General features: G+C 73.5%; 52 protein-coding genes and 4 tRNA genes (2 of these 56 only partly in view). 24 read left to right on the top strand and 32 right to left on the bottom strand.

Annotation, left to right across the window (positions count from 1 at the left end; genetic code table 11):
* From ACF1AL_RS33025 to ACF1AL_RS33045, 5 genes are all read right to left on the bottom strand, one after another.
* A protein-coding gene (locus tag ACF1AL_RS33025; RefSeq protein ID WP_391828441.1) for a copper resistance protein CopC crosses the window boundary here: on the bottom strand, positions 1-1319 show its 5' portion. The gene continues 562 nt to the left of window position 1, outside the view; only the first 1319 of its 1881 coding nucleotides appear in the window; the start codon lies at positions 1317-1319; the stop codon falls past the left edge of the window.
* Positions 1320-1332: 13 nt separating this feature from the next.
* A complete protein-coding gene (locus ACF1AL_RS33030; RefSeq protein ID WP_391828443.1) occupies positions 1333-1848 on the bottom strand; it encodes a copper chaperone PCu(A)C in 516 nt (171 codons plus the stop codon).
* Entirely contained in the window at positions 1845-2498 is a 654-nt protein-coding gene (locus ACF1AL_RS33035) for an SCO family protein (RefSeq protein WP_391658719.1), read from the bottom strand. The genes ACF1AL_RS33030 and ACF1AL_RS33035 overlap by 4 nt, the downstream gene beginning before the upstream one ends.
* An 81-nt stretch (positions 2499-2579) precedes the next feature.
* The gene (locus ACF1AL_RS33040; protein WP_391821251.1) at positions 2580-3338 is read right to left on the bottom strand and encodes a YcnI family protein; all 759 of its coding nucleotides are present in this window, start codon (positions 3336-3338) and stop codon (positions 2580-2582) included.
* Positions 3339-3485: 147 nt separating this feature from the next.
* Entirely contained in the window at positions 3486-4298 is an 813-nt protein-coding gene (locus ACF1AL_RS33045; RefSeq protein WP_391828445.1) for a hypothetical protein, read from the bottom strand.
* Positions 4299-4501: 203 nt separating this feature from the next.
* Between ACF1AL_RS33045 and ACF1AL_RS33050 the strand changes: the two genes are divergently transcribed.
* Positions 4502-4948: an ATP-binding protein gene (locus tag ACF1AL_RS33050; RefSeq protein ID WP_366835123.1), complete on the top strand. Its 447-nt coding sequence runs from the start codon at positions 4502-4504 to the stop codon at positions 4946-4948.
* A gap of 65 nt (positions 4949-5013) precedes the next feature.
* Here the strand turns inward: ACF1AL_RS33050 and ACF1AL_RS33055 are convergent, their stop codons facing one another.
* Both ACF1AL_RS33055 and ACF1AL_RS33060 read right to left on the bottom strand, forming a co-directional pair.
* Positions 5014-6477: an aminopeptidase P family protein gene (locus tag ACF1AL_RS33055; protein WP_366835122.1), complete on the bottom strand. Its 1464-nt coding sequence runs from the start codon at positions 6475-6477 to the stop codon at positions 5014-5016.
* 106 nt (positions 6478-6583) lie between these two features.
* Positions 6584-7978: a PP2C family protein-serine/threonine phosphatase gene (locus ACF1AL_RS33060; RefSeq protein ID WP_386415563.1), complete on the bottom strand. Its 1395-nt coding sequence runs from the start codon at positions 7976-7978 to the stop codon at positions 6584-6586.
* A 629-nt stretch (positions 7979-8607) separates the two neighbouring features.
* On the opposite strand from ACF1AL_RS33060, the gene ACF1AL_RS33065 reads away from it, so the two are divergent.
* Positions 8608-9282, top strand: a complete 675-nt coding sequence (locus tag ACF1AL_RS33065) for a bifunctional DNA primase/polymerase (RefSeq protein ID WP_366835120.1) — start codon at positions 8608-8610, stop codon at positions 9280-9282.
* A 55-nt stretch (positions 9283-9337) separates the two neighbouring features.
* On the top strand, positions 9338-9916 hold the full coding sequence (locus ACF1AL_RS33070; protein WP_391702318.1) for a hypothetical protein: 579 nt from the start codon (positions 9338-9340) through the stop codon (positions 9914-9916).
* A gap of 363 nt (positions 9917-10279) precedes the next feature.
* Here ACF1AL_RS33070 and ACF1AL_RS33075 read toward each other — a convergent pair whose 3' ends face one another.
* From ACF1AL_RS33075 to ACF1AL_RS33085, 3 genes are all read right to left on the bottom strand, one after another.
* Complete coding sequence (locus ACF1AL_RS33075) at positions 10280-11245, bottom strand: DUF5926 family protein (protein ID WP_391658713.1); 966 nt, start codon at positions 11243-11245, stop codon at positions 10280-10282.
* 145 nt (positions 11246-11390) lie between these two features.
* Complete coding sequence (locus ACF1AL_RS33080) at positions 11391-12029, bottom strand: ATP-binding protein (RefSeq protein ID WP_366835116.1); 639 nt, start codon at positions 12027-12029, stop codon at positions 11391-11393.
* A 188-nt stretch (positions 12030-12217) separates the two neighbouring features.
* Positions 12218-13045 carry a glycerophosphodiester phosphodiesterase gene (locus ACF1AL_RS33085; protein ID WP_366835115.1) on the bottom strand — a complete coding sequence of 276 codons (828 nt, stop codon included), beginning with the start codon at positions 13043-13045 and terminating at the stop codon, positions 12218-12220.
* A 278-nt stretch (positions 13046-13323) separates the two neighbouring features.
* Between ACF1AL_RS33085 and ACF1AL_RS33090 the strand changes: the two genes are divergently transcribed.
* The 4 genes from ACF1AL_RS33090 (at position 13324) to ACF1AL_RS33105 (ending at position 16296) form a co-directional block, all read left to right on the top strand.
* The gene (locus ACF1AL_RS33090; protein WP_391828447.1) at positions 13324-14934 is read left to right on the top strand and encodes a trypsin-like peptidase domain-containing protein; all 1611 of its coding nucleotides are present in this window, start codon (positions 13324-13326) and stop codon (positions 14932-14934) included.
* Between the two features lie 62 nt (positions 14935-14996).
* A tRNA-Ser gene (locus ACF1AL_RS33095) sits at positions 14997-15081 on the top strand.
* A gap of 245 nt (positions 15082-15326) precedes the next feature.
* On the top strand, positions 15327-15872 hold the full coding sequence (locus tag ACF1AL_RS33100; RefSeq protein ID WP_391702324.1) for a hypothetical protein: 546 nt from the start codon (positions 15327-15329) through the stop codon (positions 15870-15872).
* 16 nt (positions 15873-15888) lie between these two features.
* Positions 15889-16296: a hypothetical protein gene (locus ACF1AL_RS33105; protein WP_391702327.1), complete on the top strand. Its 408-nt coding sequence runs from the start codon at positions 15889-15891 to the stop codon at positions 16294-16296.
* Between the two features lie 424 nt (positions 16297-16720).
* On the opposite strand, the gene ACF1AL_RS33110 is transcribed toward ACF1AL_RS33105, so the two are convergent.
* Positions 16721-17599 carry a bifunctional DNA primase/polymerase gene (locus ACF1AL_RS33110; RefSeq protein WP_391828449.1) on the bottom strand — a complete coding sequence of 293 codons (879 nt, stop codon included), beginning with the start codon at positions 17597-17599 and terminating at the stop codon, positions 16721-16723.
* Between the two features lie 387 nt (positions 17600-17986).
* Between ACF1AL_RS33110 and ACF1AL_RS33115 the strand changes: the two genes are divergently transcribed.
* From ACF1AL_RS33115 to ACF1AL_RS33125, 3 genes are all read left to right on the top strand, one after another.
* Complete coding sequence (locus ACF1AL_RS33115; RefSeq protein WP_386415578.1) at positions 17987-18313, top strand: hypothetical protein; 327 nt, start codon at positions 17987-17989, stop codon at positions 18311-18313.
* A 364-nt stretch (positions 18314-18677) separates the two neighbouring features.
* On the top strand, positions 18678-19226 hold the full coding sequence (locus ACF1AL_RS33120) for a SigE family RNA polymerase sigma factor (RefSeq protein ID WP_391658709.1): 549 nt from the start codon (positions 18678-18680) through the stop codon (positions 19224-19226).
* A gap of 158 nt (positions 19227-19384) precedes the next feature.
* Positions 19385-21040, top strand: coding sequence for a long-chain fatty acid--CoA ligase (locus tag ACF1AL_RS33125; RefSeq protein ID WP_391828451.1), 1656 nt, complete (start codon positions 19385-19387; stop codon positions 21038-21040).
* 133 nt (positions 21041-21173) lie between these two features.
* Here the strand turns inward: ACF1AL_RS33125 and ACF1AL_RS33130 are convergent, their stop codons facing one another.
* Positions 21174-22373 carry an MFS transporter gene (locus ACF1AL_RS33130; protein ID WP_391702336.1) on the bottom strand — a complete coding sequence of 400 codons (1200 nt, stop codon included), beginning with the start codon at positions 22371-22373 and terminating at the stop codon, positions 21174-21176.
* 128 nt (positions 22374-22501) lie between these two features.
* Here ACF1AL_RS33130 and ACF1AL_RS33135 point away from each other — a divergent pair, with 128 nt between their 5' ends.
* On the top strand, positions 22502-23080 hold the full coding sequence (locus ACF1AL_RS33135) for a TetR family transcriptional regulator (RefSeq protein WP_366835106.1): 579 nt from the start codon (positions 22502-22504) through the stop codon (positions 23078-23080).
* 64 nt (positions 23081-23144) lie between these two features.
* Here the strand turns inward: ACF1AL_RS33135 and ACF1AL_RS33140 are convergent, their stop codons facing one another.
* Together ACF1AL_RS33140 and ACF1AL_RS33145 are read right to left on the bottom strand one after the other, a co-directional pair.
* The gene (locus ACF1AL_RS33140) at positions 23145-28238 is read right to left on the bottom strand and encodes a PAS domain-containing protein (protein WP_391828453.1); all 5094 of its coding nucleotides are present in this window, start codon (positions 28236-28238) and stop codon (positions 23145-23147) included.
* Positions 28239-28403: 165 nt separating this feature from the next.
* Complete coding sequence (locus tag ACF1AL_RS33145) at positions 28404-28901, bottom strand: SSI family serine proteinase inhibitor (RefSeq protein ID WP_366835104.1); 498 nt, start codon at positions 28899-28901, stop codon at positions 28404-28406.
* A 171-nt stretch (positions 28902-29072) separates the two neighbouring features.
* Between ACF1AL_RS33145 and ACF1AL_RS33150 the strand changes: the two genes are divergently transcribed.
* Together ACF1AL_RS33150 and ACF1AL_RS33155 are read left to right on the top strand one after the other, a co-directional pair.
* Positions 29073-29163, top strand: a tRNA-Ser gene (locus ACF1AL_RS33150).
* 258 nt (positions 29164-29421) lie between these two features.
* Positions 29422-29494 (top strand) — tRNA-Arg (locus ACF1AL_RS33155).
* A gap of 113 nt (positions 29495-29607) precedes the next feature.
* Here ACF1AL_RS33155 and ACF1AL_RS33160 read toward each other — a convergent pair.
* Positions 29608-30345, bottom strand: coding sequence for a GAF and ANTAR domain-containing protein (locus tag ACF1AL_RS33160; RefSeq protein ID WP_391702343.1), 738 nt, complete (start codon positions 30343-30345; stop codon positions 29608-29610).
* A gap of 36 nt (positions 30346-30381) precedes the next feature.
* Entirely contained in the window at positions 30382-31149 is a 768-nt protein-coding gene (locus ACF1AL_RS33165) for a GAF and ANTAR domain-containing protein (RefSeq protein ID WP_391702346.1), read from the bottom strand.
* A 203-nt stretch (positions 31150-31352) separates the two neighbouring features.
* Here ACF1AL_RS33165 and ACF1AL_RS33170 point away from each other — a divergent pair, with 203 nt between their 5' ends.
* The 8 genes from ACF1AL_RS33170 (at position 31353) to ACF1AL_RS33205 (ending at position 39975) form a co-directional block, all read left to right on the top strand.
* Positions 31353-32231, top strand: coding sequence for a DUF2797 domain-containing protein (locus ACF1AL_RS33170; protein WP_391828456.1), 879 nt, complete (start codon positions 31353-31355; stop codon positions 32229-32231).
* A gap of 86 nt (positions 32232-32317) precedes the next feature.
* Positions 32318-32671, top strand: a complete 354-nt coding sequence (locus ACF1AL_RS33175) for an antibiotic biosynthesis monooxygenase family protein (RefSeq protein ID WP_391828458.1) — start codon at positions 32318-32320, stop codon at positions 32669-32671.
* Positions 32672-32905: 234 nt separating this feature from the next.
* Positions 32906-33646 carry a response regulator transcription factor gene (locus ACF1AL_RS33180; protein WP_384201141.1) on the top strand — a complete coding sequence of 247 codons (741 nt, stop codon included), beginning with the start codon at positions 32906-32908 and terminating at the stop codon, positions 33644-33646.
* Complete coding sequence (locus tag ACF1AL_RS33185) at positions 33643-35241, top strand: sensor histidine kinase (protein ID WP_391828460.1); 1599 nt, start codon at positions 33643-33645, stop codon at positions 35239-35241. Before ACF1AL_RS33180 ends, ACF1AL_RS33185 begins: the two co-directional genes overlap by 4 nt.
* 14 nt (positions 35242-35255) lie before the next feature.
* On the top strand, positions 35256-36602 hold the full coding sequence (locus tag ACF1AL_RS33190) for a glycosyltransferase (protein WP_391828462.1): 1347 nt from the start codon (positions 35256-35258) through the stop codon (positions 36600-36602).
* Positions 36599-38827: an ArnT family glycosyltransferase gene (locus ACF1AL_RS33195; RefSeq protein WP_391828464.1), complete on the top strand. Its 2229-nt coding sequence runs from the start codon at positions 36599-36601 to the stop codon at positions 38825-38827. The genes ACF1AL_RS33190 and ACF1AL_RS33195 overlap by 4 nt, the downstream gene beginning before the upstream one ends.
* A gap of 41 nt (positions 38828-38868) precedes the next feature.
* A complete protein-coding gene (locus ACF1AL_RS33200; RefSeq protein WP_391828466.1) occupies positions 38869-39171 on the top strand; it encodes a hypothetical protein in 303 nt (100 codons plus the stop codon).
* A gap of 36 nt (positions 39172-39207) precedes the next feature.
* Positions 39208-39975, top strand: coding sequence for a TetR/AcrR family transcriptional regulator (locus ACF1AL_RS33205; RefSeq protein WP_366835093.1), 768 nt, complete (start codon positions 39208-39210; stop codon positions 39973-39975).
* A gap of 3 nt (positions 39976-39978) precedes the next feature.
* On the opposite strand, the gene ACF1AL_RS33210 is transcribed toward ACF1AL_RS33205, so the two are convergent.
* The 4 genes from ACF1AL_RS33210 to ACF1AL_RS33225 form a co-directional block, all read right to left on the bottom strand.
* Entirely contained in the window at positions 39979-40452 is a 474-nt protein-coding gene (locus ACF1AL_RS33210) for a PPOX class F420-dependent oxidoreductase (protein ID WP_391658696.1), read from the bottom strand.
* A 48-nt stretch (positions 40453-40500) separates the two neighbouring features.
* Complete coding sequence (locus ACF1AL_RS33215; protein WP_366835091.1) at positions 40501-41322, bottom strand: YceI family protein; 822 nt, start codon at positions 41320-41322, stop codon at positions 40501-40503.
* A 112-nt stretch (positions 41323-41434) separates the two neighbouring features.
* Complete coding sequence (locus ACF1AL_RS33220) at positions 41435-43999, bottom strand: MFS transporter (RefSeq protein ID WP_391702364.1); 2565 nt, start codon at positions 43997-43999, stop codon at positions 41435-41437.
* A 13-nt stretch (positions 44000-44012) separates the two neighbouring features.
* The gene (locus tag ACF1AL_RS33225) at positions 44013-44510 is read right to left on the bottom strand and encodes a MarR family winged helix-turn-helix transcriptional regulator (protein ID WP_384213541.1); all 498 of its coding nucleotides are present in this window, start codon (positions 44508-44510) and stop codon (positions 44013-44015) included.
* 295 nt (positions 44511-44805) lie between these two features.
* Between ACF1AL_RS33225 and ACF1AL_RS33230 the strand changes: the two genes are divergently transcribed.
* A complete protein-coding gene (locus ACF1AL_RS33230) occupies positions 44806-45009 on the top strand; it encodes a hypothetical protein (RefSeq protein WP_391702367.1) in 204 nt (67 codons plus the stop codon).
* Between the two features lie 333 nt (positions 45010-45342).
* Here ACF1AL_RS33230 and ACF1AL_RS33235 read toward each other — a convergent pair whose 3' ends face one another.
* From ACF1AL_RS33235 to ACF1AL_RS33270, 8 genes are all read right to left on the bottom strand, one after another.
* Positions 45343-46260: an RNA polymerase sigma factor SigF gene (locus ACF1AL_RS33235; RefSeq protein ID WP_384213538.1), complete on the bottom strand. Its 918-nt coding sequence runs from the start codon at positions 46258-46260 to the stop codon at positions 45343-45345.
* 633 nt (positions 46261-46893) lie between these two features.
* The gene (locus ACF1AL_RS33240) at positions 46894-47712 is read right to left on the bottom strand and encodes an RNA polymerase sigma factor SigF (RefSeq protein WP_384213564.1); all 819 of its coding nucleotides are present in this window, start codon (positions 47710-47712) and stop codon (positions 46894-46896) included.
* A 190-nt stretch (positions 47713-47902) separates the two neighbouring features.
* The gene (locus tag ACF1AL_RS33245) at positions 47903-48196 is read right to left on the bottom strand and encodes a Dabb family protein (RefSeq protein ID WP_366835086.1); all 294 of its coding nucleotides are present in this window, start codon (positions 48194-48196) and stop codon (positions 47903-47905) included.
* A 16-nt stretch (positions 48197-48212) separates the two neighbouring features.
* Positions 48213-48392, bottom strand: a complete 180-nt coding sequence (locus ACF1AL_RS33250; protein WP_366835085.1) for a hypothetical protein — start codon at positions 48390-48392, stop codon at positions 48213-48215.
* Positions 48393-48605: 213 nt separating this feature from the next.
* A tRNA-Ser gene (locus ACF1AL_RS33255) sits at positions 48606-48690 on the bottom strand.
* Positions 48691-48746: 56 nt separating this feature from the next.
* Positions 48747-49178: a tRNA adenosine(34) deaminase TadA gene (tadA, locus tag ACF1AL_RS33260; protein ID WP_391702370.1), complete on the bottom strand. Its 432-nt coding sequence runs from the start codon at positions 49176-49178 to the stop codon at positions 48747-48749.
* Between the two features lie 59 nt (positions 49179-49237).
* Positions 49238-49765 carry a hypothetical protein gene (locus ACF1AL_RS33265; RefSeq protein WP_366835426.1) on the bottom strand — a complete coding sequence of 176 codons (528 nt, stop codon included), beginning with the start codon at positions 49763-49765 and terminating at the stop codon, positions 49238-49240.
* Positions 49766-50285: 520 nt separating this feature from the next.
* The gene (locus ACF1AL_RS33270; RefSeq protein ID WP_366835425.1) at positions 50286-50486 is read right to left on the bottom strand and encodes a hypothetical protein; all 201 of its coding nucleotides are present in this window, start codon (positions 50484-50486) and stop codon (positions 50286-50288) included.
* A gap of 163 nt (positions 50487-50649) precedes the next feature.
* Here ACF1AL_RS33270 and upp point away from each other — a divergent pair, with 163 nt between their 5' ends.
* On the top strand, positions 50650-51285 hold the full coding sequence (gene upp, locus ACF1AL_RS33275) for a uracil phosphoribosyltransferase (protein WP_384213531.1): 636 nt from the start codon (positions 50650-50652) through the stop codon (positions 51283-51285).
* A gap of 153 nt (positions 51286-51438) precedes the next feature.
* Here upp and ACF1AL_RS33280 read toward each other — a convergent pair whose 3' ends face one another.
* The gene (locus ACF1AL_RS33280; protein WP_391828529.1) at positions 51439-52050 is read right to left on the bottom strand and encodes a LytR C-terminal domain-containing protein; all 612 of its coding nucleotides are present in this window, start codon (positions 52048-52050) and stop codon (positions 51439-51441) included.
* Positions 52051-52298: 248 nt separating this feature from the next.
* Positions 52299-52595, bottom strand: a complete 297-nt coding sequence (locus tag ACF1AL_RS33285) for a type II toxin-antitoxin system VapB family antitoxin (protein WP_004943146.1) — start codon at positions 52593-52595, stop codon at positions 52299-52301.
* 107 nt (positions 52596-52702) lie between these two features.
* Here ACF1AL_RS33285 and ACF1AL_RS33290 point away from each other — a divergent pair, with 107 nt between their 5' ends.
* Positions 52703-54364, top strand: coding sequence for a helicase HerA-like domain-containing protein (locus ACF1AL_RS33290; RefSeq protein WP_391828468.1), 1662 nt, complete (start codon positions 52703-52705; stop codon positions 54362-54364).
* Between the two features lie 18 nt (positions 54365-54382).
* On the opposite strand, the gene ACF1AL_RS33295 is transcribed toward ACF1AL_RS33290, so the two are convergent.
* Both ACF1AL_RS33295 and ACF1AL_RS33300 read right to left on the bottom strand, forming a co-directional pair.
* Positions 54383-54514 carry a hypothetical protein gene (locus tag ACF1AL_RS33295; protein WP_366835080.1) on the bottom strand — a complete coding sequence of 44 codons (132 nt, stop codon included), beginning with the start codon at positions 54512-54514 and terminating at the stop codon, positions 54383-54385.
* A 74-nt stretch (positions 54515-54588) separates the two neighbouring features.
* A protein-coding gene (locus ACF1AL_RS33300) for a hypothetical protein (RefSeq protein WP_391828470.1) crosses the window boundary here: on the bottom strand, positions 54589-54937 show its 3' portion. It continues 5 nt past the right edge of the window; only the last 349 of its 354 coding nucleotides appear in the window; its start codon lies beyond the right edge, outside the window; the stop codon is at positions 54589-54591.

Genomic DNA, 54937 nt, shown 5'->3' on the forward strand with positions numbered 1-54937 from the left:
CGCTGCCGGGCCAGCTCGGCGGCCCGCTGATCGTCGCCCGCGGGCGCGGTGACCCGCTCCCGCTCCTTCTTCCGGGTCTGCTTGACCACGGGGTCGGTGAGCCGGGCCGTCCACCTGCGGGAGATCGACGCGAGCCCGACGAGCACCACCACGAGCCCGATCTTCACCAGCAGCAGCTGCCCGTAGCCGGTGTCGGTGAAGGCCGACCAGGAGCCGAGCTGCCGCCAGGACTGGTACACGCCGGTGGCGACGAGGGCGAGGACGCTGCCGAAGGCGACGGTGGAGAAGCGGCGCACGGCGGCGGTCTCGACCGGGGTCTCGGCGGGCGCGAAATACAGGGCGACGAGCAGCGCGGCGAGCCCGCCGAGCCAGGCGGCGACGGCGAGCAGGTGGATCACGTCGACGGGCATCGCGAGGCCGGCCTGGAGGCCGACGGAGGCGTGCTCGGCCATCGCCCAGCTCGCCGCGAGCCCCGCGGCCACGACGGTGCCGCCGAGCGCCAGCCCGAACGTCAGGTCCCGCTTCTCCTCGTCCTCGCGCTTGTCGTAGGCGCCGAAGAGGACGGCGACGAACAGGGCCGCCGCGGCGAGCAGCAGCAGCCGGGAGACCAGGGCGGCGCCGGACTTGGTCTGCAGGACCTGTCCGAGCAGGTCCAGGTCGAGGATGTCGCCGGCCTTGCCGGAGGTGGTGTACGCGCCGCGCAGGAGCAGCAGCGCGAGGGTGGCCGCGGTCAGGGCGACCCAGCCGGAGACCACGAGCCGCTGCACGGCCCGCACCCCGGTGCCGCGCCGCCAGCAGGCCAGCACGAAGGCGGCCCCGCCGGTCAGAACGATGAATCCGGCGTACGACACGTACCGGCCGAGGCCGTAGAGCGTGCCGACGACGCCGCCTCCGGCCTCCTGCCCGCCGACGGAGACGGCGGTCTTGGAGGGGGCGCCGACGGAGAAGGTGTAGGCGCCGGCGACCGGGTGGCTGTCGGCCGAGACGACCTGGTAGGTGACGGTGTAGGTGCCGTCGGGCAGCCCGCTGTGCAGCGCCACGGCGTAGGTGGTGCCGCTGACCTCGGAGGGCTTGCCGTCGTCGACGCGCTTGCCCTGGGGGTCGAGGACGCGCAGCGAGTCGTCGTTGAGGGCGACCTTCTCGGAGAAGGTGAGCGAGACCCGGGCGGGTGCCTGCTTGACCACCACCCCCTGCTGGGGGTCGCTGCCGGTCAGCGCGGCGTGCGCGGAGGCGGGCGCGGCGCCGGCGAGCAGCGCGCCGAGCGCGGCCACGAACAGCAGCACCAGGGTCCGCACGCGGGGGGCGGTGGTCTGGGTCACGGTGACTGCTCCCTCAGTGTCCGGTCGCCGGGTGGTAGGTCGCGGCCTTCACCGGCATCCGCACCTCGAGGGTGCCGGACCGGGCGAAGTGGAGCGTGACGGTCACGTTCTCGCCCTGCTTCGGCCTGCGCTTGAGCTGCTCGAACATCAGGTGGTTGCCGCCGCTGCGGAAGACGACCCGGCCGTGTGCCGGCACGGGGAGGGCGGCCACCTCCCGCATCGCCCCGCCCTGGGTCTGGTGGACCGTGACGGAGCCCGCTATGTCGCTGGTGACGGAGGTCAGCTCGTCCTTGGCACCGCCGGCGTTGGCGATGGTCAGGAAGCCGGCCGCCATGTCGGAGACGGGCTGCGGCATGTACGCGGAGGCGACGGACAGCGCGGCCCGCCCGGAACCGCTGCCCGAGCCCGAGTCCGCGCCACTGCCCGAGCCGGAACCGGAACCGGAGCCGGACGAGCCGCAGCCGGTCAGCAGCAGGGCACCGGTCAGGGCGCCGGCGGCCACGGCGGCACCCTTGGCGCGGCCCCTCACGGGTTCTCCCCCTTGACGATCTTGGGGAGGTCCTTGATGTAGTCGTCGACGGTGGTGTCCTCGCCGTAGTACAGGTAGCCGCGGTCGGTCTTCGGGGAGAAGGCGAAGACCTGCGTGCCGTGCACCGAGACGAGCTTGCCGTTCTTGTCCTTCGTGGTCGGCTCGATGGAGATGCCGAGGGTGCGGGCGCCGGCCTGGATGGTGGCGAAGTCGCCGGTCAGGCCGACGAACTGGCTGTCGATGCCGTTCAGCCACTTGCCCAGCTCGGCCGGGGTGTCCCGGCCCGGGTCGGTGGTGACGAACACGACCCGCAGCCGGTCCTGCTCGGCCCGGGGCAGCTGCTTCTTGGCGACGGCGATGTTGTTCATCGTCAGCGGGCACACGTCCGGGCAGTGCGTGTAGCCGAAGTAGATCAGGGTGGGCCGGCCCGCGGTCTCCTTGCGGAGGTCGTACTTCTTGCCGTGGGTGTCGGTCAGCACCAGGTCGGGCTTCTCGAACGGCTTGTCGAGGACGGTGCCGGCCTTGGCCGAACCGGACTCCTCGGAGACGACGGAGACGGGGCTGCCGCCGTCACCGCCGCTGCCGCAGGCGGTGAGGGTGAGGGCGGAGGCGGCGAGCAGGGCGGCCGCCGCGAAGATCTTGGTGCGCATGCAGAGGGATCCCAAAGGTAGAGCGCCGGGCGCGCGCGGGGCCGCGGGTACGGCTCCCGCACGCGCCACGGACGGGGTTGATCAGGCGGCGGTGCGCCGGCGGCCGGCGAACACGCCGTACGCCACACCCGCCGCGCCGACGACGATGCCCACGATGCCGAGCACCCGGGCGGTGGTGTCGGTGTCGTGGCCGTCGGAGGCCGTCGTGGCGGCGGCGGTCTTCTCGGCGTCCGAGCCCTCGTCCCCGGAGGCGGTGGTGTCGGACGCGTCGGAGGCGCCGGAGGTGCCGTGGTGGTCGTCGTCGGAGGCGGCCGACAGCTGCAGGACCGGGGCGGGGTTCTCGGGCTCGGCCTGGCCGTCCTGCGGGACCTCGATCCAGCGGACGACCTCCTTGTTGGAGTACGTCTGGATCGCCTTGAAGACGAGCTTGTCCGTGTCCTCGGGCAGCTGGCCGACGGAGAGCGGGAACTTCTGGAAGTAGCCCGGCTTGATGCCCTCGCCGTCGGCGGTCCAGGTGACCTTGGTGACCGCCTCGCCGATCTTCTCGCCGTGCACCGTCAGCGGCTTGGCCAGCTTCGACTTGGTGACCTCGATCTTCCAGCCCGGGAGGGCCTGCGGCGCGACCGACGCCAGCGGGTGGTCGGCGGGCAGGGTGACCTCGACCTTGGTCGTCGAGGCATTGTCGCGCTCGTTGGGCACCTTGAAGTCGACGACGGCGTACCCGCCCTTGGCGGCGCTGCCCTCGGGCTGCACGGACACGTGCGCGAAGGCGGGCGTCGACAGGACGGTCAGACCGGCCACGGCGAGGACGGCGGGGACGGCAACACGGGAAACCTTCATGGAAGGTGCACTCCACTTCGAGTGAGTCCGGCGGAAGACGGAGAACCGGCCGGTGTTGAAGAGGGATACGCACGCGCACGCGTGCGTGCTGCGCCGCACGACGTACGGCAGCCTCTCGTGGTCTCGTGGAGTGGCGGTCGCGTCGCGCTAGGCGGCGAGGGAGAGTGCGGCGACGGCCGGCGGGCCGCGGCGGATCACCGTGTGCTGGAGCGCGGTGGTGTGCGGGGCGGGGGGTGCGAGCAGCGCGGTGCGCGGCGGGCGCGGGCCCGTGCGGGGCACGGTCGGCAGCCCGGCGAGCAGGGCGCGCACCAGCGCGAGCGCCCCGCGCAGGGCACGCACGAGCGCCCCTTCCGCGACCTCGTGCGCCGACAGCGCGGCCAGGTCCATGATCCGCAGCAGGGCGCTGTCGCCCCGGCGCAGCAGCCAGCCCGCGGCGAGCGCCGCGAGCAGGTGGCCGAGCAGCATCGGCAGCGACGGCAACAGGGCCGCGGGGGAGCCGGCGACCGTGGACAGGGCGTCCGCCGGGTGATGCGCCGGCGTGCCCTGCACGCGCGCGGTCGCCAGGATCCGCTGGGCCTGCACGGGACTGAGCGGAGCCGCTCCGGCCCCGCACACCAGCCGCGCCGCCTGCGCCACCAGCGAGGCGTCGGCCGCCGTGCCGGTGGTGCCCGTCGTGCCGGCCGCGTGCTGGCTCAGCCCGAACAGCGTGTGCAGGAGGGTCTGTCCGCCCGCGAGCAGCGCGGCGATCCCCGGCAGGGAGCGTTCCCGGCCGGCCAGCGGCACCGCGACGAGCAGGGCCCCCAGGAAACCCGCGCCCAGCGTCCACAGCGGGACGGTGGCGCAGGAGGCGAGCGCGTGCCCGCCCGCGGCCAGCACGACGCAGACCGCGGCGAACACCGCGGCCCGCAGAAGCCGGACGTCGCGTCCGGCACGCGCTGTGCGCGGGTGGGGGGCAGTCATGGCGCGCCCATCATCGCACTGCCCTTACCGCCGCCATACGGCAGGTCCGCAAGATGCGGTATGCGCACTCGGCCCCCACATACACCGATTGCCGCCCACCGCGCATCCCCCATATGGGCGGCATCACGTCAATTCCGGGCTTACATCCGGGTGGTGGCGGCAATACGTATCGGTATGTCGAGCCGCGGCCAGGAGGCTGGAGCATGAGCATCTGGTGGTCACTCCATTTGCGGCGCGAAGCTGCGAGCGTCCCCCTGGCCCGCCGCCTGCTGCTCGGCACGATGGAGACCGCGGGCGTCGACCCCGACATCTCCTACGACCTGTCCGTCGCCCTCAGCGAGGCCTGCGCCAACGCCGTGGAGCACGGCGGGACCCGCGGCCGGGACGCCTCCTCGGAGGCCTACCGGGTCACCGCCTACCTCGACGGGGAGCTGTGCCGCATCGAGGTCGCCGACGCCGGTCCCGGCATCACCGGCGCCGACTCCTCGCGCCCCGCGCACGACGACGCCGAGCACGGCCGGGGCCTGTTCCTCATCCGCGAGCTCGCCGACCACGTCCACATCGGCACCAAGCCGGGGCGCGGCGGCGCGGTGGTGAGCTTCGACAAGATCCTGAAATGGCGCAAGGACGCGCCGCTGGTGGCCGTCTGACCCCGGCGGCACGCCCTTGCCTCACAGCACACGCGGCGCCGGCCCGTGCGGGCCGGCGCGGGACGTCAGCCCTTGAGGGCCGCCATCCAGGACTCCACCTCGTCCGAGCGGCGCGGCAGCGCGGCCGACAGGTTCCGGTTGCCGTCCTCGGTGACCAGGATGTCGTCCTCGATGCGCACGCCGATGCCGCGGTACTCCTCCGGCACCGTCAGGTCGTCGGCCTGGAAGTACAGGCCCGGCTCGACGGTGAGCACCATGCCCGGCTCCAGCGTGCCGTCGACATAGGTCTCGGTGCGCGCGGCGGCGCAGTCGTGGACGTCCATGCCGAGCATGTGGCCGGTGCCGTGCAGCGTCCAGCGGCGCTGCAGACCCAGCTCCAGCACCCGCTCCACCGGGCCCTCGACCAGGCCCCACTCGACCAGCCGCTCGGTGAGGACGCGCTGCGCGGCGTCGTGGAAGTCGCGGTACTTCGCGCCCGGCTTCACCGCCGCGATACCGGCCTCCTGGGCGTCGTACACGGCGTCGTAGATCTTCTTCTGGATCTCCGAGAAGCGGCCGTTGACCGGCAGCGTGCGCGTGACGTCGGCGGTGTAGTACGTGTGCGTCTCCACGCCCGCGTCCAGCAGGAGCAGGTCGCCGGAGCGGACCGGGCCGTCGTTGCGGACCCAGTGCAGGGTGCAGGCGTGCGGGCCGGAGGCGGCGATGGTGCCGTAGCCGACGTCGTTGCCCTCGACGCGGGCGCGCAGGAAGAAGGTGCCCTCGATGTAGCGCTCGGAGGTGGCCTCGGCCTTGTCGAGGACCTTCACCACGTCCTCGAAGCCGCGCGCGGTGGAGTCGACGGCCTTCTGCAGCTCGCCGATCTCGAAGTCGTCCTTGACCAGGCGCATCTCGGAGAGGAAGACCCGCAGCTCCTCGTCGCGCTCGGCGGTGACCTTGTCGGTGAGCGCCTCCTCGATGCCGGCGTCGTGTCCGCGGACGACGCGCACCGGGCCGGTGGCCTCGCGCAGCGCGTCGGCCAGCTCGCGCACGTCGGCGGCCGGGATGCCGTACAGCTTCTCGGACTCGGTGAGGGAGTGGCGGCGGCCGACCCACAGCTCGCCCTGGCCGGAGAGCCAGAACTCGCCGTTCTCGCGGTCGGAGCGCGGCAGCAGGTAGAGCGTGGCCTCGTGGCCCTCGCCGCGCGGCTCCAGGACCAGGACGCCGTCCTCGGTCTGGTTGCCGGTGAGGTAGGCGTACTCGACGGACGCGCGGAAGGGGTAGTCCGTGTCGTTGGAACGGACCTTCAGGTTGCCCGCGGGGATCACCAGGCGCTCGCCGGGGAAGCGGGCGGACAGCTTCGCGCGGCGCGCGGCGGTCTCGGCGGCCTGGGCGATCGGCTGCAGGTCGTGCAGCTCGGTGTCGGCCCAGCCGGACTTCATGTTCTCGGCCAGCTCGTCGGAGACGCCCGGGTAGAGGCCGTTCTTGCGCTGCTTGATCGGCTCGTCCTCGGCAGTCTCCGGGGTCGCCGGAAGCTCCTCCGCCACGGTCATCCTCCTTGGGTACGGCACTGGACCACCCCCATCGTACGGTCGTACGGAAGGGGGCCCGGAGCACTATGACCCATTACACGAGGTGACCGGCCGGAGCGCGCGCCGCCTACTCGAACCGTGCCGCCAGCAGGACGACGTCCTCCTCGGAGTCGACCGTGTCCCGCCCGTCCGGCAGCACCGTGCGCAGCACGTGGTCCACGAGCGCGTCCGGGTCGTGCCGCAGCGCGCGCGGCACCCCGGCGGCCGCCGCGTGCAGCCGGGCGAAGGCCCGGTCGGCGGGGTCGCCGGTGCGGTGCAGCAGGCCGTCGGTGTAGAGCAGCACCGTCTCGCCGGGTTCCGCCTGCAGCTCCACGCTGGGCGCCTCCCAGCAGGCGAGCATGCCGAGCGGCGCGGAGACGGACGTCTCGACGAACTCGGTGCGCCGGTGACCGACCAGCAGCGGCGGGCAGTGCCCGGCACCGGCCAGGGTGATCTTGCGCAGGGCGGGCTCGCAGTAGGCGAACAGCGCGGTGGCCGAGCGGGCCGGCTCGGTGAGCCGCAGCAGCAGCTCCAGGTCGGACAGGACGGCGACCGGGTCCTCGCCCTCCATCACGGCGTACGCCCGCAGGGAGGCCCGCAGCCGGCCCATCGCGGCGACCGCGCTGGGCCCGGAGCCGGTGACCGCGCCGACGGCGAGGCCCAGGGCGGCGTCCGGCAGCGGCAGCGCGTCGTACCAGTCGCCGCCGCCGCGCGGTCCGGTGCGGTGCCGGGCGGCGAGCTGCACACCGGCGACGCGGGGGAGCCGGGAGGGCAGCAGTTCCTCGGAGATGGTCGCCATGCACGCGCGCGTGCGCTCCAGCTCCAGCAGGCGGGCGAGGTGTTCGGCGGCGTAGCGGGCGTACAGGCCGATCAGGTGGCGCATGCGCTCGCCGGGTTCGGCCGGCTCGTCGTAGAGCCAGACGGCGGCGCCGAGCAGGCCGGCGGCCTCGGTGGACAGGGGGAGGGCGTAGCTGGCGGCGTAGCCGAGGCGGGCGGCGACCTCGCGGTGGCGGGGGTCGAGGCCGTCCTCGGCGAACAGGTCGGGCTCGGCGATCTCGCGCTCGCCGCCGGGCAGTCCGTCGAGGATGCGGCCGAGGGAGGTGGCGCTGCGCGGCACGGTCTCGATGTGGCCCAGATCGGCGCGGCCGAGCCCGAGACCGATGGTGGTGTCGGGGCCGTGTTTGTCGGCCGGTTCGAGGGCGACCAGTCCGCGCCGGGCGCCCACCAGGGCGGCTCCGGCGCGCAGGAGTTCGCGCAGGGCGTCGTCCAGGGTGCCGGTGGCGGCAAGGCGCTCGGTGAGTTCGTGCAGGGTCGTCAGGTCGGAGACCCAGCCGGCGAGCCGGTCCTGGAGCAGGGCGCCGGGGGCGTGCGGGGGTGGCACCGGTGCGGTGCCCGAAGCGGCGTGCGCGGGCGCGGCAGTGTGCGCGGGCGCCGGAACCGTTGAATCGATTCCGGCCACTTTCTGAGGATGAGGGGCGTTCATGGCAACCGGCTTTCCGACCGGTGCGTACTGCTGAAAAGCATCGCAAACCCCCATGTCTTCTGCGCCGCTAGCAGTGTCTCCACATGTACACGCACTCGTGAGGGGATGTCCAGCATTGTCCTGCCGGTATTCCTGGTGTCCGTGGTGTTCAAGCGCTGTGCGGGGCTCCTCGCGGTAACCCCTTGCGCAAGAGCGAAGTTGGCTGAAAACTGCCTCAGGTATCGGGTGATTGCGGTCGACTGGGCTCGCTCCACGGAGCGTCACAGCGGTCGTGATGGGTACGTACTCGGTATGGGCCGGGGTGGTGGGGGCCACCCGGAACCTGGTGTCCGGACCGGGCGTCTTAGCCACCGACGACCCAGCCCCATCCTCCCGTGGCGGAGGCGAAGCGAAAGACGCGGAACGGCAAACGCCATACTTCGCCACCCCACGCCACGCCCATGCTTGTGCCGAACGCGGTATGGACGTCGGCGGTTGCACGCAAGCCGCCCGAGCTCGACCCAGAGGGGTTCCCCGCGCGTCAGGCCGGGGTGTGATGCGCCAGCAGGTACGCACAGTGCAGAGATCGACACATGGTGTGATGTGGTCCTCGGTGTTGCCAGGCGTGCAACGGAAAGGAACGAGCGCTGATGCGCGAGATCCTCGGAAGGCGACGCAGGCTTCTGTCCCGCCTGTCCCGGCGGAGGAACGGCAGGCCTGAGGTGATCGACGCGGCCCTGACCTTCGCCACCCGATGGCGGTGGCCCGTGCTGCCCGGTGTGGCGGCCGACCCCGAGGGGCGCTCCCGCTGCGCCTGCCCCGACCCCGAGTGCACGGTGCCCGGCGCCCACCCCTTCGACCCCGGCCTGCTCGCCGCCACCACCGACGAGCGCATGGTCCGCTGGTGGTGGACCAACCGTCCGGCGGCCCCGATCATCCTCGCCACCGGCGGCACGGCGCCCTGCGCGGTCAGCCTGCCCGCGCCGGCCGCCGCCCGCGCCCTCGCCGCGCTCGACCGCGAGGGCCTGCGCCTCGGCCCGGTGATCGCCTCCGACACCCGCTGGTCGATCCTCGTCCGCCCCTACTCCATGGAGCAGTTGGGCGACCTGCTGTACGCCAAGGACTTCGTGCCCGGCTCACTGCGCTTCCACGGCGAGGGCGGCTACATCGCCCTGCCCCCCTCCGGGACCGGCGGCGGCCCCGTCCGCTGGGAACGCGCCCCGCTGCCCGGCTCGGCCACCCCCTGGGTGCCCGACGTGGAGGCCGTGGTGGACGCGGTGGTCGACGCCCTCACTCGTACGGGTGTGAGCGCGCCCGAGTTGTAAGGGTGTCGGGCCCGACCGGATCCCCGCGCCCCTTCGCGTCGTTATCGTCCCTTTCATGAACCTCCGCCTTGCTGCCCTCGCGGGCGTCGTGGTGTGCGCGGTCGCCCTGCCGCTGGCCGTGGCGTCCGCGGGCGGTGTGGGCGACGCGGAGCACTCGGTCGTGCGGTCGCCGTCGTACGCCGGCGCCACCTACGACGACGAGAAGGCCACCCGGGCCGGCTCCGCCGCTCCCGAGCCGTCGCCCGCCCGAACCGGCCGTTCGTCCCTGCTGCTGGGCATCGGCCTGGCCACCGCCACCCGCTGCGGCCCCGAAGTCACCTCGCCCGACGGCATCGAGGCGCAGACCTGTGTGATCACGCAGGGGGCGCAGACCTGGGCGCGCACCTACTACCGCAACACCACCGGGCGGGCGCTGGAGACGGTGCTGAGTCTGATGGGGCCGGGCGGGCGCACGGTGCAGCTGCGCTGTGCGCTGGGCGCCGAGGACGAGCCGGGGACCTGCGAGACGCCCCGCGAGCCCTCCCGTGGGACGCCGGACGCCTACACGGCGGTCGCGGAGTTCGCACGGGCGGGGGGCGGTGGTTCGCTGCTGCTGCGGACCGCGAGCAACTCGCCGCAGGACACGGGGAGTTGAGAGCGGGGACGCCGGACGGTGCACGGCGTCGCGCATGGAAAGACCCGGTTGCTGGCGACGGGGGATGCACCAGCAACCGGGCTACTGAGACGGTAACAAGAGATCGGCTCCAAGCAAATTCGATCTCTTGTTTTCGTTGTGTATTCGGACATCGGCGAACAGGCCGCGAACAGGCCCTGACCGGGCCAATCGGACATCCGGGGTGGCCTGCCGCGCCCGCACGCTGTGACGGGCCTCACCCCGGCCGAGGGGTGGGGAGTCAACCGAACACGACCGGACGACCCCGAGGAGACGCCGGTCGAGCGCCCCACGCCGGCGGAAGCGGAGGTCACGCCCCCCTCACCCGCCGGCGGGGCGCGAACCTCAACTCAGCGTGACCTGACGGTTGGTGAGGCCGCCACGGGCCCGGCGTTCCTGGGCCGTCAGCGGCTCCTGCACCGCCAGCGCCTCGGCCAGCCGCTCCGCGAACTCGGCGGCCGGCTTTTCCACGTCCTGCGCGGTGACCGACGTCGGCAGGTCCCAGACCGGCACCGTCAGACCGTGGGCGCGGAAGGAACCGACCAGCCGGGTGCCCTCGCCGAGGCTCGAACGGCCCGCCGCGTGCAGCCGGGCGAGCGCGTCCAGAAGCCGCTCCTCCGGATGCGGCATGACCCAGCGCAGGTGGTTCTTCTCCGGCGTCTCGCACCAGTAGGCCGCGTCCACGCCGGTCAGCCGCACGGTCGGGATCGCCGCGGCGTTCGCCCGCTCCAGGGAGGCGGCGACCTCCGCCGTGGCGTTCTCCGCGTCCGGCACCCAGAACTCGAAGCCGCTGTGCACCACCGGCTCGAAGGCGCCCTCCGGATCGAGCAGGTCCTGCAGCCGGGGGCCGTCGGCCGGGGCGCGGCGGCCCTGCACCGGGTTGCCGGGCTCCGCCTCAAGGGCGCGCAGCAGCGTGTCGGCCAGGTCGCGGCTGATGTCACCGGAGGCCGTGTCGTTCTGCAGGCCGAGCATCACCGTGCCGTCGTCGCGGCGCAGCGCCGGCCAGGCCATCGGCAGCACGGTCGCCAGCGTGACCGACGGGACGCCCTCGGGCAGGCCGTCCTTCAGGGGCAGCTCGGCGGTGGCCGCCGGGACCAGTTCGCGCAGCGCCACCCAGTCGCACTCGCCAGGCAGCCCTTCGAACGGGCGCTGCACCAGCTCGGTCACCGCCTGGGCGGCGGCCCGGCCGTGACAGGCCTTGTAGCGCCGGCCGCTGCCGCAGGGGCAGGGTTCACGGGCGCCGACGACCGGGATCTCCTCGTCGCTCAGCTGAGGGCGCGCGGCCTTCGCCTGGGGTCGCTTCTTGGCCATGGTGGGTGTCTCCCGGATACGGCTCGTCTGGTACGGCGCGAGCCTAGCCGTTGTCGCCCTGACCGGCGCGGGGCTGTGGACAACGCCGCGCGGGCGACGGGGCCGGGAGGGGTGCCGCGGGCCTCAGGACGGGTCGTCGAGGCCGTCAGGGCAGGTCGTCGAAGGCGTCCGCGAAGTCGAGGTCGGCCATCGCCGCGACCGGCGGGGCGGCCACGCGCGTGGCGAAGTCCTCGCGGCGGTGCCCGGCGTCCGGGTCGAACACGTCGTCGTGGACGACGACCCACACCGTGACCTCGCCGCGCGCGTCGTCCCGGACGCCCCAGTCGTCGGCGAGCGCGGTGATGATGTTCAGGCCCCGGCCGCCGTGCGCGGTCACCGAGGGGGTCGCCGGGGCGGGGCGGGTCGGGCCGCCGCCGTCGGTCACCTCGACGACCAGCCGGCCGCCCGGGTCCACCCGCCACGCGGCGCGCACGTCGCCGTCCCCGGCGAGGGCGTCGCCCAGCGGGCGGCCGTGTTTGCACGCGTTGCTCAAGAGCTCCGAAAGGATCAGTACGGCATCGTCGATGACCGTTTCGGCCACACCGCTGCTGCGCAACTGGTCACGCATGCGGTGTCTCGCCTTCCCCACGCCCGCAGGGCCATGGGGTACGGCCATGCTCGACGACGTGGGCACCTCCTGTGCCACCACCAACGCCACCCCCGAGACCTCCTTCGCCCCACGCCACGGTGTGTTTGCCCCATTGGCCTGTACCGGAAACCGGCCAATCAGCCCCCGTGGTCGCATTCACCACGGTCGAACACGCAGCGAACGCGCCGGAGCACTCCCCGTAATGGCGTGGCTGGATTTCTACGGTGTGGCCGATAGGCGAGGATGGGACAGCAAGCGGGTGAGGGTCAAGAGACCTGTGTGGCCCATGTGACAGATGTGACCGTCGCCCGGGGTGCCCGCCGGGTGCGCGGGGCGGTGGCCGGTCACCGCCCCAGTCGCCGGAGCACCGCGCGGGGCCGGTTGGTGATGATGGCGTCGACGCCGAGGCGGGTGCACAGGTCCACGTCCTCGGGCTCGTTCACCGTCCACACGTGCACCTGGTGCCCGGCCCGCTTCAGCCGCTCCACGTACGCCGGATGGTTGCGCACGATCCGCACCGCGGGACCCGCGATCCGCACGCCCGCCGGCAGCCGCCCGTCGCGCAGCCGGGGCGAGACGAACTGCATCAGATAGACGGTCGGCAGCGTCGGCGAGGCGGCGTGCACACGGTGCAGGGAACGCGCGCTGAAGCTCATCACCCGGATCCGGGACTCCTCGGGCGAGGCCGGGGCGTCCAGGCCGAACCGCTTGAGCAGGTGCAGCAGCCGCTCTTCCACCTGGCCGGCCCAGCGGGTGGGGTGCTTGGTCTCGATGGCCAGCTCCACCGGGCGTCCGGCGTCGGCCACCAGCTCCAGCAGCCGCTCCAGGGTCAGCACCGAGGTCGCCTCGCGGTCCTCCGGCCGGAACTCCCAGTCCGGCTCCTCGTCCCGGCCGCGCCAGGCGTCGCGGGTCTTCCAGGAGCCGAAGTCCAGCGCGGCCAGGTCGGCGAGCTCCAGGGCGGAGACCGCGCCGCGGCCGTTGGACGTACGGTTGACGCGGCGGTCGTGCACGCAGACGAGGTGCCCGTCCGCGGTCAGCCGGACGTCGCACTCCAGCGCGTCCGCGCCGTCCTCGATGGCCTTGCGGTAGGCGGCGAGGGTGTGCTCCGGTGCGTCCTCGGAGGCCCCGCGGTGGGCGACGACTTGGATGGGATGCGGTCGTGCGTGGGTCACCGCGTCATGGTGCCACCGGGAAGGGGTAGGCGGGGGACCGCGGGGGCGGGGAAGGGACGGGAACGGGTTCGGCGATACGCGCCGTTAGTCCGACAGGTCCTATATAAAGGGTGGTCAAAGGGTTGTCGGGAACCCACAGGCACCGCTTATGGCCCCCTGACGGCTCGTGGGAAAAGCTGACCGCATACAAATGCACATGCACCTGCGCCGTGACTGCGTCCGGACCCTGACCGTCACCCGTGACCGACAACGACAGCCGTGGATCGAGGAGAAGAGCTGTGAGCACCGAGAACGAGGGCACTGAGGTCCCCCCGGCCCCGTCTGCACCTCCCGTGCCGGTGGACTCTCCCGCAGCCTCCGCGCAGCCGCCCGCCCCGGCCGGTGACGCACCGCAGGCCGGCGGGCAGTCCCCGGCCGGTCCCACCGGTGCCGCGCAGCAGTACGGCGACGCGGGCGCGGCCCCGCAGGGCGGAGCGCAGCAGTACGGCGAGCCGGGTGCGGCCCCGCAGGGGGGAGCGCCGGCGCCGCAGCCCGGGGTCCCGGCGCCGCAGCCCGGGGTCCCGGCGTCGCAGCCCGCGGGCCCGATGGGTGCCGCACCGCAGGGCGGTGCCGTCCCTCAGGGCGGTATGACCGGTTCCGCGCCGGAGGCCGGCTGGCCGCCCCCGCCCCCCGTCACCCCGGCGTACGCCGGCGGCGGCGACAGCGGGGCCGGTGCCGGGGCCGGACACGGCTGGGGCACGCCGTACCCGGCGCAGCCCGCGCCGAAGCAGAAGTCCGGCCGGGGCGGGCTCCTCGCCGCGATCCTGGTGGCCGCGCTGGTCGTCGGCGGCCTGGGCGGCGGCATCGGCTACACCCTGGCCAAGGACAACGACAGCAGCGGCTCCACGACGGTCTCCGCGGCCACCAGCGGCGGCGCCGTCAAGCGCGACCCCGGCACGGTCGCGGCCGTGGCCGCCAGGGCGCTGCCGAGCACGGTCACCATCGAGGCCGAGTCCACCAACGGCGAGGGCGGCACCGGCACCGGCTTCGTCTTCGACACCCAGGGTCACATCGTCACCAACAACCACGTGGTGGCCGACGCCGTGAACGGCGGCAAGCTGACGGCGACCTTCCCCGACGGCAAGAAGTACGACGCCGAGGTGGTGGGCCACGCGCAGGGCTACGACGTCGCCGTCATCAAGCTCAAGAACGCCCCGTCGGATCTCAAGCCGCTCCCCCTCGGCGACTCCGACCAGGTCGCGGTCGGCGACTCGACGATCGCGATCGGCGCGCCCTTCGGTCTGTCCAACACGGTGACGACCGGCATCATCAGCGCCAAGAACCGCCCGGTGGCCTCCAGCGACGGCTCCGGCAGCCAGGCGTCGTACATGAGCGCCCTGCAGACGGACGCCTCGATCAACCCGGGCAACTCCGGCGGCCCGCTGCTGGACGCGCACGGCAACGTCATCGGCATCAACTCCGCGATCCAGTCCACCGGCAGCGGCGGGCTCGGCGGTTCGGGGCAGTCCGGCTCGATCGGCCTGGGCTTCGCGATCCCGGTCAACCAGGCGAAGTACGTCGCCCAGCAGCTGATCAAGACGGGCAAGCCGGTGTACGCCAAGATCGGCGCGTCGGTGTCCCTGGAGGACTCCTCCAACGGCGCGACGATCACGCCGCAGGGCTCGGGCGGCTCCGCCTCCGTGGAACCGGGCGGCCCCGCCGCCAAGGCCGGCCTGAAGCCGGGCGACGTGATCACCAAGCTGGACGACCGGGTGATCGACTCCGGGCCCACCCTGATCGGCGAGATCTGGACCCACAAGCCCGGCGACAAGGTGACGATCACCTACGAGCGCGACGGCAAGCCTCACACGGTGGAACTGACCCTGGGCTCCCGCGTCGGCGACAGCTGACCCGCCCCCACCCCGGCCGACCCGATACTCTTGTCCCGCGCCGCCGAACCCCGACGGCGCGGGGTGGGTTGCCCGAGCGGCCTAAGGGAACGGTCTTGAAAACCGTCGTGGCGCAAGCCACCGTGGGTTCAAATCCCACACCCACCGCAGCGAGAGAGCCTCTGACCGGCGAGACGGTCAGAGGTTCTCGTCGTTCCCGGACCCGTCTCCGCCCGCCCGGTCTCTGTCCTGGAACGGCTCTCCGCCGCACCACCTCAGAAGTCACTCAAATCCGTTGATACACCCACTCGTTCCCTCCATGATCATTTATGGCGCGGCTCGCCCGACCAGCGAGGACGCCGCGTCCGGCCCGGACTTGACCAGCCGGGCCACGTATCACGAGGGGAACATCCGTGAGGATCACGAGACTGACCGCCGCCACCGCCGCGCTGACCGCCGCCGCCATCCTGAGCACCGGGCTGTGCCAGGCGGCTCAGGCGGCCGACGGCGGTGACGCGGGGCGGCCGGGCGCCGTCGCCGCCGCGGTCGCGAACGCCGGGGCGGAGCTGGACACGGCCGACGGGCAGCAGCTCCTGGCCGCGCTCAAGGTCGTCGAGGAGATGCCGGACCGTGTGGTGGCCCAGGGGGACGCCGCCGTGCAGGCGTACCTCGCCGCGCAGCTGCCGGCGGGCAAGGGCGGCGTGGCCGCGTTCGGCTGGTGGCAGACCACCAAGTGCGTGGCCGCGATCACGGCCGCCGTCGCGGGGGGCGCGGTCCCCGTCGCGAAGATCCTGAAGTTGAAGGCCTTCATCAAGAAGGTCGGCTCCGTGAAGGAGGCCGCCGTCCTGCTCATCCGCGTCGCCAAGGGCGAGGAGAAGATCAGCGAGCTCGGCGCCACGCTCGGCGGGCTGGCCTCGGCGATCCTCGGGATCGACGGGATCAAGAAGCACTGCCGCTGACGGGAACGGGATCACCATGACGAGTAGCAAGGCGCGGACGACCGCGCTGATCACGCCCGTCGAGGAGAGCGCCCAGCGGGAGGCCGAGGCGCTCGCGGCCGAGGGGCGTACGGCCAAGGCCGTGCGGCGGCTGCGCAAGGACTCCGGCCTCGGGCTGGAGGCGGCCTCGGCGGCGCTGGAACTGCTGAAGGAGGGGCAGCTCCTGCCCGCCACTTACGGTCAGGCCCTCGACGCCCTCGGGCGGCTCGACGCCGGGCTGGTCGACGAGATGACGGCCCTCCTCGGCTGCGGCCGGCGCGACGACGCCATCCGGCTGCTGCGCGAGAGGACGGACATCGACCTCGCCGGCGGCTACCACCTCGTCACCGAGCTGAACGGCCGCCTCGGGACGACCGGGACGACCGGGACAGCCGGGACGGACTGAGCCCCGCCCGCCTCGCCCGACCCCTGCCCCGCGGCCCGCGCCCCACGTCCCCGCCACGGACGCGGGGCGCGGCCACGCGCAGCCGACGGGCCGCGCGGCCGGCTCCCGCCCACGGCAGCGAACCCGCGCCCCCGCCCCCGCCCCGCGCCTCCGACGCCCGCCCGCGCCTTGGACGCGCGCCCGCGTCTTGGACGCGCGCCCGCGTCTCCGACGGCCGCCCGCGCCGCCGACGCACGACCCGCGCCTGCGACCCCCGCCCCGCGCCTCCGACGCCCGCCCCGCGCCATCGACCCCCGCCCCGCGCCATCGACCCCCGCCCCGCGCCTCCGACGCCCGCCCCGCGCCAGCAACGCGCCCCGCGCCGCCGAAGCCCGCCTCGCGTCGCGGAGTCCGACCAGCTGTCGTGCGGCCCCGCCCCTTTCGCTCACCCGAACCCCGTCAGCCGGGCCGCGGAGGCGATCGTTGCGCGGGCCTCTCGTTCTGTCAGGCCCGTGTCGAGGGCGGCGTCGAGCAGGGGGTGCAGCAGGGCGGGGCCGATGCCGTTCTCGTAGGCGCGGCAAGCGGCCCAGAACAGGCGGGTGTTGCGCTGGCCCTCGTGCGCGGACAGGACGAACTGGATCAGGCCCTGGCCGTGCGTGTCCGGGTCCGCGTCCGCCGGGCGGCGCGGCGTGCGGTCCGGGCGCGGGGGCGGCAGCAGCAGCCGCAACAGGGCCGGCGGGCAGGGCGCCGGTGTGAGGTGGGCGCTGCCGGGGGCGACCGTGTACTCGCCGTGCGCGGTGCGGGAGCCGGGGCCGACCAGGTAGCCGCCGGCGCCGCGGATGTCGATGCCGGGCGCGAGCCGGCTCGCGGAGTTGGGGACGGCGGTGTCCGGCGGGCCGGTGAGCCAGAGGTGGCGGCCGCCGGACGGGGTCAGGACGACGACCGTCGGCGGGATCGTGAACAGGTGGCGCAGGGCCAGCTCGCGCAGGGCGGCGGAGGAGTCGGTGCCGGTCTTGGTGTCGAGGTCGATGCCGATCAGGTGGTGCGGGGGCAGTCCGCAGGCGATGCCGTATCCCGTGGCCCAGGGTGCGGCGGCGAAGAGGTCGCGGATGCGCCCGGGGTCGGTGGAGGCGTCGTACACGCCGTGGCCGAGGCGGCCGCACTCGCCGTGGCAGGGCGGGCTGCCGACGGGGTCGTCGTGGTGGGGGGAGCGCAGGGCCGGGAGTTTCGTCCGGGACAGGGGGATGACGGCCAGTCCGCGTTCGGCGGCTGACAGCGCGTGGGCGAGGGCCAGCGTCCTGGCCTGCCGGTCGGTGGGGGCCATGACTCTATTTTCGTACGTGTGTTCGATGATCGGTAGAGGGCCGTCCCGCGACACGCCGGAGGGGGGTGGACCGGGGTGCGCGGGGCCCCGTCCGTGCCGGAACGGTTCACCTCTTGCGGTGCTTGGAGGGGAGTCGTCCGACGTGTCCGGCCTGTGGAGGAAGAGCCGGTGAAAGGTGGTGCAAGGGGTTTATCGACTTGTCATCACGCTTGGGGGCGAATCGCGGCTTCCGGGATGGTTCGCCGGGGATTCGGTGGGCAACTCTGGACTCGCGACGTCGTGCACAACCCCAGGGGCGGACGGCCAACTGCCCCGGAAAAAGCCGTACTTGACGCGTGACCGGCCGATCCGGCCGGCGCGTGAACGGGTCCTGATGGAGGAACTCACATGGCAAGCATCCGTACCGCCCGCGTTCTCGCCGCCGTCTCCGCCCTCCCGCTGGCTGCCGCCCTCTTCGCCGGCGTCGCGACGGCCGACAACGGCGCCGTCGCGGACGACGGATCGAGCGCGGCCGTCACCCACGCCGTCCAGGGCATCGTCGGCAGCGGGGTCGGCGGCCACAACACCGGCAACTCCTCGACCACACAGCAGCAGGCGATCGGCGCCGGCGCCTCGAACCAGAGCAACACCGCCCAGGTGAAGGGCTCCGCCTTCACGGCGGTCAACCAGGGCAACGAGAACGTCGCCGTCAGCTTCTCCCCGCTGTGGTGGTGAGCTGAGGGGGCCGGCCCGGCAGGTGCCGGCCCCCTCGGTATCCGTCCGAGGTGTGCTTCGAGGGTGGTTCACAAGGTCAGCGCGGCGGTGCTCCGGCACCGCCGCGCAGCCGTGTGCGGCGTACCGTCGTCACGGGCGCGCGGCGTCGCGCCGACCCTGGTGGCGGCGGGCACCGGGACGGCGGCAACGGGCCTGGTCCCGGCCGTGGGTGCGGGAGCGTCGTCAGGGTTCGTCCCGCACGCGTGTCCCCCCGTCCTCCACCTGTGGGAGGTGGGGTCAGCCCCACCCCTACAACCTGAGGCGGACTCTGCTTCGGGACCTGCGGGCGATCCGCGGCGGCACCCCCCGCTCCTAGCGTGGAGCCATGACCACACCCGTCTGCACCAGCGCTTCGACGGCCGCGACGTGGACGCCGCCGTACACGTCCTTCTCGGCGTACGTCAGGGCCCGCCAGCCGGCGCTGCTGCGCACCGCCCGCTCGCTCACCGCGAACCCGTGCGACGCGGAGGACCTGCTGCAGACCGCGCTCACCAAGACGTACGTCGCCTGGGAGCGCATCGAGGACCACCGGGCGCTCGACGGGTACGTGCGGCGCGCGCTGGTGAACACGCGCACCTCGCAGTGGCGCAAGCGCAAGGTCGACGAGTTCGCCACGGACGAGCTGCCCGAGCCGGACCCGGCGCCCGGCGCCGACGACCCGGCCGAGCGTCAGGCGCTCCACGACGCGATGTGGAGGGCGGTCATGAAGCTGCCGGCGCGGCAGCGGGCGATGGTCGTGCTGCGGTACTACGAGGACCTGAGCGAGGTGCAGACGGCGGAGGTGCTCGGGGTGTCCGTCGGTACGGTGAAGTCGGCGGTCTCCCGGGCCCTGGGCAAGCTGCGCGAGGACCCGGAGCTGACCCCGGCGCGCTGAACGGCCCCGCGAGCGGCCGGGAGCCGCCCGTCACACCCGTTCCGTGACCCACGGCGCACTGATCGATCACCGCTCCCTAGTGACATACCGCGTGGTATGTGCGCAGAATCAGCGCAACCCGTTACCACCGCGTAGGCAATGTCGCCCGGGAGGACGCCGTGCAGAGCACGATGCAGGACGTACCGCTGCTGATCTCGAGGATCCTGACCCACGGGTCGACCGTCCACGGCACCTCCCGGGTGACCACCTGGACCGGCGAGGGCGCACCGCAGCGCCGCTCCTACGCCGAGATCGGCGCCCGCGCCGCCCAGCTGGCGCACGCCCTGCGCGACGACCTGGGGGTGGGCGCGGACGACCGGGTCGCGACCCTCATGTGGAACAACGCCGAGCACGTCGAGGCGTACTTCGCGATCCCCTCCATGGGCGCGATCCTGCACACGCTCAACCTGCGCCTGCCCGCCGAGCAGCTGACCTGGATCGTCGGCCACGCCGCGGACAGGGTCATCGTGGTCAACGGCTCGCTGCTGCCCCTGCTGGCCCCGCTGCTGCCGCAGCTGAAGACCGTCGAGCACATCGTCGTCTCCGGCCCGGGCGACCGCTCGCTGCTCGCGGACGCCGCCGCGCGGGTCCACGAGTACGAGGAGCTGCTCGCCGGGAAGCCGACGGCGTACGACTGGCCGGAGCTGGACGAGCGGCAGGCCGCCGCCATGTGCTACACCTCCGGCACCACCGGCGACCCCAAGGGCGTGGTCTACAGCCACCGTTCGATCTACCTGCACTCCATGCAGGTGAACATGGCCCAGTCGATGGGCCTGACCGACCAGGACACCTCGCTGGTCGTGGTGCCGCAGTTCCATGTGAACGCCTGGGGCCTGCCGCACGCCACCTTCATGACCGGCGTGAACCTGCTGATGCCGGACCGCTTCCTGCAGCCGGCCCCGCTCGCCGAGATGATCGAGAGCGAGAAGCCGACCCACGCCGCCGCCGTCCCGACCATCTGGCAGGGCCTGCTCGCCGAACTGCACGCCAAGCCCCGCGACGTCTCCTCCCTGCACCAGGTCACCATCGGCGGCTCGGCCTGTCCGCCCTCCCTGATGGAGGCCTTCGACCAGCTCGGCATGCGGGTCTGCCACGCCTGGGGCATGACGGAGACCTCGCCGCTCGGCACGGTGGCCCGCCCGCCGGCCCACGCGGTCGGCACCGAGGAGGAGTTCGGCTACCGCCTCACCCAGGGCCGCTTCCCCGCCTCCGTCGAGGCCCGGCTGACCGGTCCCGGCGGCGAGCGCCTCCCCTGGGACGGCGAGTCGGCGGGCGAGCTGGAGGTGCGCGGCCCGTGGATCGCCGGCGCCTACTACAACGGGCCGGACGCCGAACCGCTGCGTCCCGCCGACAAGTTCAGCGAGGACGGCTGGCTGAAGACCGGTGACGTCGGCACCATCTCCCCCGACGGCTTCCTCACCCTCACCGACCGCGCCAAGGACGTCATCAAGTCCGGCGGCGAGTGGATCTCCTCGGTCGAGCTGGAGAACGCGCTGATGTCCCACCCGGACGTCGCCGAGGCCGCCGTGGTCGCCGTGCCGGACGAGAAGTGGGGCGAGCGCCCGCTGGCCACCGTGGTCCTGAAGGAGGGCGCGACGGCCGACTTCGAGTCCCTGCGCGCCTTCCTCGCCGACGAGGGCCACATCGCCCGCTGGCAGCTCCCCGAGCGCTGGACCATCGTCGAGACGGTGCCGAAGACGAGCGTCGGCAAGTTCGACAAGAAGGTGATCCGCCGCAAGTACGCGGAGGGCGAGCTGGACGTCACCCGCCTCTGACAGACGGCCTTCGCCTGCGCCCCTTCGCCTACGGCCTTTGCCTACGGCTCATCGCGTACGGCGGTGACGCCCGCCCGCGCCCCGACGGGACCCGGGGGCGGCGTCACCGCCGTACTGCCGTCGTCGGCGGCCGTCACCGCCGTACCGCCGTGCTGCCCCAGCCGACGAGCAGCCAGGCGGCCGCCACCGCGCACACCCCGCCCCAGCCGACGTGGGCGAAGGCCGGGCCCGCCAGGGCCGAGGCGAGGGCGCCGCCCGCGAAGCCGCTGACCACGTAGGCGGTGTTGGCGGTGGCGGGGGTGGCCGTGGTGGTCAGGGCCAGTGTCTGGTTGGCGACGTGGGAGGCGACCAGGGCGGCGTGGATGGCGATCGCGGCGGCGAAGAGCGCGACGACGACGTGCCCGCCGAGCCAGAACAGCGGCACGGACACCGCCGCGACCAGGTAGGCCGTGCGGACCACCTTGGCCGCGCCGAACCGGTCCACCAGCCCGCCCGCCAGCGGGGCCACCACGGTGGCGGCCAGGCCGAACAGCCCGAACAGGCCGGCCGTGGCGGTCGACAGGCCGTAGGACGGGCCGGTCAGCAGCAGCGCGAGCGAGGTCCACAGGGCGCTCCACGCGCCGAACATCCCCGCCTGCCGCACGCACGCCCGCCACAGGTCGGGCGAGCGGCGCAGCAGCCCCGGCAGCGCGGCGATCCCGGCGAGGAAACCGCCGCCGCCCCGCTTCGCCGTGGGCAGCACCCGGGCGGTGGCCAGGCCCAGGGCCAGCGTCAGCACGCCCGCCCCGGCGAACACCCAGCGCCAGCCGAACGCCTGACCGGCCAGGCCGCCGACCACGCGGGCGGCGACGATGCCCGTGAACAGGCCGGCGATGACCGCGGCGACATGGAAGGCCCGGCGCGCGGCGGGCGCCCGCTCGGCGACCAGCGGCACCAGCAGCTGCGGGATGACCGTCGCCGCCGAGGCGACGAACACCGCGGCGGCGAGCGCGCCGGTCCCGGGCGCCGCGGCCCCGGCCGCCAGCGCCACGGTCGTGACGAGGGTGAGCACGGTGACCAGCCGGCGCCGGTTGGCGGTGTCGCCGAGCGGGGCGAAGAAGAGCAGGCCGACGGCGTAGCCGAGCTGGGCGACGGAGGCGATCCAGGCGACGGCCGAGGGCGCGGAGCCGAAGTCGTGGGCGATCAGCGGCAGCAGCGGCGCGGCCACGTAGATGTTCGCGGCGGTGACGGCCGAGCAGACGGCGATGAGGGTGAGGAAGAGCGCGGAGGAGGTGGCCCGGGGGCCGTCGCCGCGTGCCGTGGCGCGGCGGGAGGGGGCGGTTGCCGAGGACATGGGGAGGGACTCCTTCGAGCCGACTCTAGTAACTAACGAGTTGGTTGGATGATGGGAGAACAGTCTGGACGACGACTCGATTCCCTGGCAACCAAACAGTTAGTTACTCCAGGGGCTACCCTGGCCTCATGGCAGCAAGGGACCCCGAGGCCACCAAGGCCCGCATCTTCGACGCAGCCGTCGCCGAGTTCGCCCGGCACGGCATCGCGGGCGCCCGCATCGACCGCATCGCGAGCGAGGCGAAGGCCAACAAACAGCTGATCTACGCCTACTACGGCAACAAGGCGGAGCTGTTCTCGCAGGTCCTCGGCCGCTGCATGGTCGACCTCGCCGCCGCCGTCCCGGTCGACCCGGACGACATCGAGGGCTGGCTGGACCGCCTCATGGACTACCACGCCGCCCACCCCGAACTGCTGCGCCTGCTCTACTGGGAGGGCATCGAGTACGGCACCGCCGAGCTGCCCGACGAGGCCGAGCGCCAGGCCCACTACGCCCGCAAGGTCGAGGCGATGCGCGACGGCCAGCGGCGCGGCGTGATCAGCGACGCGATCCCGCCCGCCGACCTGCTCCTGCTGCTCGTCGCCATGGCCAACTGGGTCACCGTCGTGCCGCAGATGAGCCGCATCCTGGTGGGCACCGAGGCCCCGGACCAGGCCCGCCTGCGCGCCTCCCTGAAGGAGGCGGCCCGCAGGATGATCAGGCCGTGAGCACGCGTCCCGCGCCCGCGGGACGTGTCGGCACGAGCCCCGCGCCCGCGGGACGCCGGCGGCGTCAGTTGGTGCCGATGCGGGCCAGCAGGTCGACGATGCGGCTCTGGACCTCCGTGCTGGTGGAGCGTTCCGCCAGGAACAGCACCGTCTCGCCCGAGGCCAGCCGCGGCAGGTCGGCCGGGTCCACGGCGGCCGTGTAGACGACCAGCGGGGTGCGGTTGAGCTGCCCGTTCGCCCGCAGCCAGTCCACGATCCCGGCCCTGCGGCGGTGCACCTGCATCAGGTCCATCACCACCAGGTTCGGCCGGAACTGCCCCGCCAGCGTCACCGCGTCCGCGTCGCTCGCCGCCCGCGCGACCTGCATCCCGCGCCGCTCCAGCGTCGCCGTCAGGGCCAGCGCGATCTCCGCGTGCTCCTCGATGAGCATCACCCGCGGCGGGTGCTGCTCGCTGTCCCGCGGCGCCAGCGCCTTCAGCAGGACCGCCGGGTCGGCGCCGTACGCCGCCTCGCGCGAGGCCTGCCCGAGGCCCGCCGTCACCATCACCGGCACCTCGGCGGCCACGGCGGCCTGCCGCAGCTGCTGCAGCGCGGTCCGGGTGATCGGCCCGGTCAGCGGGTCCACGAACAGCGCGGCCGGGAACGCCGCGATCTGCGCGTCGACCTCCTCCCGCGAGTGCACGATCACCGGGCGGTAGCCGCGGTCGCTCAGCGCCTGCTGGGTGCTCACGTCCGGGGCCGGCCACACCAGCAGCCGGCGCGGGTTGTCCAGCGGCTCCGGCGGCAGCTCGTCGTCCATCGGCCGCGGCGGGGGCGCGTCGGCGACCTCCACCGCGCCGCCCGGACCGTCCAGCGGCTCCGGGCCCTCGGCGGCGTTCTCGTCCGGCGCCCCTATGGCGTACGACCGCCCGGCGCCCTCGGTGCCCGGCGGGACCAGCCGGGACTGCCCGGCGAGCGACGGCGGCGAGGACTGCGCCGGCTGCGCCGGCCGGGGCGCTCCAGGGCCGGCGGGCGCGGGCTGCTCGGCCGTGGGGTGCGGGCGGCCCGTCTGGTCGGCGGCGCGCGTGGCGGGGTCTGGCGGCGTGCCCAGTTTCCGGCGCCGCCCGCTGCCGCCGGGCGCGTGCGGCGGCGGGGTGGCCGACGCGGGCCGCGGTGTCTGCTGCTGCGCGGGGGCGGGTGCGGGGGACTGCGCGTGGGCGGCCTGGCGGGTGAACGGCACGCCCTGCCCCAGCGTGCGCACGCTGATCGCCCGGCCCTGCGTGGAGTTCGGGTCCACCGGCCCGCCGGCCTCGGCGGGCAACGGCTGCGCGGCCCGCGCGGCCGCCGCGGCGGTGCCGGCCGGCGGCGCGGGCGTCCCCGGCGCCGGCACGGAGGCGGCCGCGTCGGCGCCCGTGCCGGTGGGGGGTACGGCGGTGGGGCCGGCCGGAGGGACGGGCGCGGCCGGGGCCGCCCCGGCGGGGGGCAGCGGTCCCGTCGCCTGCGGACCGGTCGCGTTCGGCGGTACGGCGGCGGGGGCCGCGGGCGGCACGGGGGCGCCCGCGTTCGGCGGTACCGGTGCGGCCCCGGCCGGGGGCAGCGGTCCCGTCGCGTGGGGCGCGGCCGGGTTCGGTCCGGTCGCGTGCGGGGGTACGGCGGTTCCGGCGCCCGGCGTGGCGTCGCCGGCGGGCCACTGCTGCGGGGCGGGGGTGCCCTGCGGCGGGGTGACCTGGCCGGGGGCGGCCTCGGCGGGGAGCGGCTGGGCGGCGCCCGGCGCGCCCGCCGGGTGCGGCAGCCCCTGCGCGGCGCCCGGCACGGCCATCGGGTGCGGCACGCCCTGTGCGGGAACCGGCTGGGGCACGCCCTGTGCGGGAACCGGCTGGGGCGCCGCCTCTCCGGTGCCTTGCGCGGGCAGCGGACCAGCCGCGTGCGGGGTCGCCTGCGCGACGTCCGGCTGCGCGGTCCCGGGCTGCGGAACGGCGGCGTGCGGCGCGACGGGCGCGCCCTGCGCGCCGCCGGCCTGCGGCGGAACGGGGACGCCGGGCGCGGCTGCGGGACCGCTCGGCATCGACGGGGCCGGGACCGGCCCGCCCGGGACGGGCTGCGCACCGGGCGCGGCGGGTCCGGCGGCCGGCTGACCCTGCGGGGTCTGCGGGGCCTGCGGGGCCTGCACCGGCGCCTGACCCGGCAGCGGCTGCCCGGCCGCGTCCGGAACGCCCGGCACGCCCGCGGTGCCCTGCGGCGGGACGACGGGTACGGCCGGGGACTGTGGGGCCAACGGGCCGGGGAGCGCCGGGTTCGCCGGGTTCGCTGCAGGCACGGCGGCGGGGTCCGTGGGGTTCACCGCGAACGGAGGACCCGCCGGGGTCGCCGCAGCGCCCGCACCGGCCGGACCGGACCCGGCGCCGGAAGCGTCACCGGCGACGGGAGCCCCACCAGGCGCGGGCACCGGCGCACCAGGCACCGCAACCCCAGGAGCCGCAGCGGCACCAGCGGCACCCGGCACCCCCGGTCCGGCGCCCGGAACCGGCACGGCGCCGCCGGGTGAAGCACCCCCGGCAGCCCCGGAAGCCCCGTCCGGTCCCGCAGCGGGACCCGCCACCGCCCCGTCCTCGGCGGTCCCCGCCGCACCTTCCGGCGGCAGGGCCACCGCGCGGCGGCGCCGCCCGGACGGCGGGTTGGTGGGATGCGGCTGCGGCGGGGTGTGGTCGCCGGAAGGGTCGTGCGGCGCGGTGTCGTGCCGCTCGTGACCGATGAGGGCGTCCGCGGGCACGCCCGGCGCGGGCACCGGCACCGGCATGGCCTGCGCGGCCCCCTGGTCCGGCGCGTCGGGGCCGCCGTCGGCCGGGCGGTCGGCGTCGGCGGGGGGAAGGGCGAAGACGGTACGCGGCCCGGCCTCCTGTGCGGCGGCGCGTTCCTGCGCGGCGGCGAGGGCGCGGCGCCGGCGCCCCGTCGGCTGCGCCTCCGCGGCTTCCGTCCCGGCCGCGGGCAGCGCCGGCGGCAGCGCGTTCTGTCCGCCGTCGACGGCGCGCCGGGCCCGCCGGCCGGACGGCTCGGGCATGCCCTGCGGCGGAACGGTCCCGCCGGCGGGCACCCCCTGCGGCGGTACGGTCCCGCCCAGACCGCTCCCGGCGGCCGCGGTGCCCGCGGCGTGCTCGGCGGCCGTCACCACGGCACCCTCGGCCGGGGCGCCCGTGTCGTGCTGCGGGGCCGCGGCGCGGCGCCGCCGGCCCGTGCCACCGCCGGCCGGCTCCAGGGCCGCCCGCTCGGCGGGCGCCTCCTCCTGGGGCGCGGCCGCACGCCGGCGCCGCCGCCCCGTACCGCCGGAGGCCTCGCCGGAGCCGGACGGCTCCTCGGGTCCGTCGGCCTCCAGGAACGCGTCGGTCGACGAGCGCCGGGCCCGCCGCCGGCCGCCGCCGGAGGTCTGCCCGCCCGCGGTCCCGCCGTCGGCCGGCGCCTCGAACGCGCCCCCTTCCGCGGCGTCCGCCCCGGCGGCCTGCGGGGTGTCCGTGACGGCTCCCGCCCCGCCCCCGAGGGGGACTTCGAGGACGTAGGCGCTGCCGCTCATGCCGGGCACCTCGTGCGTCTGCAGCACCCCGCCGTGGGCGCGGACGATCCCGCGCACGATCGGCTCGTGCACCGGGTCTCCCCCGGCGTACGGCCCGCGCACCTCGATCCGCGCGACCTCGCCGCGCTGCGCCGCCGCGACGACGACGGTGTTGTCCAGGTAACCGCCCGTCGACACGGGCGCGTTGCCGGTGGCGTCCACGCCGGCGACGTCCGCGACGAGATGCGCGAGCGCGGTCGCCAGCAGCCGTGCGTCCACCTCGGCCTCGATGGGCGGCGCGTGGACCGCGAACTGCACCCGGCCGGGCCCGATCAGCTCCACGGCGCCGTCGACCCCGGCGGCGACGACGGCGTCGAGCATCACCTTGGTGCGGGCGATCTGCCGGCCGTCGGCGTCGAGCCGCTGGTAGCCGAGGACGTTGTCGATGAGGGTGGTGATCCGCGAGTACCCGGCGGACAGGTGGTGCAGGACCTGGTTGGCCTCGGGCCACAACTGCCCGGCGTCGTCCGCGGCGAGCGCGGCCAGTTCACGGCGCAGTTCCTCCAGCGGCCCGCGCAGCGAGGTGCCCAGCAGGGTCACCAGCTGCTCGTGCCGGGCGGCCAGCGCCTCGTAGCGGTCCTTCTCGCGTTCGCCGAGGGCGGCGTAGCGCTCCTCGCCGGCGGCGAGTTCCTCGGCGTGCTTCTCGCGCAGCTCCTCCAGCTCCGTGACATGGCTCTGGCGCAGCGCGGTCAGGTCGGAGGCGTGCTCCTCGGAGAGCTTCTCCAGCTCCTCGGCGTGCGCCTTCTCCAGCGCCGCCTTCTCCTCGGCCAGCGCCTCGTAGGGCCGCCGGTCGGTGAACGTCATGACGGCGCCGACGAGCTGGTCGCCGTCGCGCACCGGCGCGGTCGTCAGGTCGACCGAGACCTTCTCCCCGCCCTTGGACCACAGCACCTGGCCGCGCACCCGGTGCTTGCGCCCGGAGCGCAGGGTGTCGGCGAGCGGCGACTCGTCGTACGGGAAGGGGGTGCCGTCGGCGCGCGAGTGCAGGACGAGGCCGTGCAGCTCCTTGCCGCCGAGGTCGCTGGCGCGGTAGCCGAGGATCTGCGCGGCGGCCGGGTTGACGAGCACGATCCGCCCGTCGGTGTCGGTGCCGACGACGCCCTCGGCGGCGGCCCGCAGGATCATCTCGGTCTGCCGCTGCGACCGCGCGAGTTCCGCCTCGGTGTCGATGGTCCCGGACAGGTCGCGGACGACGAGCATCAGCAGTTCGTCGCCGGTGTAGCCGTAACCGTCGTACGCCTGCTGGCCGTTCTCCAGGTTCGCACTGGTGACCTCGACCGGGAACTCGGTGCCGTCGGTGCGCCGGGCGATCATCCGGGTCGGCTTGGTGCGGGCCCGCGGGTCGATGTGGTCGGGCCGCCGCATGGAGCCCGGGATCAGCTTGGAGTCGAAGTCGGGCAGCAGGTCGAGCAGCCCGCGCCCGACGAGGGCGGTGCCGGGCGTCTCGAAGGCCTCGAGCGCGATGGTGTTGGCGTTGACGACGGTGCCGTTGGCGTTGACCAGCACCAACGCGTCGGGCAGCGCGTCCAGTATGGCTGCGAGGCGAGCAGCGCCTCGGGATGGCCTGCTGCTCACGAGACGCTTCCTCCCTGTTACCGCACCTTGCCGACCGCTCGGGCCATCTTGCCAACCGGCCCGCGGCGTGTCACGCGGGGGAGTCTACGGGCAGCCGTTGCGGTAGCGATGCCGGACGATCCGGTTGCCCGGGCGCCCCCGCGCGGACGCCCGCCGGGGCGCAGGTCAGTCCCGTACGTCGGGCAGCAGCGGCACGAAACGGTCCCAGCGGCCGATCTCGCAGCCGTCGCTGCGGTCGAAGCGGGCGTCGACGGGACGCCCGGCCCAGGTGCCGGTCACATGGGCGGTGGCCGGGCCGCCGTACTGCATGGTGCACATGCTGTCCTGCGGGACCGGTGCGAAGGTCTCCTGGCCCCAGCGGGTGTTGCGGTCCAGGGCCCGGCAGGCGCCGGCCGCGTCCGGGTGGCTGCCGCCGTCCGGGTGGCACCGCACCTCGTAGGTCCCGTCCCGGCCGGGCCCGGCGCCGTGCACGGTGACGAGGAGGTGGTCCCCGCTCGGGGCGCGGTCCTCGTCGCGGACCGGCGGCGGCACGAGCGGGCCGCCCGCGGCCGCGCCGCTGTGCCCGTACGCCACGGAGGGCGCAGCGGACAGCGAGCCGGCGGCCAGGGAGACGGCGGCGAGGACGAGGACGCGGCGCAGCGCGCGGGGCGTGCCCTGGGGCATGACGTGTCTCATGACCTGCCTAACGCGGTCCGCGACGGGACGTTGCGCCGCACCGAAAGGGCTTTGCCCTGGGACCTGTCTGCCTAGTACCGTGGGAGCCGATTGGTGGCACGACGCTCGACTGTGTCATCATCTGCACGCACCACTCGCGCTCGCGCGGGCGGCTGTGCTGGAGGCGTCGCCTAGTCCGGTCTATGGCGCCGCACTGCTAATGCGGTTTGGGTCTTACCACCCATCGAGGGTTCAAATCCCTCCGCCTCCGCGTCAGATCACCGAAGCCCCGGTCCCGAGGACCGGGGCTTCGTCGTTCCCGGGCCTTGCCTTCGGCGGTTTCGTGGTTCCGCGGCGCGGCGGGCGCGGGGGCCGCGCGTCCCCCTCTCGATCGCGCACCATCGCGTTTCCGCAGGTCAGAGTGGGTGCGGGAATCGGATTTCACATGTCGGCGGCAGTCATGTAATGTTCTTCCTGTCGCCGCGAGCGGGCCGAAAGGAACGAAAGCGGGGGCGAAACAAATGAACAAGCACTCGTAGCTTAACGGATAGAGCATCTGACTACGGATCAGAAGGTTGCAGGTTCGAATCCTGCCGAGTGCACACAGAACAGAGGCCCCGGAGAAATCCGGGGCCTCTGGCGTTTCCGCCGACGGCCGACGGCCGACGCCCGGTGGCCGGTGGGCCCGGTGGCTCTGGTCGGCGGGGCGCCGGGGTCAGCCCCCTGCCGGGGTGCGGGTGATGTCCGACGGCTGCATCGTCCGCTTCACCAGGGCGTGGGCCGTCTCGGCGAGGCTGACGCGGTGGTGGGCCGCGTGGTCGCTCAGACGGCGGCCGGCCTCGGCGATGGAGATGTCGGCGTAGGCGGCGAGCATGCCCTTGGCGATCTCCAGGGTGGCCTTGGCGACGAGGGCGCTCTGCACGCGCGTGATGACGTCGTCGGCGCGGGTCGGCTCGGTCGACCAGTGCATCAGGGACAGCGCGGCGGAGTCGGCCAGCGCCTGCGCGAGGAGCGCGTCGTCCTCGGGGAGCGCGCCGACGTGGTGCTTGAGCAGGGTCAGCGCGCCGAGCGGCCGCTCGTGCAGCCGTACCGGAACGGTGTGCAGCGACCAGTAGCCGCTCTCGATCATCGCGTCCACGAGTTCGGGCCAGCGGTCCGTCTCCGTGGTGATGTCGGGGATGTCCCGCGACGTGCCGGTGCGGAAGCACTCCATGCACGGGCCGCGGCCCGTCTGCATCTGGAGGAGCTCGATGAACGCGGCCTCCTCCTCGGTCGCTGCCATCGTCGTCAGGGTGCCCCGGGCGTCCGCCATCATGACCGCCGCCGCACCCACGTCCAGCAGCGCCTGGCACGTGTGGACCAGGCGGTCGAACAGACGCAGGGGATCGAACTCGGCCGCATACGTGTCCGCCAGGTCGACGAAAGCCTGCGCCAGCTCTCGCTCGCGGTTCATGCTCGCCTCCCGGGCGGGCTCGGTTGTGGGCTGTGCTCAGTCATGGCGGATGTCGAGGGTGCGGGCGATGACCGCCCGTGCGATCTCGGTCGTGGTGCGGCCCTGTGCGAAGGCCCGGGCCCGCAGCAAAAGCACGGCTTCCTCCACCCCGACGCCGAGCTGCACCATGATCATCCCGGTCGCCTGGTGAACCTCCTCACGGTCCGCTTCCGCCCCCTGTAGCCACGTTACGACGCCATTGGCCCCAGAAGAAGCGTGGTCCAGCGCGATCACGGCCAAGGTGACCGCGTCGGCGACCAGCAGCGCCGTCCCCACCTGGCCGTCGCTCGGCGATCCCGCCTCCCGCCGGTACAGATCGAGCGTGCCGAGCGGGGTGCTCGCGACCGTTAGCGGCACCGAGAAGACGGCCTGGGCGCCCGCCTTGGCCGCCTGGTCGCAGAACAGCGGCCAGCGCCGGGTGTCGGGATCGCGGGTGAGGTCCGGCGCGAACACCGGGGCGCGCAGCCGGACAGCTTCCGCGCAGGGGCCTTCGCCGAGGGTGTACTGGATCTCCGCGATCCGGGTCGCCACGGTGTCGCTGGCGAACAGCACGACCCCCGTGTCCGGGTCCTGGCCGAAGACGGACACCGACAGGCCGGAGGCCCAGGGCAGCAGCCCCACGCAGGCCTGGCACAGCGCTTCCGGCACCTCCGCGGGCGGCAGACCGCGCACGCCGGTGATGAGCTCGCGGGCGATACGGGCGCGCTTGGCGTCGGTCTCCCCTTCGTAGTCGTCGCCCCCGAAGGCGTCACCGGTCACCGCCACCGCCGTCACCTCCCGCGGGCGTGCTCACCACCTGGTTGCACCGATCTTGCCTCACAGCCCGCGTCCCTGCGGCGGAAGCGACCGGGACGCCGTGTCTCGGACGACGGTCTGCCAGAGGCGGGTCCCCTCCGCCCGAGCAGGGGAAACCTTTCGGCCTTCGGCTGGGGCGGTCCTGTCAGTGGCTGCCCCTACCCTCGGCAGGGATGGCACAGCAGTGGCGATGCGCGGGGATGCGGTGGGCGGCCGACGGCCCGGCGCTGATCTGGGACGGGGGCCGGCGCAGCGCGCTGACCCCGGGCAGGACGGTGGCCTTCGGGGTGGAGGAGGGGGGCGCGCGGACGTGCGTGGGGGCGCGCGGGAACCCCTGCCCGGCGCGGCGGCCGGTGCCCGCGCGCACTACCGGCGCGCGGTGCGGTGAGTGCGCGCGACTGGACCGGGCGCACTCCGTGGCCGCGGACACCCTGGCCGACGACCCCCGGCCCTACCGGGTCTACCTGGCCTGGTTCGGGCCCGGCCTGGTCAAGGTGGGGATCACCGCCGTCGAGCGGGGCTCCGCCCGGCTGCTGGAGCAGGGCGCGGTGTGCTTCACCCCGCTCGGTACCGGGCCGCTGATGGCGGCGCGGCGGGCCGAGGAGACGCTGCGGGCGGCGTTCGGAGTGCCCGACCGCATCCCGTACGCCGAGAAGCGTGCCGTGCGGGCCGCGCTGCCCGCGAGCGAGGAGGAGCGGGCCGCCGAGATCGCCGCCCTGCACGCCCGGGCCCTCGCCCTGCCCGGGTGGCCCGAGTCGCTCACACCCGAGCCGCTGCGGCCCGTCGACCACGTCCGCCTCTTCGGGCTGGACACCGCTCCCGCCGCCGCCGGGGAGATCACCGAGCTGGCCGCCGGGGGCGCCGTCGGCGGGCGCCTCGTCGCCGTGGCCGGGCCGGACCTGCACCTGCTCACGGGCGACGGCACCGTCGTCGTGCTCGACACCCGGCTGATGACCGGCTGGGATCTGGTGCCCGCCGCCGGCGACCGGCCCGCGTTCCCCGTACGGCTCCTCGCCCGGCCCGCCGCCCACGCACAGGACGAGCTGTTCTGACCCCGGGTAAAGACTTGGATCCCGCACGGATCCCTTTCGGCAAGGGCCCTGGCCCACCGGCCGGGGCACCGGTCACCGTGGACGCCATGAGCGATCAGCCGATCACCCCTGTCCCCGCCCACGAACCCCCCTACTACGTCGCCGTCTTCACGTCCCTGCGCACCCCCGACGAGTCCGGATACGCCGAAACCGCCACCCGCCTGGGTGAGTTGGTCCAGGAGATACCCGGCTACCTCGGCGAGGACTCCGCCCGCACCCCCGGCGGGCCGGCCGTCACCGTCGCCTACTTCCGCGACCTCGCCGGGATCGAGCAGTGGCGCCGTCACGCCGAGCACCGCGCCGCGAAGGAACGCGGGCGCCGGCAGTGGTACGACCGGTACTCCGTGCACATCGCCCGCGTCGAGCAGAGCCACAGCTTCCGCCGGACCGGCACCACCTGAGCCGGGAGCCCCACCTGAGCCTGAGAGCCCCACCTGAGCCTGAGAGCCCCCCTGAGCCTGGGAGCCCTGCCTGAGCCCGGGAGCCGCGCCTGATCCTGGGAGCGCCACCGCAGCCCGGGAGCGCCACCTCAGCCAGGGAGCCCCACCGGTTCCCTGAGAGCCCCCTGTGTGTTTCTCAGGGAAATCACAGACAGGCGAAAGCCTCCTCTCAGAGGTCGCGGACAAGGTGTCACCATGACCACGACCTCGCCCCAGGGGCGCACCGAACTGCTGAGGCCGGACGGGAGCCCCGTCCGGGTGCTTGTGGTGGACGACGAGCTGTCGATCACCGAGCTGCTGTCGATGGCGCTGCGCTACGAGGGCTGGCAGATCCGCACCGCGGGGGACGGGCAGGGCGCCCTGCGCACCGCGCGGGACTTCCGGCCCGACGCCGTCGTGCTCGACATGATGCTGCCCGACATGGACGGGCTGTCCGTCCTCGGGCGGCTGCGTCGCGAGCTGCCGGACGTGCCCGTCCTCTTCCTCACCGCGAAGGACGCCGTCGAGGACCGGATCGCCGGGCTCACCGCGGGCGGCGACGACTACGTCACCAAGCCGTTCAGCCTGGAGGAGGTCGTCGCCCGGCTGCGCGGACTCATCCGCCGCTCCGGCGCCGCCGACCGGCGCTCGGACTCGGTGCTCGTCGTCGGCGACCTCATGCTGGACGAGGACAGTCACGAGGTGTCCCGCGGCGGGGACAACATCCACCTCACCGCCACCGAGTTCGAGCTGCTGCGCTTCCTGATGCGCAACCCGCGGCGCGTGCTCAGCAAGGCGCAGATCCTCGACCGGGTGTGGTCCTACGACTTCGGCGGGCAGGCCAACGTCGTCGAGCTGTACATCTCCTACCTGCGCCGGAAGATCGACGCCGGACGCGAGCCGATGATCCACACCCGCCGCGGCGCCGGCTACCTGATCAAGCCCGCGGCGTCATGAGCGGACGACGACGGCCGCGGACGCGACGGCGGGGGCGACAGCCGCGCACGCTGCGGACGCGGCTCGTCGTCGCGTCGCTGACGCTGATCGCGGTGGTGTGCACGGTGATCGGCACGGTCACCACCCTCGCCCTGCGCCAGCACCTCGTCGACCAGCTCGACGGCAAGGTCAGGGACATCGCCATGCGGGCGGCGGGCGGCCATTTGCCCGACCGGCCGGACGACCCGCCGCAGACGCTCGTCCCGGCGAGTGAGCGGATCGCCAAGCTCGTCACCCAGGGGCCGATCCAGTCGGGGACCGTCGCCGCCTCCGTCACCGGCGCCACCGTCACCAGCGCCGCCGTGGGGGAGCGGACGAACGACAGCAACGGCGCCTTCAAGGACATGAACGCCGTCGCGCTGAACACCGCGCAGAAGGCCGCGCTCGCCGCCGTCCCCCAGGACGGCCGCGCCCACTCCGTCGACCTGCCCGGCCTCGGCGACTACCGGGCGCAGTACATCCAGAGCTTCGACCGCACCGAGGCGTACTACGTGGCCCTGCCCACCGCCGACGTCACCGGAACCGTCGACACCCTGGTCCTGGTCGAGGTGAGCGTCACCGCCGCCGGTCTCGTCGCCGCCGGGATCGCCGGGTCCGTGCTCGTCGGGGTCGCCACCCGCCCGCTGCGCAGGGTCGCCGCGACCGCCACCCGGGTCTCCGAACTGCCCCTGCACTCCGGCGAGGTGAACCTCTCCGAGCGGGTCCCGGAGTCCGAGTGCGACCCGCACACCGAGGTCGGCCAGGTCGGCGCCGCCCTCAACCGCATGCTCGACCACGTGCACGGCGCCCTGCACGCCCGCCAGCGCAGCGAGACACGGGTGCGGCAGTTCGTCGCCGACGCCAGCCACGAGCTGCGCACCCCGCTCGCCTCCATCCGCGGCTACGCCGAACTGACCCGGCGCGGCCGCGAGCAGGTCGGCCCCGACACCCGGCACGCCCTCGGGCGTATCGAGTCCGAGGCCGGGCGGATGACCCTGCTCGTGGAGGACCTGCTGCTGCTGGCCCGCCTCGACGCCGGCCGGCCGCTGAGCTTCGAGCACACCGACCTCGTGCCGCTCGTCGTCGACACCGTCAGCGACGCGCGCGCCGCCGGACCCGCGCACGTGTGGCGGCTGCAGCTGCCCGACGAACCCGCCCTCGTCCTCGCCGACCCCGCCCGGCTCCAGCAGGTCCTGGTCAACCTGCTGGCCAACGCCCGCACCCACACCCCGCCCGGTACGACCGTCACCGCGCGCGTGCGCACCGGCGGGCCCTGGCTGTGCGTCGACATCGAGGACGACGGGCCGGGCGTCCCCCCGGACCTGCTGCCGCACGTCTTCGAACGGTTCGCCCGCGGCGACTCCGCCCGCTCCCGCGCCACCGGCTCCACCGGGCTCGGCCTCGCCATCGTGCAGGCCGTCGCGAGCGCGCACGGCGGCGCCGTGACCGTCGACAGCGCCCCCGGCCGGACCGTGTTCACCGTGCACCTGCCCGCGCTCGCCCCCGCGCTCCCGCAGCCGGGACCGGACTCACAGGTACGGCACAGCGCCACCACACGGGTGCAACAGGGCGCCTGACAACAGTCGTTCGCATGCGAACCGACTCTTCTCCCGGCACCCTGCCGGCGCGGGAGCACCTCCCGGCCGTGTCCGCCGGAACGCCTGTCCTGGACGTAGTGATCCCCGTCTACAACGAGGAGAAGGACCTCCGCCCGTGCGTCGAGCGACTGCACGAGCACCTCACCCGGACCTTCCCGTACGCCTTCCGCATCACCATCGCGGACAACGCGTCCACCGACGCCACCCCCCTGGTGGCGGCGCGGCTGGAGCAGCGCATCGAGCAGGTGCGGGTCCACCGGCTGGAGCTCAAGGGCCGCGGGCGCGCCCTGCGGGCCGTCTGGTCCGCCTCGGACGCCCCCGTCCTCGCCTACATGGACGTCGACCTGTCCACCGACCTGAACGCGCTGCTGCCGCTGGTGGCGCCGCTGATCTCCGGCCACTCCGACCTGGCGATCGGCTCCCGGCTCAGCCGCGCCTCACGCGTCGTGCGCGGCCCCAAGCGGGAGTTCATCAGCCGCGCCTACAACCTCATCCTGCGCGGATCCCTCCAGGCCCGCTTCTCCGACGCCCAGTGCGGCTTCAAGGCGATCCGCAACGACGTGGCCCGGGTGCTGCTGCCGCTGGTGGAGGACACCGGCTGGTTCTTCGACACCGAGATGCTGGTGCTCGCCGAGCGCGCGGGGCTGCGCATCCACGAGGTGCCGGTCGACTGGGTCGACGACCCCGACTCGACCGTGCACATCGTCCGGACCGCGACCGACGACCTCAAGGGCGTGTGGCGGGTGGGCAGGGCGCTCGCCACCGGCTCACTCCCGCTGGACCGGCTCGCCCGGCCCTTCGGCGACGACCCGCGCGACCGGGAGATCGAGGACGTACCGAAGGGGCTGGCCCGCCAGCTCGTCGGGTTCTGCGTGGTCGGCGGCCTGTCCACGCTGTTCTACCTGCTGCTCTACAGCGGCTTCCGCACGGTCACCGGCTCGCAGCTCGCCAACGCGTGCGCCCTGCTGGTCTCCGCGGTCGCCAACACGGCCGCCAACCGCCGCCTCACCTTCGGGGTGCGCGGGCGCGGCGGGGCCGTACGGCACCAGGCGCAGGGACTCGTCGTGTTCGGCATCGGCCTGGCCCTGACCAGCGGCTCGCTCGCCGCGCTCGGGGCAGCCACCGCGCGGCCCGCGCACTCCACGGAACTCGCCGTGCTGATCGCCGCCAACCTCGCGGCGACCGTGCTGCGGTTCCTGCTCTTCCGCGCCTGGGTGTTCCCGGAGCGGGAGACCACGCCCGTCCGCGCCGGTGACACCGCGGACACCACCCGGCCGGACGCCACGTCGCAGCTGCAGCCCGTGCGTCCGTACGACACCGACCCGAGGGACCACCGATGACCACCCACAGCTCTGACGACGTGGCCACCTGGGGCCCGCCCCCGACCGCTCCCCCCACCTCCGCTCCCCCCTCCTCGGCCCCCGCGGCCTCCGCCGCGCACGGCGAGCCCGGCGCCACGCCCCCCGCGGCCGACGACGACGGTCCCCGGCCCGCCGACCCGCGCTGGGCGCGCCCCGCGTTCCTCGGTCTGCTGCTGGCGACCGGCCTGCTGTACCTCTACGACCTGAGCGCCTCCGGGTGGGCCAACTCCTTCTACTCGGCGGCCGTCCAGGCCGGCAGCAAGAGCTGGAAGGCCTTCTTCTTCGGCTCCCTGGACGCGGCCGACGCCATCACCGTCGACAAGCCCCCGGCCTCCCTGTGGCCGATGGAGCTGTCGGTGCGGCTCTTCGGCCTGAACTCCTGGGCGATCCTCGTCCCCGAGGTGCTGATGGGCGTGGCGACGGTCGCCGTCGTGTACGCGGCGGTACGGCGTCGCTCCGGCCCGGTGGCCGGCCTGATCGCGGGCGCGGTGCTCGCGCTCACCCCGGTCGCGGCGCTGATGTTCCGCTTCAACAACCCCGACGCGATGCTGGCCCTGCTCATGGCGACCGCCTGCTACCTGGTGGTGCGCGCGCTGGAGGACGGCCGGACCAGGTGGCTGGTGTGGGCGGGCGTCGCGATCGGTTTCGCGTTCCTCGCCAAGACGTTGCAGGCCTTCCTGATCCTGCCGCCGCTGGCGCTCGTGTACGCGGTGTGCGGCCCGGTGCGGCTGCGTCGGCGGCTCGGTCAACTCGTGCTCGCGACCGTCGCGTTGGTCGTCGCCGGCGGCTGGTGGGTGGCGATCGTCGAGCTGTGGCCGGCGTCCTCGCGCCCCTACATCGGCGGCTCGCAGAACAACAGCTTCCTGGAGCTGACCTTCGGCTACAACGGGCTCGGCCGCCTCAACGGCGACGAGACCGGCAGCGTCGGCGGGGGCGGCGGCCCGGGCGGCGGCAACGGCGGCGGCATGTGGGGCGCCACCGGCTGGGACCGGATGTTCAACTCCGAGGTCGGCGGCCAGATCTCCTGGCTGCTGCCGGCGGCGCTGATCCTGCTGCTCGCCGCGCTGTGGGCGACGCGCGGGGCCCGTCGCACGTCCGTGATGCGGGGCGCGCTGCTGGTGTGGGGCGGGTCCCTGGTGACGACGGCGGTCGTCTTCAGCTACATGGCGGGCATCTTCCACCAGTACTACACGGTGGCGCTCGCCCCCTACCTCGCGGCCGTGACCGGCATGGGCGCCGGGCTGCTGTGGGAGCGGCGCCGGCAGACCTGGGCGTCGCTCGCGCTCGCGGCGGCGGCCGTGGCGGCGGCGGTGTGGGGGTACGTGCTCCTCAACCGCACCCCCGCCTACCTGCCCTGGCTGAAGTGGCTCGTCCTGGTCGGCGGTCTGACCGGCGCGCTCGGCCTGATCTTCGCGGGCCGGATCACCCGCCGGCTCGCCAGGGCCGCGGCGGCCGTCAGCGTGCTGGCCGCGCTGGCCGGTCCGACGGCGTACACGCTGAGCACGGTGAACTCCGCGCACACCGGCTCCATCCCGACGGCGGGCCCGGCGGGCGCGAGCATGATGGGCGGCCGCGGTGGCTTCCCGGGCGGCGGCATGCGCGGCGGCTTCCCGGGCGGCGCGATGCCCGGCGGACAGGGGCAGGGGCAGCAGGGCCAGCAGGGCCAGGGTCAGCCGGGGCAGGGCAACGGCTTCCCCGGCGGCGCGATGCCCGGCGGCGGTCAGGGGCAGCAGGGCCGGCAGGGCCAGGGCCAGATCCCCGGCGGGCAGAACGGCAACGGCTTCCCCGGTGGCCGTACGGGCGGCGAGGGCGGAACGGGAGGCGGGCCCGGTGGCCTGCTGAACGGCGCGACCGTCTCCGCGGCGGCCAAGAAGCTGCTGGAGACGGACGCCTCCCGGTACACCTGGGTCGCCGCGTCCATCGGCTCCCAGAACGCGGCCGGCTACCAGCTCGCCACCGGCGACCCGGTGATGGCGATCGGCGGCTTCAACGGAACCGACCCGTCGCCGACGCTCGCCCAGTTCAAGCAGTACGTAGAGGAGGGGAAGATCCACTACTTCATCGCCGGCGGCGGTATGGGCGGCGGGGGCATGGGCGGCAGCGGCACGTCGTCCCAGATCACCTCCTGGGTGGAGAGCACCTTCAAGAAGGTGACGGTCGGCTCGGCCACCTTCTACGACCTCACGCAGAAGGCGAGCGGCTGACGGAAAACGTGTTGTACACCGTATAGGGGGGCTCCTCTACGGTGTACAACAAGTCCTCGTCCCAAGGTCACCACGGCCTCGGCGTCGCCGTGCTGGGCGCCGTACTGAACGCGCGGTTCGCGGCCCTGATCCCGGTGGCCGCCTCCTCACTGCCGGCCGCGCCGGCCGTGGCGCACGGCGAGGGCGAACGCCGGAACGTGCTGGACGCCTTCTCCTCGGGGTTGCGGACCAGCCAACTCGTCGGCGCGAGCGCGGTCGTGCTCGGCGGCGTTCTGGCCGCGGTGTTGCTGCACCGCGCACAGCGGGAAGATGCGAGGACGGAATCGGACGCGGTCGCCGCCTAGCATCTTGATCGGTGACGGAAGCGAGGAAGGTGCGCCATGGCGAAGGCAGGCCAGGAGGCCAGGACAGCCGCCCGGACCAGCGTCTGGCTGGACGGCAAGGCGCGCCGCGGGCGGGGCGGCGGGCAGCCTTCCGGGCTCGACCGGGAGCGGATCACCGAGGTCAGTGTGCGGCTGCTGGACGCCGAGGGGCTGGCGAAGTTCTCCATGCGCCGGCTGGCCGCCGAGCTGAACGTGACGGCGATGTCCGTCTACTGGTACGTCGACACCAAGGACGACCTGCTCGAACTCGCCCTCGACGCGGCGTACGGCGAGATGGAGCTGCCCGATCCGGCGGACGCCGGCGTCGACTGGCGTGAGCAACTGCGGGAACTGGCCGCGCAGTACCGTGCGGTGCTGGTGCGGCACCCCTGGATCTCGCCGCTGATCGGCCGCTACCTCAACATCGGTCCGAACAACCTGGCGTTCTCCCGCGTGGTCCAGCAGGTCGTGCGCCGCACGGGCCTGCCGGTCCACCGGCTCACCAGCGTGATCGCGGCGGTCTTCCAGTTCGTGTACGGCTACGGCACCCTGGAGGGCCACTTCAACACGCGCAGCGCGGCCCTCGGGATGTCCCGCGACGAGTACTTCCGGCAGTCGGTCGCCGAGGTGAGCGAGTCCGCCGCCTTCGCCGAGGTCCTCCAGGAGTCCAAGGAGATCATGGAAGCCCGCGGCGGCGACACGGTCGAGGAGATGATGGAGCGGGACTTCGCCTACGCCCTCGACCTGCTCATCGCGGGCATCGAGGCCATGGTGCAGCGCGGCTGAGTCTCAGCCGTCCTGCTCGGCCAGCCGTGCCGGGAAGCCGCCCGTGGCGATCGGACCCCACCGCTCCGGCGTGATCCGGATGATGGACTTGCCCTGCTTGAGCATGGCCTGCCGGTACTCGTCCCAGTCGGGGTGCTCGCCGGCGATGTTGCGGTAGTACTCCACGAGCGGCTCCACGGACTCGGGTGCGTCGATCACCTCGGCGGTGCCGTCGATCTGCACCCAGGGCCCGTTCCAGTCGTCGCTCAGCACGATCACGCCGACCCGCGGATCGCGCTTGGCGTTGCGGGTCTTGGCGCGCTCCGGGTACGTGGAGACCACGATCCGCCCGGAGTCGTCCACCCCGCAGGTCAGGGGGGACGCCTGAGGGCTTCCGTCACCGCGCCGGGTCAGCAGCAGAGCGCGGTGGCGGGGCCGTACGAAGTCCAGCAGCTCGTCGAGGGACACACGGGTGTTGGTCGCGATATTCGGTGCCATGCCCGCAGCCTAGGCCGCGGGCACCCCGTCTGCCTGACCCTGGCGTGCCTACGCCTGCGGCAGCGTGTCGCCCTGGACCGCCTGGATGTCCAGCTCGACCTTCAGGGTCGTGCCGATCGCGGCGATGCCGGCCTGGAGGACCTGGTTGTAGTTCATCGCGAAGTCCTCGCGGTGCAGTTCCGTCGTGGCGCGGAACGCGGCCCGCGTGCCGCCCCACGGGTCGGCGCCCGAGCCCAGGTAGGCGAGGTCGAGGTCGACGGGCCGCAGCACGCCGTGCATGCCCAGCTCGCCGTGGACGGTCCACCGGTCCGGCCCGGCGGCGGTGAGGCCCGTGGACCGGTAGGTGATCTCGGGGTACGCGGCGACGTCCAGGAAGTCCGGCGAGCGCAGGTGGTCGTCGCGCATCTTGTTGCCGGTGTCGATGGACGCGGCCTGGATGACCGCCTCGACCCGGGACTTGGTGACGTCGTCCGGGGCGATCTCGATGGCGCCGGAGAAGTCCGTGAACCGGCCGCGCACGCTGGAGATGCCCAGGTGCTGGGCGATCGCGCCCACGGAGGAGTGGACCGGGTCGATCGTCCACGGCCCGGGCGGCGGCAGTTCCGTGCCGCCCTGCCGGGCCAGCGTCACCGTGCCGACCTCGGCGCGCCCGCTCGCGGTGACGATCGCGCTGGAGGCGGCCGGCGCGTAGCCGACGGCGGTGACGATGACGGTGTACGCCCCGGGGGCCAGCGCGGTCTCGTCGCGGACGGCGCCCTCCGTGTCGGCCTCGGCGCGCAGCACCTGCGTGCCGGTCATGTCGGTCACCGTGACGACCGCGTGCGACACGGCCCATCCGTCCCGGGTGCGGATCCTCGCGGTCAGTCCCATCCCGTTTCTTCTCCCTGCGAAGCTGTGCAAATCGGTCGTAAGGGTCCGGCCCGCGGCGGGGCGCGGCATCTGGGTCTCAGAGCGCGCTCGCCCGCCGCGGGCCGGGGCCGGATTACTCGCCGGGGTGGGCGAGCTCGATGTCGTGGTCGTCCACGCCGGTGCCGTTGACGGTCAGCGCGGTCGCCACCGGCGGGTAGCCCGTCGCGATGACGGTGTACTCGCCGCTGTCCAGGTCGGTGAAGGCGTACGCCCCGTCCGTCCCGGTGGTCGCGGTGCCGACGACGTTGCCGGCAGCGTCGACCAGGGTCACCCGGGCGTCGGCCAGCGGGCCGTGCGGGGCCTTCACGACGCCCTGGACCTGGGCGCCGGTCTCCAGGTCGACCTCGATGCGGGTCACGCCGGTGCCGCCGACCTCGACGGGCAGCGCGCGCGGCCGGTAGCCGGCGGCGTTGACCGCGATGGTGACGGTGCCGGGGACCAGCTCCGCGAAGGAGAACTCGCCCTGCTCACCGGTGGCGGCACTGGCCAGCAGGTCACCGCGCACATCGGTGACGACGACCATCGCGTCCTTGACCGGCAGCGCCGACTCGGCGGCCCGCACCACACCGGTCAGACCGCTGGTGCCGGACAGCAGGATGTCGTACGCGACCGGCTCGTCGCCGACGACGATCGTGGACGCCTGCGGCTGGAAACCGTCCGCGGAGGCGATCAGGACGTAGGACCCGGCACCCGGCGCGTGGACCGCGTAGGAGCCGTCGGCCTGCGCCACCGAGCGGCCGAGCTGCCGGCCGGCCAGCGAGATCAGCGTGACGGCGGCCTGCGGGACGGGCGCGCTCTCCGCGCCGCGGACGAAGCCGCGGACCGGGATGCCGCCGGAGGCGGCCGGCTCGTCCCGCTCGATGGTGGCCACGGCGGCGAGCTGCCGCGTACCGTCCGCCGCGGCGTCCGCGCCGGACGCGGCCTCGGTGTCCGAGGCGGCCTTCGCCCAGCTGGGGGCCTTGTCCTGGGCCGGCTCGGCCGGGGTGGCGGCACCCTCGGCGACGACGGGGGCGGCGGCGGGGGCCGCGGCCTCGGCGTTCGCCTCGGCGGCCTGCGCCAGGGCACCACTGGTGCGCAGCGGGACCTCCTTGATGAACAGGGTCACGAGGAAGGCGAGGAACGCGATCGGCGCGACGTACAGGAAGATGTCGCCGATGCCGTGCCCGTAGGCGCCTTCCAGCCAGTTGCGGATCGGGCCGGGCAGCGCGTCCATGTCGGGCAGCGTGCTGCCGCCGGCGGCCTTGGCCGCGGCCATCTGCTCCTTCGGGCTGAGCTGCCCGATGGTGTCCTTGGCGTAGTGGCTGATCCGGGTGGTCATCACCGAGCCCAGCACGGAGACGCCGACCGCACCGCCGAGGGAGCGGAAGAAGGTGACCGTGGAGGACGCGGAGCCGAGGTCGCGCGGGGCCACCTGGTTCTGCGTGGACAGCACGAGGTTCTGCATCATCATGCCGACGCCGAGACCCATCAGCGCCATGAAGATCGCCAGGTGCCAGTACGGGGTGTCGTAGCGCATGGTGCCCAGCAGGCCCAGGCCCGCGGTCAGCAGCACACCGCCGGAGACCAGCCAGGCCTTCCACTTGCCGGTGCGGGTGATGACCTGGCCGGAGACCGTGGACGACACGAACAGGCCGCCGATCATCGGGATGGTCATGACGCCGGACATCGTCGGGGACTTGTCCCGGGCCAGCTGGAAGTACTGGCTGAAGAAGACGGTGCCCGCGAACATCGCGATACCGACGAACAGCGAGGCGATCGAGGCCAGCGTGATCGTGCGGTTCTTGAACAGGCGCAGCGGGATGATCGGCTCGCTGGCCTTGGTCTCGGTGAAGACGAACAGCAGCGTCAGCACCACCGCGCCACCGACCATGACACCGGTCTGCCAGGACAGCCAGTCGTACTTGTCGTCGGCGAAGGTGACCCAGATCAGCAGCAGGCAGACGGCGGCGGTGATGAAGAAGGCGCCGGCCCAGTCGACCTTGACCTTGCGCTTGGTCTCCGGCAGGTGCAGCGTCTTCTGCAGCACCACCAGGGCGATCAGCGCGAACGGCACACCGACGTACAGGCACCAGCGCCAGCCCAGCCAGTCGGTGTCGGTGATGACACCGCCGATGAGCGGACCGCCGACGGTGGCGACGGCGAAGGTCGCGCCCAGGTAGCCCGAGTAGCGGCCGCGCTCACGCGGGGAGATCATCGCGGCCATGATGATCTGCGCCAGGGCGGACAGACCGCCGGCGCCGATGCCCTGCACGGCACGCGCGGTGATCAGCATGCCGGGGTTCTGCGCCAGACCGGCGACGACCGAACCCGCGATGTAGACCACGAGCGCTATCTGGACCAGGGCCTTCTTGCTGACCAGGTCGGCGAGCTTGCCCCACAGGGGAGTGGTGGCCGTCATCGCCAGCAGCGAGGCGGTCACGACCCAGGTGTACGCGCTCTGACCGCCGCCGAGGTCGGTGATGATCTCGGGCAGCGCGTTGGAGACGATGGTCGAGGACAGGATGGCGGCGAACATGCCGAGCAGCAGCCCGGAGAGCGCCTCCATGATCTGCCGGTGCGTCATCGGAGCATGGCCGCCGGGGGCGCCTCCCCCGTGCTTGGCGTGAGCCCGCACACCGGCTGGTGTGGTCGTTGCCATGGGCTTCCTTTACTTACGTGCTTGCGGGTGTACGGGTGGTCGTCTCGAGCACGGGCGGCGGTGCGGGCGGCCTCAGCGGCGCCCGGCAGTCGTCGAAGCTGGCCCGCAGGCGCTGCATCAGGCGGGTGAGCTGGGCGACCTCGTCGTCGCTCCAGTCGCCGAGCCGCTCGGCCAGCAGCTGGGTGGTGGCCCGGGACATGTCGTCGAGCTTGCGGTTCCCCTCCTCGGTGAGCCGCACGATGCGCGAGCGCTTGTCCGCGGGGTCGGGGGAGCGCTCGATCCAGCCGCGCTCGGCGACGTGCGCGACGTGGCGGCTGGTGACGGACATGTCGACGGCGAGCAGCTCCGCGAGCTTGCTCATGCGCATGTCCCCGTACCGGCCGAGCAGGGTCAGTACGGCGGCCGAGCCACTCGGGCAGTCGGACGGCAGGATCCTGCCGAGCTCCCTTTTGACGGCGCCGAAGGCGCTGAACTGACGGATCAGCTCCTCGTACTGCGCCTTTGCGGCCATCACGCCTCCCGTGTTCGTTGCTTAGGGCAACCATAGGACTGGTTGGTTGCCGCAGGCAAATAAACAGGTGGGGTCCCGGACAAAAACTTGGCAAAGGCAAGTATTGCGGAAGTAAACGAGCAGGTGGGGAGCGGTGGGGGCGGACGCGGGGGCGGGCCGGGGTACGAGGAGGTCGCCGACGTGACCGCGTCCGCGGGGGCTGCGGCGGTGGGGCGCCGGACCGTCCGCCGGGGGGTACGGCGGTGGGGCGCCCCGCACTTGGGCCGCACCGGGGGATTCGCTAGTGTCTCGGGCCATGGCTAACACCCAGGGCCCCCAGGGCAACTACGACCCCGCCGGCAGCACCCAGATGTTCCGCGCGTTCGTCGACGAGGCTCCCCAGGGACGGCAGCAGCAGCGGGCCGCCGCCGTGTCCTCCGGCCCGCGCATCGGCCTGATCGTCGGCGTGATCGCCGCCGTGGTGGTCGTCGCGGCGGTGGCCTGGCTCGCGCTGTCGTAAGAACGCGCGGGCGTAGGGCGCGGGCGCAGACGTAGCGCGCGGGCGCGGACGCAGGCGGGGAACGCCGCCGGGGCGCGCTGGTGCGGAAGGCGAGACGCCGGTCGGGCCGGTGGGGCGCCTGAGGCGGGACCGCCGCCGGCGGCCTCGCCGACGGCGGGTAGCCGGCGTACGGCGACGGCGGTTTGCCGGCGTGCGACCGTCCCTCCGCGCCTGGACGACGACGGCCGCCGACGCGCCGGTCAGGGCGCCTCGACGGCCACGTGTCGACGTCGGCCGCAGCGTCACGCCGTATATGGGCGGCGGGGATTGACGCTGCGTCAGAGGTGTGCGACCTCAGTCGGAGATGAGCCCGTCCCGGAGCTGGGCCAGGGTGCGGGTGAGGAGGCGGGAGACGTGCATCTGGGAGATGCCGACCTCCTCGCCGATCTGTGACTGGGTCATGTTGGCGAAGAAGCGAAGCATGATGATCCGCCGCTCGCGGGGCGGGAGCTTGGCCAGCAGCGGCTTGAGGGACTCGCGGTACTCCACGCCCTCCAGGGCCGTGTCCTCGTAGCCGAGCCGGTCGGCGAGCGAGCCCTCGCCGCCGTCGTCCTCGGGGGCCGGGGAGTCCAGCGAGGAGGCCGTGTAGGCGTTGCCGACCGCGAGGCCGTCGACGACGTCCTCCTCCGACACGCCCAGGACGGCGGCGAGTTCGGCGACGGTCGGCGAGCGGTCGAGCTTCTGGGAGAGCTCGTCGCTGGCCTTCGTCAGCGCCAGGCGCAGCTCCTGCAGGCGGCGCGGGACGCGCACCGACCACGAGGTGTCCCGGAAGAAGCGCTTGATCTCCCCGACGACGGTCGGCATCGCGAACGTCGGGAACTCCACGCCGCGTTCGCAGTCGAACCGGTCGATCGCCTTGATCAGGCCGATGGTGCCGACCTGGACGATGTCCTCCATCGGCTCGTTGCGCGAGCGGAAGCGGGCGGCCGCGTAACGCACGAGGGGGAGGTTGAGCTCGATCAGGGTGTCCCGGACGTAGGCGCGCTCGGGGCTGTTCTCGTCGAGGGCGGCGAGCCGCAGGAACAGGGAACGGGACAGCGTGCGGGTGTCGATGTCCCCGGAGACCGGCAGGGCCGCGGCGGGCTCCGTCGGCAGGGCGGGGGCCGGCACGGCCTCGAGGGCCGAGGCGTCATCGAGAACGTCGAGCGTCTCCGGCGCTGTCTCGCCCTTGGTGAGCGTGAGCACCTTCGAGCTGCCCTGGTCTGCGGACATGCCACCCCCTTTGGGTCGCGGGACGGTCACGGCGGACGCTCCACGCGAGGAACGCAGCCTTCACCTGAATACCGGAGCCGGAGCCACGGCAAACGCGCTTCCCGCAGAATGTCACATGTCGGCAACACGCTGTAGTGACATGTCGACATGCGAGACGCGAATCGCCCCTGGAAACAGGGGGTCTGACGGCCTTTCGGCCCGAAAACACCGCCATCTGCGCTGATGAGCGATTCGCTCGCCACGGTGAAGATCCGCACCCGCATTCGGTTGTGCGCCGGTAGCACAAACGGGTGCCCCACCCACCCCCACCCCGCCCCGAACCCCCACCCGCGCCCCTCCCCCGACCTCACGCACTCCCGCCCCGCTCCAGCGCACCTCGCTACGACACCCCGGCCCCGCGGACCGCGCGCCTCCGCCGCGCAGGGGGCCGGGCGGACCGACCTCCTGCGCTTGCGAGGGCGGGAGAGGCGGGCGGCCGCGTGTAGAGGCCGGGGCGCTCGGGGGACTAGGCGGGATCGGGGTGGCCAGGGCTGCGCAGGTGCTCACCCACCCCTCGCCTTATGGCACCCCCGCGCCCCCGCACCACGCCCTGACGCTCTACGTCCCCCAAGCGCACCCCCCCCCGCGGAGCGGTTACGCGTCGATCTTGTTGGCTGAGCGGAGGCGCTGGAAGCTGCGGGCCAGCAGGCGGGAGACGTGCATCTGGGAGACGCCGAGCTCGGCGCTGATCTGGGACTGGGTGAGGTTGCTGTAGTACCGCAGCAGCAGGATGCGCTGCTCGCGCTCCGGCAGCTGGACCAGCAGGTGGCGCACCAGGTCCCGGTGCTCGACGCCGTCCAGGGCCGGGTCCTCGTAGCCGAGCCGGTCGAGCAGGCCCGGCAGCCCGTCGCCCTCCTGCGCGGCCTCCAGCGAGGTCGCGTGGTACGACCGCCCGGCCTCGATGCAGGACAGCACCTCCTCCTCGCTGATCCGCAGCCGCTCGGCGATCTCGGCGGTGGAGGGGGTGCGCCCGAAGGCGGTGGTCAGGTCCTCGGTGGCGCTGTTGACCTGCACCCAGAGCTCGTGCAGTCGGCGGGGCACGTGGACGGTGCGGACGTTGTCGCGGAAGTACCGCTTGATCTCCCCGACGACCGTGGGCATCGCGAAGGTCGGGAACTGCACGCCCCGGTCCGGGTCGAAGCGGTCGATGGCGTTGATCAGCCCGATGGTGCCGACCTGGACGACGTCCTCCATCGGCTCGTTGCGGGAGCGGAAGCGCGCGGCGGCGTAGCGCACGAGCGGGAGGTTGGCCTCGATGAGCGCCCCCCGCACCCGGTTGTGCTCCGGCGTGCCCGGCGTGAGCTCCTTCAGCTGCGCGAAGAGCACCTGGGTGAGCGCCCGGGTGTCGGCGCCCCTGCTACGGCGGGGGGCGGCGCCCTGGGGCGGTGCTTGAGGCGCAGTACTGGCCGGCACGGTCAACTCCACCTCTTCATCCGTCACGCATCCGTCAACTCATCCGTCAAAAGCGGTCATAGCATCACAAGACATGTCCACTGTGTGCAAGCACCGCATATCTACGTGTTGGGGTAAGAGATGGTGCAGAAAACAACAAAAACCCCACACCCGTGAGGGTGCGGGGCTGTCGGCACGCGCGCCGGGCGGCTCAGTACGCGTAGTCGGCGATCACCCACGTGGCGAACTCCCGCCACAGGGCCACGCCCGCCTGGTGCTCGGGGTGCTCGACGTACCGGCGCAGCGCCTCGGCGTCCTCGAAGCCCGAGTTGATCGCGAAGTCGTACGCGATGGGCCGGTCGCTGAGGTTCCAGCCGAGCTCCCAGAAGCGGATCTCGTCGATCTTGCCGTCGAGCGCCTCGAAGGCCTCGACGCCCTTCACGACCCGCGGGTCGTCGCGCTCGACACCCTCGTTGAGCTTGAAGAGAACCAGGTGGCGGATCATGGGGTACTCCCGGGGGTCAGCCCTTGCCGCCATGGGCGACCCACGTCATGAAGTCACCGATGGCCTTGGCGGCGTCCGATATGCCCTCGAACCCTATCTGCACGTAGTCCGCGGCCTTGGCCGGGTCCGTGATGATCACGTACAGCACGAAGACCACGAGCGCATAGACGGCGATCTTCTTCGCGTTCACCGCCATCGCGGCCTCCCTGTCACCGATGTGCCTCGTGGGTCCCCTGTTGCCGGCCGTGAGTGTAACGACCGGTCCTATTTGAGGACCAACGGCCCACGCGGTGAGACCCTTTGCCGCGAAGGTGATCATGCCCACGGTCGCGGACGCGCGACGGCTACGGGACGTCATGACGCAGAACACCCCCTGGCCCGCGTTCCCGCGGTCAGGGGGTGTTGTCAGCGGTAGCGGAGGGATTTGAACCCTCGGTGACTTGCGCCACACTCGCTTTCGAGGCGAGCTCCTTCGGCCGCTCGGACACGCTACCGAGGGAGACCTTACAGCACGGGGGCCCGTGCGCCGAAATCGATATCCGGGGCCCGTTCAGCGCCCGCGGAAGAAGTCCGTGAGCTGCTGCGCGCACTCGGCCGCGAGCACGCCCTCGATCACCTCGGGCCGGTGGTTGAGCCGCCGGTCGCGGATCACGTCCCACAGCGAGCCGGCCGCGCCCGCCTTGTCGTCCCGGGCGCCGTAGACCACGCGGTCCACCCGGGACTGGACGATCGCGCCCGCGCACATCGTGCACGGCTCCAGCGTCACGACGAGCGTGCAGCCGGTCAGCCGCCACTCGCCGAGCCGCTCGGCGGCGCGCCGGATCGCGAGGATCTCCGCGTGCCCGGTCGGGTCGCCGGTGACCTCGCGCTCGTTGTGCCCGGTCGCGAGCACGCTCGTGCCGTCGGGCGCCAGCACCAGCGCCCCGACGGGGACGTCGCCGCCTCGGGCGGCCCGCTCCGCCTGAGCCAGGGCGAGCCGCATCGGGGCCCGCCAGCGGTCGCGGACCGGGTCCGGGGTCGGCGCGGTGTCGTTCGGGACGGTCAGCGCACGGCCTCCAGCATTTCCGAGGCGCCCAGGGCGTCGGCGATCTCCGTCAGCGCGTCGCCGTCCAGGGCCAGCAGCTCCTTGCCGCTGACGCCCAGGTCGTCCAGGAGGGCGGAGTCGCCCACCGGGCCGTTGGGCAGCGCGTCGGCGCCGCCGGCCTCGGCGGTGTCCCCGTCGTCCTCGGGTTCGCCGTCCTCGGTGCCGTCCAGGTCGAGCGCGTCCAGGTCGGGGTCGTCACCCGGCTCCCGGCCCAGCAGTTCGTCGGTGAGCAGCAGCTCGCCGTAGGAGCTGCGGGAGGCGACGGCGGCGTTCGAGACGAACACCCGCGGGTCCTCCTCGCCGTCCACCCGGACGACGCCGAACCAGGCGTCCTCCTGCTCGATCAGGACGAGCACCGTGTCCTCGTCGGGAGCGGCTTCCCGGGCCAGGTCGGCCAGATCCGACAGGGTCTCCACATCGTCGAGCTCTGTGTCGCTCGCTTCCCACCCGTCTTCGGTGCGCGCGAGCAGTGCGGCGAAGTACACCGTGACTCTCCCACTGGTCATAGGTGTGCCGGTCGGGGGTCCCCCCGGCGGAGGTTACGGACGGGGAGAAGCTCGGGCTCCGAGCCCCACCCACTCGGAATCGTGGCAGAAACAAGGCGTTCAGGGGACGTCTTCGGCTCCCTGTGTCCGGCAGTTTTGCACGTGGGTCCACGGGCATGTCCCTCGGGACTCACCAGCACACTCGTTGCCGCCATCTGCGGATCGTACGCGGGATTCCCCACGTCCCCCGCACGCCCACCCCGGGCAACGCCCGTACGGCCCGCGGATCTTCCCGCGTCCGGCCCCCGCATCCCGCCGCATCCGGTCCGCGGTTCTCAGCGTGTCCGGCCGCGGTTGTCTCCGTGTCCGGTCCGCGGTTCTCAGCGTGTCCGGCCGCGGTTTCCTCCGCGCCCGGTCCGCGGTCACTTCCGCGTCCGGTCAGCGGTTTTCCGTGCATCCGGGCCGCCGTGTCTCGCTCGTACGGCCCGCCGGTCCTTCCGTGGACCGTCCTCGCGCGGCGTCACCAGCGGAAGGTGCGCATGCGCATCGCGTGGCGCAGCCGGGCCGCCTTGGCGCGGCGGGGCTGCACCCGGGCGCGCAGCTCGCGCGCCTCGGTCAGTTCGCGCAGGAACTGGGCGCGCCGGCGCCGCCGCTCGGCGTCGCTCTCGGGGGAGGCCCGCTCCAGCGGGTCGCGCTCCTCCGAGGACGCGCGGCCGGACATCTCGCGATCAGACAGGTCAGCCATGGGAACACCACCCCCGGTCCGTCCCCACCACCTTCCCCCGGCCGGGCGGTCCGATGCCAGCAGACGGAAGAAAACGATCCGCAAAGGCTCACGCAGCGTGCGGACGCCGGGGGTGACGCGCCCGGTTACTGTTGTGGACATGCGTCTCCATGTCGTCGACCACCCCTTGGTCGCCCACAAGCTCACCACGCTGCGCGACCAGCGCACCGACTCCCCGACCTTCCGTCGGCTCGCCGACGAGCTGGTCACCCTGCTCGCCTACGAGGCGACCCGGGACGTGCGCACCGAGGCGGTCGACATCCAGACCCCCGTGGCCCGGACCACCGGCGTCAAGCTGGCGCGGCCGCGTCCGCTGGTGGTGCCGATCCTGCGCGCCGGTCTCGGCATGCTCGACGGCATGATGCGGCTGCTGCCGACGGCCGAGGTCGGCTTCCTCGGCATGATCCGCAACGAGGAGACGCTGCAGGCCTCGACCTACGCCACCCGCATGCCGGAGGACCTCTCCGGCCGCCAGGTCTACGTCCTGGACCCGATGCTGGCCACGGGCGGCACGCTGGTCGCCGCGATCCGTGAGCTGATCGAGCGCGGCGCGGACGACGTGACGGCCGTCGTGCTGCTGGCGGCGCCCGAGGGCGTCGAGGTCATGGAGCGCGAGCTGGCCGGCACCCCGGTCACGGTGGTCACGGCCGCGGTCGACGACCACCTCAACGAACACGGCTACATCATCCCGGGCCTCGGCGACGCGGGCGACCGCCTGTACGGGGCGGCGGAGTAGGAACAAGGGGGACGCCCCCGGCCACCCAGGCCACCTGCGGCCGGGGCACCCCGGGCCGCAGGCGGCTTTCCGTCGGGAGCGATGCCCCGGTGCGGTGGCGCGGGCGGCTTCCCGGCGGCGTGCCCGTCGCTCGCCCGACGGCCGCCGGAGGCGTCAGCAGCCCTTCTTCGCCGTCGCCGGCGCCGGGTGGGTCAGCTTGGTCAGGGCCTGGTCGGCGGCCGGCTTCGGGTCCAGGGACTTGAAGGCGTTGCCGAGGATCAGGTCGACCTCGGGACCCTTGCGGGCGACGTCCGTGCGGCGCTCGGCGCCGGTGAGCTGCGTGGCCAGCACCGGGAGCGAGCTGTTGAGGGAGGACGCCGGGCCGAGCAGCACGGCGGTGCCGGCGACCTTCTTGTCGTAGGCCTTCGTCGCGTTGCCCACGGCGCCGATGCGGAAGCCGCGCTTCTTCAGTTCGTCGGCGGTCTGCTTGGCGAGTCCGCTGCGGGGCGTCGCGTTGAACACGTTGACGGTGATCTGCGCGGGTGCCGGCAGCGCGGAGAGGGTGCCGGGCGAGGCGCTCGCCTTCGGCCCGCAGTCCGCTTTGCCGGCGGCCGCGGTGGCCTTCTTGCCGCCCCCGGTGAAGACGTCGATGAGCTGCAGGGTGCCCCAGCCGATCAGCCCGAGCACGGCGACGCAGGCGACGGTGAGGAACACGAGCCGGCCGCGGCGGCGGGGCGGGCGCATGCGCGGGTACTTGTCCCCCGTGATCCGGTACTTACCGCCCATGCCGGGGGGAGTCAGCATGCTCATGGGCGCAGCGTAGTGCGCCCGGGCGGTGATTCCTACTAGATGATCATTCGATCCCGCCCAGAGAACCCGAAAGGGCCAAACCGTAACCGGACGAGGCCCGTCCGCCGGGCCGATGCCCCACGCGGGCGCCTGCCGCTCAGGTGACCGGAGCCGCGTCAGCCCCGTCGCCCGACCGGAGTCGGTCCGGTCGCAGGACCTGAGCCGGCCCGGTCCCCGGACCCGCGTCAGTCCAGTTCGAGGACGCGCGCGTGCAGCACTTGGCGCTGCTGGAGCGCGGCCCGGACCGCGCGGTGCAGACCGTCCTCCAGGTACAGGTCGCCCTGCCACTTCACGACGTGCGCGAAGAGGTCGCCGTAGAACGTCGAGTCCTCGGCGAGCAGGGTCTCCAGGTCGAGCTGCTGCTTGGTGGTCACCAGCTGATCGAGGCGGACCGGGCGCGGCGCGACGTCCGCCCACTGCCGGGTGCTTTCCCGGCCGTGGTCGGGGTACGGCCGGCCGTTTCCGATGCGCTTGAAGATCACACGGAAAGCCTACCGGTCCTGGCGTTCCGGGCGCAGCCATGGAGACGGAGTGCGACGCTGGAAAAGATGTTGCATAGCGGGGCGAAAAGGAAACGAGGGGTCGGCCGATGAGCACCAGCGACGAGGCCCGCGCGGACCACGGGAACACCCCTTCGGACACCTCCGCCGAGGTCGCGAGGATCGCCGCCGGTTACGCGTTCACCGGGCCCGCGCTCGACCTCGGCGCCCTGCTGTGGGACGGCGCCTGCCGGCCCGACGCGCCGGTGCGCATCCCGCTGTCCGTGCTCAACCGGCACGGCCTGGTCGCCGGGGCGACCGGCACCGGCAAGACCAAGACGCTGCAGCTGATCGCCGAACAGCTCTCCGCGCAGGGCGTGCCCGTCTTCCTCGCCGACATCAAGGGCGACCTGTCCGGCATCGCCGCGCCCGGCCTGGCCGGCGACAAGGTCCGCTCCCGCGCCGCCGAGGTCCGCCAGCAGTGGACGGCGACGGGCTTCCCCGCGGAGTTCTACGCGCTCGGCGGCCAGGGCCACGGCATCCCGGTACGGGCCACCGTCACCAGCTTCGGCCCGGTGCTGCTGTCGAAGGTGCTCCGGCTGAACCAGACCCAGGAGCAGTCCCTCGGCCTGATCTTCCACTACGCCGACACCAAGGGCCTGGAGCTGGTCGACCTCAAGGACCTGCGCGCGGTCGTCGCCTTCCTGACCTCCGACGAGGGCAAGGCGGAGCTGAGGAACCTCGGCGGGCTGTCCACGGCCACCGCCGGGGTGATCCTGCGTTCCCTGACCGCGTTCGAGGCGCAGGGGATGGCGGACTTCTTCGGGGAGCCCGAGTTCGACACCGCCGAGCTGCTGCGGACGGCCGCCGACGGGCGGGGCGTCGTCTCCGTGCTGGAGCTGCCCGCCGTACAGGACAAGCCGCAGCTGTTCTCCACCTTCCTGATGTGGCTGCTCGCCGATCTCTTCCACGACCTGCCGGAGCTCGGGGACGCGGACCGGCCGAAGCTGGTGTTCTTCTTCGACGAGGCGCATCTGCTGTTCCACGACGCCTCGAAGGCGTTCCTGGAGTCGATCACGCAGACGGTGCGGCTGATTCGCTCGAAAGGAGTCGGCGTCTTCTTCGTGACGCAGACCCCGAAGGACGTACCGTCCGACGTCCTCGCCCAGCTCGGCAACCGCGTCCAGCACGCCCTGCGGGCCTTCACCCCCGAGGACCACAAGGCGCTGAAGGCGACCGTGCAGACCTTCCCGGAATCCGCCTACGACCTGGAGGAACTGCTCACCGGGCTGGGCACCGGCGAGGCCGTGGTGACCGTCCTGAGCGAGAAGGGCGCGCCCACGCCGGTCGCGGCGACACGGCTGCGGGCGCCCCAGTCGCTGATGGCCCCCTTCGAGACGGCCGCGCTGGACCGGGCGGTGACGTCGTCGCCGCTGTACGGGCGCTATGCACAGGCTGTGGACCGCGAGTCGGCCTACGAGAAGCTGACGGAGGCGGCGTCGCAGCAGCCGTCGGAGGCCACCCGCGAGCGGGACGGCGAAAGAGAAGCCGGCGAGCGCGGCCGCGACGAGGACGGCGGCGAGCGGACTCGGCGGAAGACCGGTGCGCGGGACCGGCGGGAGGACCGGCGGGAGGCCGGCGCGGAGGAGTCGTCGGTGCTGGAACAGGTGGTGGGCAGCGGGATGTTCAAGTCGCTGGCCCGGTCCGTCGGCACCCAGCTCGGCCGCGAGATCACCCGCTCCCTCTTCGGCACGGCCCGGCGGAGGCGGTAGCCACCCCCGCCGGGTGCGTCAGCGGTCCCTCTTCTCCTGCGCCGGGGGCTGCTGCGGGCGCGGTGTCCGCGCGGTGTCCTGCTTCGGCGCGCTGCGCGCGGCCTCGGCACGCACCAGGGCGCGCAGGACCGCGTAGGGGTCCGTGGGCATGGCTGTGCTCCTTGCGTGTGACGGTGTGCGCTGACTGACTGACGGACGGACCGGTGGGGCGGAAGCCGGGTCGGTCAGCAGCGGAGCACCACGGAGCGCAGGGCGCACAGAGCGGTGTACGGCGCCGGGGAGGCCGCCTGTTCACCGGCGCCGCCGGGCCGCTGCGGCACCGGGGCGCCGGGCACGCGCGCCGGGCGCGGCGGTACCGCCGCCCGCTGCGCGCCCTGCCCGGGCAGTCGTACGGCGGTGTCGGTGACGTCGTGCTCGGCGGTCGCCGCGGCGGCGGGCACGGAGGCGGGCAGGGCCGCGACCGCGCAGGCCTCGCCGGGGACGAGCAGGGCGAGCAGCAGCACGAGCACCCGCAGCCAGGCCACCCGGCCGTGCGGCCGGGGGTGAGGGCGGGTGGGGACTCGTGCGGTGCCG

Origin of the sequence: Streptomyces sp. NPDC014801, from assembly GCF_043082085.1 — a bacterium.
In the GTDB taxonomy this organism is placed as follows: Bacteria; Actinomycetota; Actinomycetes; order Streptomycetales; family Streptomycetaceae; genus Streptomyces.

Excerpts from the sequence above, each read along its gene's own strand:
- ACF1AL_RS33080 (WP_366835116.1), bottom strand. The coding sequence starts at position 12,029 with ATGCGACCACGGGGGCTGATTGGCCGGTTTCCGGTACAGGCCAATGGG.
- ACF1AL_RS33185 (WP_391828460.1), top strand. The coding sequence starts at position 33,643 with ATGAGCGGACGACGACGGCCGCGGACGCGACGGCGGGGGCGACAGCCG.
- ACF1AL_RS33215 (WP_366835091.1), bottom strand. The coding sequence starts at position 41,322 with ATGGGACTGACCGCGAGGATCCGCACCCGGGACGGATGGGCCGTGTCG.
- ACF1AL_RS33105 (WP_391702327.1), top strand. The coding sequence starts at position 15,889 with ATGACGAGTAGCAAGGCGCGGACGACCGCGCTGATCACGCCCGTCGAG.
- ACF1AL_RS33195 (WP_391828464.1), top strand. The coding sequence starts at position 36,599 with ATGACCACCCACAGCTCTGACGACGTGGCCACCTGGGGCCCGCCCCCG.
- ACF1AL_RS33245 (WP_366835086.1), bottom strand. The coding sequence starts at position 48,196 with ATGATCCGCCACCTGGTTCTCTTCAAGCTCAACGAGGGTGTCGAGCGC.
- ACF1AL_RS33210 (WP_391658696.1), bottom strand. The coding sequence starts at position 40,452 with ATGGCACCGAATATCGCGACCAACACCCGTGTGTCCCTCGACGAGCTG.
- ACF1AL_RS33040 (WP_391821251.1), bottom strand. The coding sequence starts at position 3,338 with ATGAAGGTTTCCCGTGTTGCCGTCCCCGCCGTCCTCGCCGTGGCCGGT.
- ACF1AL_RS33065 (WP_366835120.1), top strand. The coding sequence starts at position 8,608 with ATGCGCGAGATCCTCGGAAGGCGACGCAGGCTTCTGTCCCGCCTGTCC.
- ACF1AL_RS33180 (WP_384201141.1), top strand. The coding sequence starts at position 32,906 with ATGACCACGACCTCGCCCCAGGGGCGCACCGAACTGCTGAGGCCGGAC.
- ACF1AL_RS33110 (WP_391828449.1), bottom strand. The coding sequence starts at position 17,599 with ATGGCCCCCACCGACCGGCAGGCCAGGACGCTGGCCCTCGCCCACGCG.
- ACF1AL_RS33050 (WP_366835123.1), top strand. The coding sequence starts at position 4,502 with ATGAGCATCTGGTGGTCACTCCATTTGCGGCGCGAAGCTGCGAGCGTC.
- ACF1AL_RS33135 (WP_366835106.1), top strand. The coding sequence starts at position 22,502 with ATGGCAGCAAGGGACCCCGAGGCCACCAAGGCCCGCATCTTCGACGCA.
- ACF1AL_RS33235 (WP_384213538.1), bottom strand. The coding sequence starts at position 46,260 with ATGTCCGCAGACCAGGGCAGCTCGAAGGTGCTCACGCTCACCAAGGGC.
- ACF1AL_RS33045 (WP_391828445.1), bottom strand. The coding sequence starts at position 4,298 with ATGACTGCCCCCCACCCGCGCACAGCGCGTGCCGGACGCGACGTCCGG.
- ACF1AL_RS33170 (WP_391828456.1), top strand. The coding sequence starts at position 31,353 with ATGGCACAGCAGTGGCGATGCGCGGGGATGCGGTGGGCGGCCGACGGC.
- ACF1AL_RS33225 (WP_384213541.1), bottom strand. The coding sequence starts at position 44,510 with ATGGCCGCAAAGGCGCAGTACGAGGAGCTGATCCGTCAGTTCAGCGCC.
- ACF1AL_RS33270 (WP_366835425.1), bottom strand. The coding sequence starts at position 50,486 with ATGTCCGGCCGCGCGTCCTCGGAGGAGCGCGACCCGCTGGAGCGGGCC.
- ACF1AL_RS33295 (WP_366835080.1), bottom strand. The coding sequence starts at position 54,514 with ATGCCCACGGACCCCTACGCGGTCCTGCGCGCCCTGGTGCGTGCCGAG.
- ACF1AL_RS33175 (WP_391828458.1), top strand. The coding sequence starts at position 32,318 with ATGAGCGATCAGCCGATCACCCCTGTCCCCGCCCACGAACCCCCCTAC.
- ACF1AL_RS33115 (WP_386415578.1), top strand. The coding sequence starts at position 17,987 with ATGGCAAGCATCCGTACCGCCCGCGTTCTCGCCGCCGTCTCCGCCCTC.
- ACF1AL_RS33250 (WP_366835085.1), bottom strand. The coding sequence starts at position 48,392 with ATGGCGGTGAACGCGAAGAAGATCGCCGTCTATGCGCTCGTGGTCTTC.
- ACF1AL_RS33130 (WP_391702336.1), bottom strand. The coding sequence starts at position 22,373 with ATGTCCTCGGCAACCGCCCCCTCCCGCCGCGCCACGGCACGCGGCGAC.
- ACF1AL_RS33070 (WP_391702318.1), top strand. The coding sequence starts at position 9,338 with ATGAACCTCCGCCTTGCTGCCCTCGCGGGCGTCGTGGTGTGCGCGGTC.
- ACF1AL_RS33160 (WP_391702343.1), bottom strand. The coding sequence starts at position 30,345 with ATGAACCGCGAGCGAGAGCTGGCGCAGGCTTTCGTCGACCTGGCGGAC.
- ACF1AL_RS33280 (WP_391828529.1), bottom strand. The coding sequence starts at position 52,050 with ATGGGCGGTAAGTACCGGATCACGGGGGACAAGTACCCGCGCATGCGC.
- ACF1AL_RS33220 (WP_391702364.1), bottom strand. The coding sequence starts at position 43,999 with ATGGCAACGACCACACCAGCCGGTGTGCGGGCTCACGCCAAGCACGGG.
- ACF1AL_RS33145 (WP_366835104.1), bottom strand. The coding sequence starts at position 28,901 with ATGCCCCAGGGCACGCCCCGCGCGCTGCGCCGCGTCCTCGTCCTCGCC.
- ACF1AL_RS33035 (WP_391658719.1), bottom strand. The coding sequence starts at position 2,498 with ATGCGCACCAAGATCTTCGCGGCGGCCGCCCTGCTCGCCGCCTCCGCC.
- ACF1AL_RS33230 (WP_391702367.1), top strand. The coding sequence starts at position 44,806 with ATGGCTAACACCCAGGGCCCCCAGGGCAACTACGACCCCGCCGGCAGC.
- ACF1AL_RS33120 (WP_391658709.1), top strand. The coding sequence starts at position 18,678 with ATGACCACACCCGTCTGCACCAGCGCTTCGACGGCCGCGACGTGGACG.
- ACF1AL_RS33055 (WP_366835122.1), bottom strand. The coding sequence starts at position 6,477 with ATGACCGTGGCGGAGGAGCTTCCGGCGACCCCGGAGACTGCCGAGGAC.
- tadA (WP_391702370.1), bottom strand. The coding sequence starts at position 49,178 with ATGCGGCTCGCCCTGGCTCAGGCGGAGCGGGCCGCCCGAGGCGGCGAC.
- ACF1AL_RS33190 (WP_391828462.1), top strand. The coding sequence starts at position 35,256 with ATGCGAACCGACTCTTCTCCCGGCACCCTGCCGGCGCGGGAGCACCTC.
- ACF1AL_RS33075 (WP_391658713.1), bottom strand. The coding sequence starts at position 11,245 with ATGGCCAAGAAGCGACCCCAGGCGAAGGCCGCGCGCCCTCAGCTGAGC.
- upp (WP_384213531.1), top strand. The coding sequence starts at position 50,650 with ATGCGTCTCCATGTCGTCGACCACCCCTTGGTCGCCCACAAGCTCACC.
- ACF1AL_RS33290 (WP_391828468.1), top strand. The coding sequence starts at position 52,703 with ATGAGCACCAGCGACGAGGCCCGCGCGGACCACGGGAACACCCCTTCG.
- ACF1AL_RS33205 (WP_366835093.1), top strand. The coding sequence starts at position 39,208 with ATGGCGAAGGCAGGCCAGGAGGCCAGGACAGCCGCCCGGACCAGCGTC.
- ACF1AL_RS33060 (WP_386415563.1), bottom strand. The coding sequence starts at position 7,978 with ATGAACGCCCCTCATCCTCAGAAAGTGGCCGGAATCGATTCAACGGTT.